Origin of the sequence: Roseivirga spongicola, from assembly GCF_034376045.1 — a bacterium.
Classification (GTDB): domain Bacteria; phylum Bacteroidota; class Bacteroidia; order Cytophagales; family Cyclobacteriaceae; genus Roseivirga; species Roseivirga spongicola.
In genome coordinates this window covers 1,384,113-1,441,783 of sequence record NZ_CP139724.1, presented here as the reverse complement: position 1 = coordinate 1,441,783, position 57,671 = coordinate 1,384,113, and the positions used below count along the sequence as shown (strand labels likewise).

General features: G+C 40.5%; 49 protein-coding genes (2 of these 49 cut by a window edge). 16 read left to right on the top strand and 33 right to left on the bottom strand.

The window, feature by feature from the left end:
- Nucleotides 1-409, top strand: partial view of a methyltransferase domain-containing protein gene (locus tag T7867_RS06495; protein WP_068217015.1) — the 3' portion only. 293 nt of this gene lie to the left of the window's left edge; 409 of the gene's 702 nt are visible here — the last part of the coding sequence; the start codon falls outside the window, past its left edge; the stop codon is at nt 407-409.
- 27 nt (nt 410-436) lie between these two features.
- Here the strand turns inward: T7867_RS06495 and T7867_RS06490 are convergent, their stop codons facing one another.
- From T7867_RS06490 to T7867_RS06480, 3 genes are all read right to left on the bottom strand, one after another.
- The gene (locus tag T7867_RS06490; protein WP_262501393.1) at nt 437-571 is read right to left on the bottom strand and encodes a hypothetical protein; all 135 of its coding nucleotides are present in this window, start codon (nt 569-571) and stop codon (nt 437-439) included.
- Nucleotides 572-800: 229 nt separating this feature from the next.
- Nucleotides 801-1,394: a nitroreductase family protein gene (locus T7867_RS06485; protein ID WP_068217013.1), complete on the bottom strand. Its 594-nt coding sequence runs from the start codon at nt 1,392-1,394 to the stop codon at nt 801-803.
- A 1-nt stretch (nt 1,395) separates the two neighbouring features.
- On the bottom strand, nt 1,396-3,660 hold the full coding sequence (locus T7867_RS06480; RefSeq protein ID WP_068217011.1) for a TonB-dependent receptor family protein: 2,265 nt from the start codon (nt 3,658-3,660) through the stop codon (nt 1,396-1,398).
- A gap of 100 nt (nt 3,661-3,760) precedes the next feature.
- Between T7867_RS06480 and T7867_RS06475 the strand changes: the two genes are divergently transcribed.
- Complete coding sequence (locus T7867_RS06475) at nt 3,761-6,889, top strand: S41 family peptidase (protein ID WP_322299979.1); 3,129 nt, start codon at nt 3,761-3,763, stop codon at nt 6,887-6,889.
- Nucleotides 6,890-7,140: 251 nt separating this feature from the next.
- Complete coding sequence (locus T7867_RS06470) at nt 7,141-8,376, top strand: DUF418 domain-containing protein (RefSeq protein WP_322299978.1); 1,236 nt, start codon at nt 7,141-7,143, stop codon at nt 8,374-8,376.
- A 177-nt stretch (nt 8,377-8,553) separates the two neighbouring features.
- Here the strand turns inward: T7867_RS06470 and T7867_RS06465 are convergent, their stop codons facing one another.
- Nucleotides 8,554-9,528, bottom strand: a complete 975-nt coding sequence (locus tag T7867_RS06465; RefSeq protein WP_288340431.1) for an isoaspartyl peptidase/L-asparaginase family protein — start codon at nt 9,526-9,528, stop codon at nt 8,554-8,556.
- 95 nt (nt 9,529-9,623) lie between these two features.
- Here T7867_RS06465 and T7867_RS06460 point away from each other — a divergent pair, with 95 nt between their 5' ends.
- The 4 genes from T7867_RS06460 (at nt 9,624) to T7867_RS06445 (ending at nt 13,543) form a co-directional block, all read left to right on the top strand.
- Nucleotides 9,624-11,882: a family 20 glycosylhydrolase gene (locus T7867_RS06460; RefSeq protein WP_322299977.1), complete on the top strand. Its 2,259-nt coding sequence runs from the start codon at nt 9,624-9,626 to the stop codon at nt 11,880-11,882.
- 72 nt (nt 11,883-11,954) lie between these two features.
- Complete coding sequence (locus tag T7867_RS06455) at nt 11,955-12,566, top strand: hypothetical protein (protein ID WP_273514431.1); 612 nt, start codon at nt 11,955-11,957, stop codon at nt 12,564-12,566.
- A 78-nt stretch (nt 12,567-12,644) separates the two neighbouring features.
- Nucleotides 12,645-13,010, top strand: a complete 366-nt coding sequence (locus tag T7867_RS06450; protein WP_068216999.1) for a YccF domain-containing protein — start codon at nt 12,645-12,647, stop codon at nt 13,008-13,010.
- Nucleotides 13,011-13,243: 233 nt separating this feature from the next.
- Nucleotides 13,244-13,543, top strand: coding sequence for a GIY-YIG nuclease family protein (locus tag T7867_RS06445; protein ID WP_068216997.1), 300 nt, complete (start codon nt 13,244-13,246; stop codon nt 13,541-13,543).
- A gap of 238 nt (nt 13,544-13,781) precedes the next feature.
- On the opposite strand, the gene T7867_RS06440 is transcribed toward T7867_RS06445, so the two are convergent.
- From T7867_RS06440 to T7867_RS06360, 17 genes are all read right to left on the bottom strand, one after another.
- The gene (locus T7867_RS06440; protein ID WP_068216994.1) at nt 13,782-15,590 is read right to left on the bottom strand and encodes an acyl-CoA dehydrogenase family protein; all 1,809 of its coding nucleotides are present in this window, start codon (nt 15,588-15,590) and stop codon (nt 13,782-13,784) included.
- 37 nt (nt 15,591-15,627) lie between these two features.
- Nucleotides 15,628-15,978, bottom strand: coding sequence for a four helix bundle protein (locus T7867_RS06435; RefSeq protein WP_068216992.1), 351 nt, complete (start codon nt 15,976-15,978; stop codon nt 15,628-15,630).
- A gap of 54 nt (nt 15,979-16,032) precedes the next feature.
- Nucleotides 16,033-17,208 carry an acetyl-CoA C-acyltransferase gene (locus tag T7867_RS06430; RefSeq protein ID WP_068216989.1) on the bottom strand — a complete coding sequence of 392 codons (1,176 nt, stop codon included), beginning with the start codon at nt 17,206-17,208 and terminating at the stop codon, nt 16,033-16,035.
- A 30-nt stretch (nt 17,209-17,238) separates the two neighbouring features.
- Nucleotides 17,239-19,623, bottom strand: coding sequence for a 3-hydroxyacyl-CoA dehydrogenase/enoyl-CoA hydratase family protein (locus T7867_RS06425; protein ID WP_068216987.1), 2,385 nt, complete (start codon nt 19,621-19,623; stop codon nt 17,239-17,241).
- Nucleotides 19,624-19,625: 2 nt separating this feature from the next.
- Nucleotides 19,626-20,063: a MarR family winged helix-turn-helix transcriptional regulator gene (locus tag T7867_RS06420; RefSeq protein WP_068216984.1), complete on the bottom strand. Its 438-nt coding sequence runs from the start codon at nt 20,061-20,063 to the stop codon at nt 19,626-19,628.
- 104 nt (nt 20,064-20,167) lie between these two features.
- Nucleotides 20,168-22,834 carry an SLBB domain-containing protein gene (locus T7867_RS06415; protein ID WP_068216983.1) on the bottom strand — a complete coding sequence of 889 codons (2,667 nt, stop codon included), beginning with the start codon at nt 22,832-22,834 and terminating at the stop codon, nt 20,168-20,170.
- A 109-nt stretch (nt 22,835-22,943) separates the two neighbouring features.
- A complete protein-coding gene (locus tag T7867_RS06410; RefSeq protein ID WP_068216980.1) occupies nt 22,944-23,144 on the bottom strand; it encodes a hypothetical protein in 201 nt (66 codons plus the stop codon).
- Nucleotides 23,145-25,001 carry a tetratricopeptide repeat protein gene (locus tag T7867_RS06405; protein WP_068218468.1) on the bottom strand — a complete coding sequence of 619 codons (1,857 nt, stop codon included), beginning with the start codon at nt 24,999-25,001 and terminating at the stop codon, nt 23,145-23,147.
- 352 nt (nt 25,002-25,353) lie between these two features.
- Nucleotides 25,354-26,973 (bottom strand): Ig-like domain-containing protein, encoded by a 1,620-nt coding sequence (locus tag T7867_RS06400; protein WP_068216978.1) that lies wholly within the window; start codon nt 26,971-26,973, stop codon nt 25,354-25,356.
- Complete coding sequence (locus T7867_RS06395) at nt 26,970-27,833, bottom strand: class I SAM-dependent methyltransferase (RefSeq protein ID WP_245660206.1); 864 nt, start codon at nt 27,831-27,833, stop codon at nt 26,970-26,972. The genes T7867_RS06400 and T7867_RS06395 overlap by 4 nt, the downstream gene beginning before the upstream one ends.
- A gap of 4 nt (nt 27,834-27,837) precedes the next feature.
- Nucleotides 27,838-29,703: a tRNA uridine-5-carboxymethylaminomethyl(34) synthesis enzyme MnmG gene (gene mnmG / locus T7867_RS06390; protein ID WP_068218463.1), complete on the bottom strand. Its 1,866-nt coding sequence runs from the start codon at nt 29,701-29,703 to the stop codon at nt 27,838-27,840.
- Between the two features lie 74 nt (nt 29,704-29,777).
- Entirely contained in the window at nt 29,778-30,218 is a 441-nt protein-coding gene (ybeY, locus tag T7867_RS06385; RefSeq protein ID WP_068216976.1) for an rRNA maturation RNase YbeY, read from the bottom strand.
- Nucleotides 30,218-30,619: an ATP-binding protein gene (locus T7867_RS06380; protein WP_068216975.1), complete on the bottom strand. Its 402-nt coding sequence runs from the start codon at nt 30,617-30,619 to the stop codon at nt 30,218-30,220. Before T7867_RS06380 ends, ybeY begins: the two co-directional genes overlap by 1 nt.
- 9 nt (nt 30,620-30,628) lie before the next feature.
- The gene (locus tag T7867_RS06375) at nt 30,629-33,997 is read right to left on the bottom strand and encodes a DUF4175 family protein (RefSeq protein ID WP_068216973.1); all 3,369 of its coding nucleotides are present in this window, start codon (nt 33,995-33,997) and stop codon (nt 30,629-30,631) included.
- Nucleotides 33,998-34,085: 88 nt separating this feature from the next.
- A complete protein-coding gene (locus T7867_RS06370) occupies nt 34,086-34,844 on the bottom strand; it encodes an exodeoxyribonuclease III (protein WP_068216970.1) in 759 nt (252 codons plus the stop codon).
- On the bottom strand, nt 34,841-35,206 hold the full coding sequence (locus T7867_RS06365) for a hypothetical protein (protein WP_068216968.1): 366 nt from the start codon (nt 35,204-35,206) through the stop codon (nt 34,841-34,843). Before T7867_RS06365 ends, T7867_RS06370 begins: the two co-directional genes overlap by 4 nt.
- Nucleotides 35,199-35,546, bottom strand: coding sequence for a carboxymuconolactone decarboxylase family protein (locus T7867_RS06360; RefSeq protein WP_068216966.1), 348 nt, complete (start codon nt 35,544-35,546; stop codon nt 35,199-35,201). Before T7867_RS06360 ends, T7867_RS06365 begins: the two co-directional genes overlap by 8 nt.
- Nucleotides 35,547-35,571: 25 nt before the next feature.
- Here T7867_RS06360 and T7867_RS06355 point away from each other — a divergent pair, with 25 nt between their 5' ends.
- Nucleotides 35,572-36,267 (top strand): ComF family protein, encoded by a 696-nt coding sequence (locus T7867_RS06355; protein ID WP_084375567.1) that lies wholly within the window; start codon nt 35,572-35,574, stop codon nt 36,265-36,267.
- A 45-nt stretch (nt 36,268-36,312) separates the two neighbouring features.
- Here T7867_RS06355 and T7867_RS06350 read toward each other — a convergent pair whose 3' ends face one another.
- Entirely contained in the window at nt 36,313-37,884 is a 1,572-nt protein-coding gene (locus T7867_RS06350) for an SUMF1/EgtB/PvdO family nonheme iron enzyme (RefSeq protein WP_068216962.1), read from the bottom strand.
- 295 nt (nt 37,885-38,179) lie between these two features.
- On the opposite strand from T7867_RS06350, the gene T7867_RS06345 reads away from it, so the two are divergent.
- Genes T7867_RS06345 through T7867_RS06335 form a run of 3 tightly spaced genes read left to right on the top strand, consistent with a single transcriptional unit; the run spans nt 38,180 to nt 40,638 of the window.
- Nucleotides 38,180-39,325, top strand: a complete 1,146-nt coding sequence (locus T7867_RS06345; protein WP_068216954.1) for a sensor histidine kinase — start codon at nt 38,180-38,182, stop codon at nt 39,323-39,325.
- A 3-nt stretch (nt 39,326-39,328) separates the two neighbouring features.
- A complete protein-coding gene (locus T7867_RS06340; protein ID WP_068216952.1) occupies nt 39,329-40,051 on the top strand; it encodes a LytR/AlgR family response regulator transcription factor in 723 nt (240 codons plus the stop codon).
- On the top strand, nt 40,051-40,638 hold the full coding sequence (locus T7867_RS06335; RefSeq protein WP_068216949.1) for a hypothetical protein: 588 nt from the start codon (nt 40,051-40,053) through the stop codon (nt 40,636-40,638). Before T7867_RS06340 ends, T7867_RS06335 begins: the two co-directional genes overlap by 1 nt.
- Here T7867_RS06335 and mfd read toward each other — a convergent pair.
- A complete protein-coding gene (mfd, locus tag T7867_RS06330; protein WP_068216947.1) occupies nt 40,631-43,975 on the bottom strand; it encodes a transcription-repair coupling factor in 3,345 nt (1,114 codons plus the stop codon). The genes T7867_RS06335 and mfd overlap by 8 nt on opposite strands.
- Before the next feature lie 129 nt (nt 43,976-44,104).
- Here mfd and T7867_RS06325 point away from each other — a divergent pair, with 129 nt between their 5' ends.
- Nucleotides 44,105-44,731: a cytochrome c oxidase subunit 3 gene (locus T7867_RS06325; RefSeq protein ID WP_068216945.1), complete on the top strand. Its 627-nt coding sequence runs from the start codon at nt 44,105-44,107 to the stop codon at nt 44,729-44,731.
- 72 nt (nt 44,732-44,803) lie between these two features.
- On the opposite strand, the gene T7867_RS06320 is transcribed toward T7867_RS06325, so the two are convergent.
- The 5 genes from T7867_RS06320 to T7867_RS06300 form a co-directional block, all read right to left on the bottom strand.
- Nucleotides 44,804-46,033, bottom strand: coding sequence for a hypothetical protein (locus T7867_RS06320; RefSeq protein ID WP_068216938.1), 1,230 nt, complete (start codon nt 46,031-46,033; stop codon nt 44,804-44,806).
- A gap of 130 nt (nt 46,034-46,163) precedes the next feature.
- Nucleotides 46,164-46,925 (bottom strand): LytR/AlgR family response regulator transcription factor, encoded by a 762-nt coding sequence (locus T7867_RS06315; protein WP_068216928.1) that lies wholly within the window; start codon nt 46,923-46,925, stop codon nt 46,164-46,166.
- Between the two features lie 2 nt (nt 46,926-46,927).
- On the bottom strand, nt 46,928-47,944 hold the full coding sequence (locus T7867_RS06310; protein ID WP_068216926.1) for a sensor histidine kinase: 1,017 nt from the start codon (nt 47,942-47,944) through the stop codon (nt 46,928-46,930).
- A 9-nt stretch (nt 47,945-47,953) separates the two neighbouring features.
- Nucleotides 47,954-49,210, bottom strand: a complete 1,257-nt coding sequence (locus tag T7867_RS06305) for a hypothetical protein (RefSeq protein WP_157717525.1) — start codon at nt 49,208-49,210, stop codon at nt 47,954-47,956.
- 125 nt (nt 49,211-49,335) lie between these two features.
- The gene (locus tag T7867_RS06300) at nt 49,336-50,418 is read right to left on the bottom strand and encodes an amidohydrolase family protein (protein WP_068216923.1); all 1,083 of its coding nucleotides are present in this window, start codon (nt 50,416-50,418) and stop codon (nt 49,336-49,338) included.
- Nucleotides 50,419-50,512: 94 nt separating this feature from the next.
- On the opposite strand from T7867_RS06300, the gene T7867_RS06295 reads away from it, so the two are divergent.
- Nucleotides 50,513-51,271 carry an SDR family NAD(P)-dependent oxidoreductase gene (locus tag T7867_RS06295; RefSeq protein WP_068216922.1) on the top strand — a complete coding sequence of 253 codons (759 nt, stop codon included), beginning with the start codon at nt 50,513-50,515 and terminating at the stop codon, nt 51,269-51,271.
- Here T7867_RS06295 and T7867_RS06290 read toward each other — a convergent pair.
- From T7867_RS06290 to T7867_RS06280, 3 genes are read right to left on the bottom strand one after another with little or no spacing between them, the layout of a single operon-like run.
- Entirely contained in the window at nt 51,246-52,592 is a 1,347-nt protein-coding gene (locus T7867_RS06290) for a sensor histidine kinase (protein WP_185101194.1), read from the bottom strand. The two genes, T7867_RS06295 and T7867_RS06290, sit on opposite strands and share 26 nt — an antisense overlap.
- A 4-nt stretch (nt 52,593-52,596) precedes the next feature.
- Nucleotides 52,597-53,280: a response regulator transcription factor gene (locus T7867_RS06285; protein WP_068216919.1), complete on the bottom strand. Its 684-nt coding sequence runs from the start codon at nt 53,278-53,280 to the stop codon at nt 52,597-52,599.
- Nucleotides 53,277-54,680, bottom strand: coding sequence for a hypothetical protein (locus tag T7867_RS06280; RefSeq protein ID WP_157717524.1), 1,404 nt, complete (start codon nt 54,678-54,680; stop codon nt 53,277-53,279). Before T7867_RS06280 ends, T7867_RS06285 begins: the two co-directional genes overlap by 4 nt.
- A gap of 80 nt (nt 54,681-54,760) precedes the next feature.
- On the opposite strand from T7867_RS06280, the gene T7867_RS06275 reads away from it, so the two are divergent.
- Nucleotides 54,761-55,324, top strand: coding sequence for a DNA-3-methyladenine glycosylase I (locus T7867_RS06275; protein ID WP_068216915.1), 564 nt, complete (start codon nt 54,761-54,763; stop codon nt 55,322-55,324).
- Here T7867_RS06275 and T7867_RS06270 read toward each other — a convergent pair.
- Nucleotides 55,321-55,791, bottom strand: a complete 471-nt coding sequence (locus tag T7867_RS06270; RefSeq protein WP_068216914.1) for a hypothetical protein — start codon at nt 55,789-55,791, stop codon at nt 55,321-55,323. The two genes, T7867_RS06275 and T7867_RS06270, sit on opposite strands and share 4 nt — an antisense overlap.
- Before the next feature lie 77 nt (nt 55,792-55,868).
- Between T7867_RS06270 and prfA the strand changes: the two genes are divergently transcribed.
- Both prfA and T7867_RS06260 read left to right on the top strand, forming a co-directional pair.
- A complete protein-coding gene (prfA, locus tag T7867_RS06265) occupies nt 55,869-56,942 on the top strand; it encodes a peptide chain release factor 1 (RefSeq protein ID WP_068216908.1) in 1,074 nt (357 codons plus the stop codon).
- Nucleotides 56,942-57,361, top strand: a complete 420-nt coding sequence (locus tag T7867_RS06260) for a secondary thiamine-phosphate synthase enzyme YjbQ (RefSeq protein WP_068216906.1) — start codon at nt 56,942-56,944, stop codon at nt 57,359-57,361. The genes prfA and T7867_RS06260 overlap by 1 nt, the downstream gene beginning before the upstream one ends.
- On the opposite strand, the gene T7867_RS06255 is transcribed toward T7867_RS06260, so the two are convergent.
- A protein-coding gene (locus T7867_RS06255) for a patatin-like phospholipase family protein (RefSeq protein WP_273514443.1) crosses the window boundary here: on the bottom strand, nt 57,358-57,671 show its end. Its footprint extends 721 nt past the window's final position; only the last 314 of its 1,035 coding nucleotides appear in the window; its start codon lies off the right edge, out of view; it ends in the stop codon at nt 57,358-57,360. The two genes, T7867_RS06260 and T7867_RS06255, sit on opposite strands and share 4 nt — an antisense overlap.

The window sequence follows — 57,671 nt, the reverse complement described above, 5'->3', positions numbered from 1 at the left end:
TATCATTGAGTATGCCCGAGAAAACTGTAAAGAGTTCAGCAACATTCGGTTCGAAGTACAGGATATATTCTCTAAAGAATTCCAACAGCGAGAGTTCGATATCATTCTCTGCACGCTCTTTACGCACCATTTTACAGAAAAACAGCTGACAGGTATTTTCAAGCAATTCAAGTCTCAAGCGAAAATTGGAGTAGTCATTAACGACTTACACAGACATCCGCTGGCTTATCATTCAATCAAGCTGCTGGTGAACCTATTCTCCAAATCGGAAATGGTGAAGAACGATGGACCTCTTTCTGTGCTTCGAGCTTTCAAAAGAAAAGAGCTGGTTCAGCTGATGAACGATGCAGAAATTGGCCGATTCACCCTCCAATGGATGTGGGCCTTTAGGTGGCAGTTGGTTTTTTGACACATTTGAATGTCAAAATATTCCTTTCTACTTTTTCAATAAGAATCTGCCACGCTTTATATCCATGTATAGTTGAATTGGCCCCTTATGTCTCAACGACATCCAAAGGGCAATCAAAAGGGTTAGGCCGAAGATTAGACCAATAACTATTACTGTATTCATATCTGATGTTGTTTTCTCGATTTAAACTCTAAGTGCTAATATTTTTGAATTGACAAATTCATGTAAATCCGAATAGTCTTTTGTAACACTTTCGCTTGAAAGCAAACATCTTTCAATTGAATTGAATGTGCGTATTATTCAATTAAACTACTCAATGCAAACCTAAATTAATGGTGGAAGAAAATAGGGCTTGCAAAAAATGTTGAGCATTTTTTTGGTAGGGACGATCTTACCAAACCCAACTCACTTTATCCTCAATAGGATTTCTTCTGCCTTGAGGTGCGAAGCCTTCCATTACGTTACCTACGAATAGAAAGCCGAGGAACTTATCGTTTTCTCCTAACCCGAAAAAGGCTTTGGCTTCAGGGTAGAAAGTCACGCCTCCTGTTCCCCAATAACAACCTACACCGTAAGCGGTGGCAGTGAGATACATATTTTGGACTGCCATAGATACCGCGGCTACTTCCTCCACTTCTGGTACAAAGCCTCTTTCATCGCGCTTCATGCCAATGGCAATTACATGCGATGCAGTTAATGGCTTGGTAGCCAACTTTTCAAAAGTAGCTTCATTGAAATTTCCGTTTCGGGTAGAAACCTCTCTGTAAAGGTTCGACTGAAACTCACCCAACTTTTTCAAACCTTCACCTTTGAAAACCATAAATCGCCAAGGCTCAGTCAGCTTGTGAGTTGGCGCCCAATTAGCATTCTCCAACATCTCTTTAATGATGGCATCGTCAACCGGCTCATCAGTATATTGCGCAGGATAAATAGAACGTCTGTTTCTTATTAAATCGTTAACCGATTGGGTATCGAACTTTGTCATATCAGTGTTTGAATTTCAGGTTTAAGCCCACATAAAAACTTCTTTCCGGGGCAGGTTGGAAATATCTTTGTCCAAAAGCATTCAGGTCGTTGCCTAAACTATATTGCTTGTTGAACAAGTTGTTCACTCCTACAAAAAACTCGTAATCCGTTTTTGGAGTTCCTCGTTGGTAACCAATTCTAGTATGGAGTACCTGATAAGCCTCGGAGTAAACAGTGTTCTCATCATTTAAAGGAATTTCATCCGAATATTGGTAAGTCAAGTTGGCGTAAAAACAGCTTCTTAGGCTGAAGTCGGTCATCAGAGAAAGCACATTCGGTGCAGTACCAGTCAAGGCATTTCCGCTCAAGTCATCTCCCCTATCTACATATTCTTTGAACTCAAAATCGTGATGCGTGTAGGCCAATCGGCTGTTGAAGCTGGTAAAGCTTGCGGAAGGCTGAGTGAGCCAATTCCACTGAAGTGCAGCTTCCAAACCCTTTTGGTCTATCTGACCAGAGTTTTGAAATAGCACTACCCCATTACCATCAGTTCCTGTGGTAATGGACTCATCCAGATTGAACATGAACAGTGCCACATCATAAGAAAGCCTTCTGTTTACTGCGGCACCGCGAATATTCAGCTCATAGTTAATGCCAATCTCTGGCTGTAAGGCTGTGTTAATGCTACCTTCATTGGTGCGCACTTCCGTGGTGGTTGGTGGAGAATAGCCATGCGATACCGACAAGTGTGTGCTGAAGTTTTCGGCCCAAGTCTTACTCAAGGCCACTCTTGGACTAAACACTCGATCGAATTCTTTTTTGAATTGGCCAGGTGAATTATTGATTTTATCTTCCACCCGATTGATATCATAATCAATGTGATTTAAACTAGCGCCAACTGTGAGCTTCAGGCTTTCGGTCAGGTTCAACTTAACATCGGCAAACCAGAAAGAAAGCTTATTGGTTAGTTCATCTCTAAAACGAATGGTGTCCGCTTCGCCCGCCACATTCCCGAAATTACTACCATCGAAGTAGGCTACCTGAAACTCGTTTCCATAAGTAACAGAAGATTTTCGGCCTAAAAAGCTAAAATCATTCTCTAGCTGAATACGAAAGCCCACACTGTTTTCTTGGTCTCGTTTATAATCTAGGTTGAAAGGATTCTCAAAGTTGCGGTTGTAGAAATAGGCATTTACATCGCTGCGGAAGTTTTCTGAAAACTCATATTCCTGCCCTCCACGGATAATGAAATACTGATGATCGATTGAGGCATTGAAGGCCTCGCTGCCCGGTCTGGCTTGTCTTCTGTTTTCAGCGAGTTGAGTTGGGTTTAGGCCTCCGGGAATTTCATAAAATAGGTCGGAATAAAGGATTGAAGCCGAATAAGTCTTGCGTTCGTTGGCGAAATGCAGCAAATCAACTTCTGCCACATGCCTTTGCATTGCGTTGTGATCGCGGTATCCATCGCTGGTTTGAAAAGCATACTTACCGGTGATGCTCGTTTTTTCGCCTAACCAGTTTGACTTAACGCTGGAGCGGAAGCTTCCGAAAGAACCAGCCGTGAGCCCCACTTCTGTAGCATTGGAAAGCTGAGACAAGTTGGTGCTTTGGAGTTTGATCACTCCACCATTTCCGGCACCGTAAGCACTGGCCGCAGGTCCTTTAATGATTTCCATATTACCGACATTCGCCAAATCGAGCAGATTCAGAAATGTGTTTCCACCTGGTTCTGTAAATGGAATACCATTCCAATAAACCTTTACATTCCTCACTCCAAATGGCGAACGAATGGAGCTTCCACGAATGGATATCCGATAGCTGGCACCAGCTCTTTCTTCGAACCGCACTCCTGGAACCGTATTTACTGCCGAAACCAAAGAGAAATTATCGAATCTATTTAAATCCTTCGGCTCAAGTCGGGCAATGCCTCCTGCTGTTTTGGAAAGCTTTTCATTATCGGTAAAACCTTCAACCACCACTTCATTCAGGTTTTTTACATTGGCTTCCAGAATTACTTTTTGAGTTTGATTCGGCTTGCCCAAAACCTGCTTTGTTTGAAAATTAACATGCTGAATGGTGAGCAGTTCTGCCGCTTCAATCCCTAAGCTTAGTCTTCCTTCCGTGTCTGAAACTCCGCTCATACCCGATTCACTCAGCACGGTGGCCGCTTCTATAGGCTTAAACTGTTCATCAAGGATTATTAAACTGGTTTGGCCATGAATTGCCAGTGGTGTAAAAGCGCAAAGGCAAACCAGTAGGATTAAATAAGAACTTCTTAAATTCATGGATATTCTTTCTATGCCGTGAGTTGGACGAACAGGCGAATGAAGTCGGTTTTTCTCACTTTACAAACGGCAATTTCATTTATCGGTTAAAACTAATCTTATGATCAGAGCTTTTCTCAGTGGTTTATGCGTGATACTGACTCTCTCAGTTTCGGCACAGCAAGATGTTTATTTTACTTCTACCCCTGCCTTAACACCAGACGGTAGCCAAATAGTTTTCTCTTACGACAGTGACCTGTGGAAAGTAAGCAGCAACGGTGGAACAGCCACTCGCCTCACCGGCATGGACGGTGTGGAAGAATTTCCAAGAATCAGCCCCGATGGTCAGTGGATTGCCTTTTCCTCTACCCAATATGGCAATGCCGATGTCTATGTAATGGCAATCAACGGTGGAGAAATCAAACGACTCACATACAATTCTTCTAATGATAGGGTTGAGACTTGGGCATGGGATAGCAAATCCATACTATTCCAATCTGGCCGATATAATAGATTAAGTGCCTATTCGGTTAACATTACAGGAGGAACACCTAAACGACTTTTCGATCATTACTTTAACTGGCCGCATAATCTGGCTATCCACCCTGATGGTAGAATTTTCTTCAACGAGAGCTGGGAAAGCAGCAATCAGGTACACAGAAAAAGGTACAAAGGTGCATTCAACCCAGATATAAAAACCTTCAATCCTAATACTGGAACTTATGAAGAACTAACCGATTATGATGGAAAGGATATGTGGAGCACCATCGATAAGAGTGGTAACATCTACTTTGCTTCAGATGAATCGAACGGGCAATACAACCTGTACGGTTTTGTAAATAGCAACAAAACCCGACTGACCAATTTCAACACTTCCATTAAGAATCCACAGGTGAATGCCAATGGAGGCTTTGTGGTTTTTGAAAAAGACTATCAGATTTACCTATACAACGTTGCTCGCAAGCGAAGTGAGAAAGTCTATATTTCCATTTTTCAGAATAACACGCTGGCGCAAGACCAAGAGTTTTCTACGAACAGAAATATCTCCACATTCGATGTTTCTCAAGACGAAAAGAAACTAGCTTTCGTGAGCCGTGGTGAACTTTTTGTATCAGACATCTCAGGTAAGTTTGTAAAGCAGCTAAAAACCCGCGCTGAAGAAAGAGTGGTTGAAGTAAAGTGGCTAAAGGATAACAAGACCTTACTTTATACTCAAACTGTAGGTGGCTACACTAACCTTTTTACCATAGATGCAGCTACAGGAACAGGAGAAAAGCAGCTGACTCAAGACAAAGGCTTCGACCGAAATATCGAGCTCAACCCAGAACTTACCCATGCCGCTTATTACAGTGGAAGAAGTGAAGTTCGCTTGCTAAACTTGGAAACTTTTAAGAGTGAAACGGTAACAAAAGAAGAACTTTGGGGACTTTACAATCCGCAGCCTCGTTTCTCGCCCGATGGCAAATACCTCACCTTCACCGTACGCAACGATTTTGAGGAAGACATTTACATTTATGACATTGAGGCCAAATCTGTTCACAATTATACCAAAACGGGTGTACCCGAAACCAGTCCATTTTGGGGGCCAGAAGGTAAGTATATGTACTTTGTGAGTAACAGAACTCAGCCAAGTTATCCGTTTGGCTTGCAGAATGCCAACATTTACAGAATACCTCTTACTCGACAAGAGGGTGAATTTAAATCCGATAAACTCGCCAAGGTTTTTGAAGCTGAGAAAAAAGACAATGAAGAAGAGGGAGATAAGACAGATGAAGGCCCTACAACTAAAATAGACTTTGAGGCAGATGTTTTGAGGGCTATGGAAAGCATCGGTCCAAGCTTCGGCAGCCAAAGCAATCCGTTTGTGATTAAATCGGGAGATAAAACCCAGATTATTTACTCTTCTAATCACGATGAGGCTCAGCGTTCTCTTTGGATTACTACACTAGAGCCTTTTGAAAGAACAAAGACCGAAAAAGTAGATGGTTCAGGAAGAGCTGGAGGTATTATTCAGGTGAAGAAAAACCTTTATGTGAACAACGGGGGGCAAATCAGCAAGCTGAATACAAGTAGCCGAAAACTTTCAAATATAGAAATCGACTACAAATTCAGAAGGTCTCTACAAAGCGAGTTTGAGCAGATTTACTATGAAACTTGGGCAGGTATTGAACAGAACTTCTACAATGAAACCTTCCATGGAGAAGATTGGCAAAAGCTAAAAACGCAATACGCAAAGTTTCTCCCGCAAATAAGTTCGAGAAGAGAATTGAGAACACTACTGAACGATTTACTTGGTGAACTCAACTCATCACACATGGGCTTCAATACTTATGGGCGTGATGAAAGAACCTATTTCGGCAGTACCAGCTTAAACCTGGGGCTTATGTTCTCGAATGATAATCCTTATGAAGTTACGAGCATAGTCAGTGAGGGCCCTGCAGACTTCCCAGATAAAAACATTCAGGTAGGCGATGTAATCACGGCCATCAATGGTGAACCAGTAGACCAATACGTTAATAGAGAATACTATCTGTCGAAGCCTTCAATCGATGAAGAAGTTAGCCTTACCCTTAAACGCGGTGATGCATCGGTTGAAGTAAAAATTCATCCGAAAAGCACTGGCAGTTTACGCACCAACCTTTATGACGAGTGGATTGCACATAATCAGGAAGTGGTTGATACGAAAACGGATAATAAGGTAGCCTATGTTCATATGAAAAACATGGGTGGCGGATCGCTGCAAGATTTCCTCATTGAAATGACTTCTGAAGCCTACAACCGAGACGCTCTAATTCTTGATTTGCGCTATAACACTGGAGGAAACGTTCACGATGAAGTGCTCAAGTTCCTTTCACAAAAGCCATACTTACAATGGAAGTTTAGAGAGGGTAAGCTTACTCCTCAAGGCAATTTTGGTGCTGGTGCCAAACCAACCGTTCTGCTTATCAACGAGCAAAGTTTGAGTGATGCGGAAATGACAGCTACTGGCTTTAAAGAGCTAGGCCTAGGAACCATTATTGGTACTGAAACTTACCGTTGGATTATCTTTACTAGCAGTGCTGGGTTGGTCGATGGATCGTCTTATAGATTACCAAGCTGGGGAACTTATACTTTGGATGGTCAGAATATAGAAAAGGTGGGGGTTAAGCCAGATATCTACATTAGAACTACTTTTGAAGACAGAGTGAAAGGCAGAGATCCTCAGCTAGACAAGGCTATTGAAGAGGTTTTGAAGCAACTGAAGAAATAAATTTTATCTACTGCTAATCTTAAAAGAAGCTGTTTCAAAAACCTAGATTTTCGAATTTACCTGCTAGGAACCTCAATAGTTTGACGAAATTCCTCATCGGAGTCAGGAATAACACTGTGTTTTTGGTGCAGCTTCACTTTGCTTTTAAGGTCCTTAACAGATACGCCAACAGCAATTATTGAGGAGTTGGTCACTTTTGAGCTTTATTAAGTACTTTTTCATTTCAATACAATTATATATTTTTCCACTTCGTGGCGAACGCATCTTACATTCTGACACCAACTGAGCCTAAAGCTCGGCATGCTTCTATCGATATTCTACGTGGGGTTGCCGTATTAGGCATGGTCTTTATGACCATTCAGAGCTTTGCCATGCCCATGGCTGCCTACCTTAATCCTTCAGTTTATGAAAGTTTGAGTGGCAACGACTTATATGTCTGGATCTTCAGTCACGTGTTTGTGGATAAGAAGTTCGAAGCCATTTTCGTAATGCTCTTTGGTGCCAGCATGGTAATGATTTCGCAAAAAGCCAGAAGAGAGCACCTTAGGTCTAGCGACTTGCAGAACAGAAGGTTTGTTTATTTAGGAATTATCGGCATTCTCCACGCTTATCTGCTTTGGTATGGCGATGTTCTTCTAGCCCTAGCCATTACTGGTTTACTCATGTTCGTTTTCAGAAGAAAGAAATCGTCCACTCAAATAAGAGCTGGCATCATCTTCTTAATCATTGGTTCGGCCATTAGTCTTATAATTGGGTACACCGTGCCGGTATGGGAACCTGGCGAATATGAAACCAATAGAACAGAAATTTGGCAGCCTACTAGTGCCGATGTAGCCGAAGAAATTGATTTTTATACCGGCCCCTACGAAAGGCAAATACTGTATAGGGCACCACAGGCTTTCAATAGACAAACCTCTCAGTTTGTTTTTCAAAGTTTCTGGAAATACGCAGGAATGATGCTTATCGGAATGGCCCTTTACAGGCGCAAGTCATTTAAGGCTAAACAATCTTCGCGTTTTTACCTGAAAATGATTGGCTATGGAATAGGTCTCGGCCTTCCGTTAGTTGCAGTAGGAACAATGCTGCACTTCAACTACGAATGGGACTTTAGAATGAGCTATTTCTTCTTTTCTCAACTCAATTATTGGGGTAGCATTTTAATGGCCATTGGCTACATTGGAGTGGTTATGCTTTTCTGCAAATCTTCTACCCGAAGCTTTTTAGCCAGAAGACTTTCTGATGTTGGCAGAATGGCATTGAGCAACTACTTACTCATTTCACTTGTGTGCTCCTTCATTTTTTATGGTCAAGGACTGGCACTTTTCGGAGATGTAGACCGATCACTCCAAGCGGTTTTCGTATTAGGCATTTGCGTTTTGGTTATTGCACTCTCAGCCGTATGGCTTGCCTATTTTAAATTCGGCCCATTTGAGTGGCTATGGCGAACACTCACCTATGGCAAGTTGCAAAAGATGGGGAAAGACTGACCTCCCCGCTCTTAGAGTATTCACCATGAGCAGAGGTGTAAAATATATCCACAAGTAAGAGAATTTCAAATCCTCCGGCCTTCGGCCACCTCCTTTAAAAAAGGAGGATTAGTTCGCATAAGGTTTAAGGACAACGAGGTCCAATTCCCCTCCTGTTTTAGGAGGGGTTAGGGGTGGTCAACCACTATAATTCCCAGCATCAATCAGCTCGTCCTGATCGTTAGAACGAACGGCAAAGTTGAAACCTTTGTGGATGGAATAGGCACCATATTCACCTTGCTTGTTCAGCGCAAGGAAGCCAACTTGAAGGTTTTTGTAATTGTCCGGGTACTTTTTCACTATTCTGTTTACGGCTTGTTCGCAAGCCTCTTGAGGAGAAAAGCCTTGACGCATCAGCTCGACAATCATGTGCGAGCCACAAATTTTGATCACAAACTCACCAAGCCCAGTCGCTGTTGCAGCACCAATTTCATTATCAACAAAAAGGCCAGCACCAATAATTGGTGAATCTCCTACCCTTCCATGCATTTTCCATGCGGCTCCACTAGTAGTACAAGCTCCAGAAAGGTTTCCATTTTCATCTAACGCCACCATACCAATAGTATCGTGATTTTCAATATTGATTTCTGGCTCATAGTCCTGATTTTTCAACCAGTTTTTCCAAGCCTTTTCAGAGCTTTCAGTCAGTAAGTTTTCCTCTTTAAACCCTTTAGAAAGCGCAAACTTCTTAGCTCCCTCTCCTACCAACATCACATGCGGAGTATCGTCCATTACTTTTCTGGCCACAGAAATTGGGTTCTTGAAGTTTTGTAAAAACGCTACAGAACCAGCATTGTCATTTTCATCCATAATGCAGGCATCTAACGTAACGTTACCATCACGATCAGGGAAACCACCAATTCCGACAGTCGCATTATTAGGGTCGTTTTCAGTTACCATTACCCCTTTTTCTACAGCATCTACCGCTTTTCCGTTTTTACTCAAAACCTCCCAAGCGGCAGCGTTGGCTTCTTTTCCGTGGTTCCAAGTAGAAATGACTATCGGTTTTTTAGGCTCTTTTGGAGTTGAGCAAGAGAGGCTGCTTAAAGAAGCTGTGCTCACGGCTAAACCACTGAAAATGGTCGATTTTAAAAATTTGCGTCTGTCTGCCATAATTCAAAATTTGTCCAAGATATCAAAATCGACTCTTTAGAACCTAGCAAATACCAAAGCATTTCATATTTGTCAACATGTGGTTAACTTCCGCCATGAAGAACCTTTTTGCCATAGTCTTACTGCTCACTCTATTTTTTAGCTGCGCCACAAAACCAGCCAAAGTAATTGAACCTCAAATTGTTCCTGAGCCCCAAAGCATGACCGTTGAAATGAATAAGCATTATGCTTTGAATGGTCAGCCTGCACTACATAGTAATGCTGAATCTGCTGAAAAATCGATGAATTTTCTGAACGATTACCTTAATACCTCTGGCTGGAAATCTCACATAGCAGAAAAAGGAAGTGCTGAAATTAAGTTCGAAGAAAAACAAGGTTTGGCCGAAGAGGCTTACGAATTGAGTATCAACTCAACTGGTATACATCTTCGCGCTAGCCATGAAAAAGGCTTTTTCTATGCGGTTCAATCGTTGATTCAGATGCTTCCTCCACAAAAGCACATGGCTAATTTGCCTTATATGGAGATTCAAGATGAACCCCGCTTTGCTTGGAGAGGGCTTCACCTAGATGTTGGTCGACACTTCTTCCCGAAAGAGTTCATCATGAAGTACATAGACCTGATGGCTTTTTATAAGTTCAACACCTTCCACTGGCACCTCACAGAAGACCAAGGCTGGAGAATTGAAATCAAGAAATACCCGAAGTTAACCGAGGTAGGAAGCCAAAGAAAGGAAACTATTCTGGAGAAAAACTTCAACCCTTACGTGGGTGATGGACAGCCTTATGGTGGTTTCTACACACAAGAAGAAATTAAAGAGGTTGTAGCCTATGCGCAAGAAAGACAGGTAACCATTGTTCCTGAAATTGAAATGCCTGGCCATTCATTGGCTGCATTGGCTGCTTACCCAGAGTTGGGCTGTGCACCTGGCCCTTATGAAGTGGGCACACAGTGGGGCGTTTATGACGATATCTACTGTCCAAGTGAAAAGACTTTCGAGTTTTTGGAAGATGTGCTTACCGAGGTAATGGAATTATTTCCTAGCGAATACATTCATGTTGGAGGAGATGAAGCCCCAAAAACAGCTTGGAAAAAGAGTGCTCTCGCTCAACAGGTAATTAAAAGAGAGGGGTTGAAAGATGAGTTCGAATTACAGAGCTACTTCATTCAGAGAATGGAGAAATTTCTAAATGCCAATGGAAGACAACTCATTGGCTGGGATGAAATTCTAGAAGGCGGGCTTGCGCCTGGTGCAGCAGTAATGTCTTGGCGAGGAGAGTCTGGAGGCATTGAAGCAGCCGAGGCCAAACACAATGTAGTAATGACGCCTAACGGAAGTATGTACTTCGACCATTATCAGGCCGACCCAGATAATGAGCCTTTGGCCATTGGCGGATTCACCACCATAGAAAAAGTTTATCATTACGAACCAATTCCGGCAGCCTTAGAAGATGAGTTCCATGAGTTTGTTTTAGGGGCGCAAGCCAACGTGTGGACAGAATATATGAAGACCTCAGATCATGTGGAATACATGGTTTATCCTCGTGCCATCGCTTTGGCCGAAACGGTTTGGACGCAGCCAGAGCATAAAGATTGGGATAGGTTTCAGGAAAAACTGAAGTACCAATACCAATTGCTAGACGCACGAAATGTCAACTATCATGTGGCAGCACCGGCTGGTCTTAAACAAGGCTTAACGCTCTCCAATGAAGTTGAGATTGAGCTTTCTACCCCGTATAAAGGCGCTAAGATATTTTACACAATCGATGGAACAGAACCTTCGATATCTTCTACTGAATATACTTCTCCAATAACACTGAACATTGCTAACGACCCAGTAGAAGTAAAAGCTGTAACTATCACCTCATCAGGGAAAGCTAGCCCTGTAGTGAGCGGTTCATATAAAAAATCATCGTTGACTACTTCCGTGAACCCACTTAAGATAGATGCAGGTCTTGCCGTCAGACTATTTGAAGGCAACTTCAATACTGTTCAAAAGCTTGGAGGCAGACCAAACTCAAATTACGTTGCCACTAAAGTTGAGCTGCCAGAAAACCAACCAGATCAATTTGGGCTGGTGATGCAAGGTTTTATCAATATTCCAGCAGATGGTATTTATACCTTTTACACTTCTTCTGACGATGGCAGTTCGCTTTCAATCGGTAACGTGTTGGTAGTGAATAATGATGGCTTGCATGGTGCACAAGAAAGGTCTGGCGAAATAGCCCTAAAAGCTGGCTATCATCCTATTCTTATTAAGTATTTCGAAGCTGGTGGCGGAGAGAGCCTAAAGGCATTTATTTCAGGCACTAATATGGAAAAGCAAGAAATCCCAGCTGATATGCTCGGCCATTGATAGGTCAAAACATGTTAAAATTCCAGAGCTTAATTCGGAGTATACTATTTTAGAAGCCTCAACATTAGGATCATGAAAACACTAGCCAAAAACGGTTTCCTCTTAGGCGCTCTAGCTGCCTTTGTTTTTCTCTCTTGCGATAGAAGATCGGACGAAGAAAAGTGGGAAGGGCAGATTCGAGCTTTCTTTTATGAATATAAAGATGACAGCCAGTCTTACGTTCCGTTGAGATACCAGAAGATTGACTTGGTATTTTTGGCAGACCAAGCCCCCATACAAAAGGCGCTGCTTGTGTTACAAGATACCACCAGACAAAGGGTAAAACAGCTACACCTAGCCAACCTTTCAGACAAAGTAGAAAGTATTTCAACCTTTACTCATCCCTTCCCAATAGATCAGGTCGATGACTATCTGAAATTGAGAGCTGCTGCCGAAGGACAATTGAGTCGAAAAAACAACAGACCTTCTGAGGCGTATCAGCTAGCCTTGGCAGAAGAAGAATCAGCACTTAAAGACCTTGAGCACCTGCTCAGCCAGTTCAATCTTTCTATCTACAGTATAGACTTTAATAACCGACCAGTTATCTACTTCCATGAATATCGAATGAATGGAGATGACAAGTCTGCTGTTTTTGAACTGGATAGGGAGAATAACAGTGTCATCTCGTTTAGAGAGCTTATATAATCAGCAGAAATTAATACTCGCAGATTTCCGATTAACGGATAACCCTTAACTTACCAGTGTCAAAAACAACAGGTCAACATGAGGTTATTTGCTAATATTATCTGGATCGTCTTCGGTGGCTGGATGATCGCACTGGAATATATTTTAGGTGGAATCGCACTATGCGTTACCGTAGTCGGTATTCCATGGGGAATTCAATGTTTTAAACTGGCCATTCTGGGCTTTGCCCCTTTCGGTCAGGAAGTAAAGCCCGGCACAGTGACTGGTGGTTGTCTTTTTCTCCCGCTCAATATTATCTGGATTATCTTCGGTGGCTTCTGGATCTTCCTCACCCACCTCTTCTGGGGAGCAATTTTCTGTATCACCATTATCGGAATTCCCTTCGGCTTACAACACTTTAAGCTAGCCGGATTGGCTTTTGCACCGTTTGGGAGGGAAATTTAAGTAAGCAGATAAGGTGCCTCTTTAGCTGAATGCCCTGAGTACCTGATCCGAAAGAATCTACCAGATTACCACGTCATTCTGAGGTTTGAGGTACGAAAACCGAAAGAACCTGCTCGTTGAAAGCACTGCAACTCTTGAACAGATTCTTTCGGTCGATTACTTCTTTATCAAGAAGTCTTCTCCCTCAGAATGATGTACAAGACTTTACTTTAGCAATATTCTTATATTGAGTAATGACGCATGCAAAAGGAGGTTCAGTTTATATACTGACGAATAAGACTACGCTATACACTGGGGTCACTTCGGACTTGGCCTCCAGACTTAGGGAACATATTACAGGCCTCTACCCAAAGAGTTTTACAGCCAGATATAACTTGAAACTTCTGGTTTATATGGAACACTTTTCTTCTATAGAAGAGGCAATTAAAAGGGAAAAGGCTGTAAAGGGTAAAACCAGAATTAATAAAGAAAAGCTAATCAATTCCGTGAATCCCAATTGGGATGATCTTTCAGAAGAAGTTTTGAGCTGGTGAACATTCAGCTTTGCCGTCATTCTGAGGCTTGAGGTACGAAAACCGAAAGAATCTGCTTGTTAAAAGCATTGCAATTAATGAACAGATTCTTTCGGTCGACTATTTCTCTAAGGAGAAATGTTCTCCCTTAGAATGACGGAGACCATAAAAAAAGCCAACCCTCTCTTGCGAGAAAGTTAGCTTGAGTTTTAACTAAGTCCTCCCCCTTTCAAGGGGAGGTGGTCGAAGACCGGAGGGGTTATCCAAAGAAATAAGGAAACTTACCTTTTGAGATAATTGTATCAGCTACCTGTCTGCGAAGCTCTTTTACGTTCACCAGATCCATTTTAGTGAATCGCTTAAGACCCATCAGCATAACTTTTTGCTCATCGCCTTTAGTAAATGAACCGATAGCTTCTTTCGCAGCAGAAATAATTTTATCAATCGCACCAGCCATATAAATCTGCGTCATAGCAATTTGATCGGCACATGCCTCCTCGCCTCTTTGACTTACCAGCTTTTCTGTTCTTAGCATAGCAGATTCGCAAGCATAAACTTCGATTAAGATATCGGCAAGATTCATCATTACTTCCTGCTCATCTTCAATCTTGTCTTGCAGTGCCATAGCAGCTTTTCCGCCTACCATCAAGAACACCTTCTTCAAGTTCTTGATCACTTCTTTCTCACCTGCAAAAAGCACAGACTTATCGATGGTTGAGAAAGTAGGTACAGAAGTCAGCTCCTTAGACACGTCCATTGCTGGTCCGTAGATATCAATTTCGCCTTTCATGGCACGCTTCAAAAGCATACCTACCATCAACATACGGTTGATCTCGTTGGTACCTTCGTAAATTCTAGCAATACGAGCATCACGGTAAGCTCTTTCCATTGGCGCATCTGCTGAGAAGCCCATACCACCATATACCTGAACGCCTTCATCTACCACATAATCTAGCACTTCTGAACTATGAATTTTCGCGATAGCACATTCTATAGCGAATTGCTCAACTCCTTTTAGCTTGGCTTTGGTTTCGTCCATACCATCGGCAATCAGGTCATTGATTTTATCTTCAATGTTTTGGCCAGCACGGTAGTCAAGCGACTCGGTTACATAAGTTCTAGTTGCCATTTCAGCCAACTTGCCTTTTATAGCACCGAAGCTTGAAATAGACACACCAAACTGCTTACGCTCATTAGAGTAGTTAGCAGCCTGAGAGATTACAGTTCTACAACCGCCTAATACTCCAGCTCCCAATTTCACACGACCAATGTTCAGGATGTTCACCGCAATTTTGAATCCGTTGCCTCTTTCAGAAAGCATGTTTTCTGCAGGAACTTCACAGTCGTTGAAGAATACTTGACGAGTAGAAGAGCCTTTGATACCCATCTTCTTCTCTTCCTCATTCATAGTAATACCACCAAAACCTTTCTCTACGATAAAAGCAGTAAGGTTTTTGTCATCTTCGATCTTAGCAAACACAATGAAGATATCCGCAAAGCCTGCATTGGAGATCCACATTTTCTGTCCGGTGATCTTGTAATGACTTCCATCTTCTGAAAGCACCGCTTTGGTTTTACCAGAATTGGCATCAGAACCAGCATCTGGTTCAGTTAAGCAGTAGCAAGCCGCCCACTCACCAGTAGCTAGTTTTGGCAAATACTTTTGCTTCTGCTCATCGTTTCCGTAGTACAGAATTGGCAAAGTACCGATACCCGTGTGCGCTCCGTAAGTAGTAGAAAATGAACCTGCTGCACCAATGATATCAGCGATCAACATACTGGTGTTGAAGCTCATACCCATTCCACCATATTGCTCAGGAACTGAAATTCCTAAAAGACCTAATTCGCCAGCCTTCTTGAAAATATTAGGTACTAGATTCGGGTCTTTCATTGAATCTATTTCCTCTGCCCTTGGAGTAATCTCCGTGTCGATAAAGTCCTGGCACGCTTGCGCCATCATCTTCTGTTCCTCAGAAAACTCTTCTGGAATAAAGACTTCGTTTGCTTCTGTTTCTCTGACGATGAACTCACCGCCTTTGATTGATTTTTTGTCTGTCAAAACACTCATGTTTTTAAGTATTTAGTCTTGGGTATTGAGTATTGAGCTAGCCCAGTTTCTTAATTAAGTTGTAGAGCATCTTTTGAAGAGAGCCTACCTGAATACTCTGTTTTTCTAATTGTTCTTCACTAATCATATTAAAGCGATTCGCCAATATCAGTTGGGTCTCAACTTCACAAAGCGAACCATAGGCAATACCTAACATCTGGCGAAATTCTCCATTCGTATTTCTACCAGCACCTTCTGCAATATTAGAAGCCACCGAAACTGAGGCTCTTCTCAATTGACTTATTAAACCATACTTTTCTTCACTAGGAAAGCTGGAAGTCAGTTGATATACTGCTTCTGCTATATCTATGGCCATCTGCCATACCTTTAACTCTTTGTAATTATTCATTGTGTGTTTAATTGATGTTAAAGGGTCTCATATCTCAAGACCTACTACTCAATACTAATTGAGGAACTCATATATCCCCGCAACACCTTGGCCACCACCAACACAGGCGGTTACCATGCCGTATTTGGATTTACGTCTTCTCATTTCATTGAAGAGCTGAACGGAAAGCTTAGCACCTGAGCAACCTAGCGGGTGACCCAAAGCAATGGCTCCACCATTGACGTTTAGTTTGCTTCTGTCGAAGTCGAGTTCTTTGATAACAGCTAATGACTGCGCTGCGAAAGCCTCGTTTAGTTCGATCAAGTCTAAGTCTGACTGTTTCAAACCTGCTTGCTTTAATGCTTTTGGCACTGCCTCTACTGGACCAATACCCATAATTCTTGGGTGAACACCCATGGCAGTGTAAGTCACCATTCTGGCAATTGGCTCGAGGTTTAATTCCTTCACCATTCTTTCTGACATCACCATCACGAATGAGGCACCATCAGAAACTGGAGAAGAGTTACCAGCCGTTACTTGCCCGCCTTGAGCAAACACAGGTCGAAGTCCTGCCAACACATCTAAAGATGTATCTGCTCTTGGTCCTTCGTCTTTGTCTACCGTGTAAGATTTCTCAGCCATTTTGCCTGATGCATCTACAAACTTTTCAGTTACGTTGATTGGCACAATTTCATCATCAAAAAGGCCAGCTTCTTGTGCTTTAATCGCTTTTTGGTGCGACTCTAAAGCAAACTGATCGGCTTCGTCTCTGGTGATGTTGAATTCTTTAGCTACTTGTTCAGCCGTTAGGCCCATGCTCAAGTAATAATCGCTGTGCTCAGTGGCTAGTTTGTAGTTCAAAGCTGTTTTATAACCCATAACAGGCACCATGCTCATAGACTCTGTTCCACCTGCAATAATGCAGTCGGCAGTACCGGCATGAATTCGGGAAGAGGCCAAAGCAATGGCTTCCAAACCTGAGCCACAGTATCGGTTCACGATCATTCCCGGAACTCCGATTGGTAATGAAAGCAAAGAGATCATTCGACCCATTTGCATGCCTTGCTCCGCTTCCGGAACAGCATTTCCTACAATCAGGTCATCCACTCTTGTCGGATCGAATCCGTCAACTTTTGAGACCAAATGTTTTATTACGTCAGCAGCCATATCATCTGGGCGTACGCTTTTCAAAACGCTTCGCTTACCTCGACCTACTGCTGTTCTATATCCTGCAACTATATATGCGTCCATAATTAATGTTCAATTTTGAATGTTCAATGATTAATTGCGCAACGGTTTGCCTTTGAATAAAATACTATGGATTCTCTCCAGTGTCTTTGGCTCAGCCGTTAATTCGACAAACATTTGTCGCTCCAAATCGAGTAGGTATTGTTCCGATACTTCTTGCGGAGCAGTAAGGTCACCACCACACATGATCCACGCTAGCTTCTTAGCAATCTTCGCATCGTGCTCAGAAATGTAGTTTCCGAGTAGCATACCGTTAATTCCGGCATGGAAGTTTGCTAAACCAACCTGGCCATGAACCTTGATATCCGTTCTTTCCACAGGCTGCGTATAACCAGCCTCGTGCAGTTCTAGAACTTTAGCTTTTGCATCGGTAAGCAAACGACTTCTGTTTAAAGTCACGCCATCTTGCGGACGAAGAATGCTCATTGCTCTCGCCTCCTCTGCAGAAGTAGCCACTTTTGCAGTCGCTATGTTCATAAAGGCTTCCTGTAATCTGTTCAATTCGGGATCACCTGCAGTTAGAGAATCTGCTACACGAAGAGTAAGTTCTTTGGTTCCGCCTCCACCAGGAATCAGACCAACACCTACCTCAACCAATCCAATGTAGGTTTCGGCATGGGCTTGAATAGCATCACAATGCAGTGAAAGTTCGCAGCCACCGCCCAGTGTAAGGCCCGCAGGCGCAGCTACTACCGGAATAGATGAGAACTTCGCACGCTTCATGGTATTCTGGAATTGCGCAACCATCAGGTTTACTTCATCGAATTCCTGATCGCCTGCAAACATGAATAACATGGCTAAGTTGGCGCCAGCAGAGAAGTTGTCGCCTTCATTTCCAATCACCAGACCTTTATAGTCTTTCTCAGCCATGGCAATGGCCGTTTCAATTCCTTCGATAATTTCCTGCCCAATGGCATTCATTTTCGTGTGGAACTCAAGACAAAGCACACCATCACCAATATCGAAAAGTGAAGCCCCTGCATTGCCCCAAACTTTATGAGTTTCTCGAATATTTTCGAGAATCACCAAGTCTTCAGTACCTGGAATAGTTTTGTACGACTTAGAAGGAATGTCGTAATATTTCTTAATGCCGTTTTCAATTTTGTAGAACGAGTCGTTTCCGGCATCAAGCATTTCGTAAACCCAGTCGGCTGGCTTCATATCCATACCTTCCATTTGCTCTACTACCTTTTTGGTACCGAGCAAATCCCAAGTATCGAAAGGTCCCATTTTCCATGCGAAACCTGCACAGACTGCTTGATCTATTCGATAAAGCTCATCAGAGATTTCAGGAATTCGGTATGAAACATATTTGAAGGTATCGAAGAAGGTTCTGCGATAGAACTCTCCAGCTTTATCATCAAAGTTGACCAACTTAACTATTCGATTCTTGAGATCCTCTTCGTCCTTAACTGCTTCAAGCGCTTTGAAATTAGCTCTAGTTCTAGGGCCATACTCAAAGGTTTTCAGATCGAGCTCAAGAATCTCTTTCTTCCCGTCTTTGTCTTTTGTCTTTTTAAAGTAGCCTTGTCCAGACTTATCACCGAACCAGCCTTTTTCATGAACTTCCTTAACAATGTTAGGCAGTTTGAAAGTCTCCTTAGACTCATCGTTTGGAAGGCCAGCATATAGATTGTTCGCTACATTCACCGTAGTGTCCAAACCAACCACATCCATAGTACGGAAGGTGGCAGACTTGGCACGGCCAATCAGCGGTCCAGTCATTCTGTCTACCTCACCAACAGTTAAGCCCATGTCTTCAATAGTATGCATGGCCGACATGATGGCGTAAATGCCGATACGGTTAGCGATAAATGCCGGTGTGTCTTTACACAATACAGTCTCCTTACCCAAGTAAAGGTCTCCGTAGTGCATCAAGAAATCGATGATGTCCTGATCGGTTTTCGGGCCAGGAATGATTTCTAACAACCTCAAATATCTTGGTGGGTTAAAAAAGTGAGTTCCACAGAAATGCTTCTGGAAATCTTCACTTCTACCCTCGCACATCATGTGCATAGGAATACCTGAGGTATTTGATGTAATAAGTGTTCCAGGTTTTCTATATTTTTCAACCTGTTCAAAAACGATTTTCTTAATGTCTAATCGTTCTACAACCACCTCAATGATCCAGTCGACATCCTTAATTTTAGGCATGTCATCTTCAAAGTTGCCAGTGCTAATCAGCGAAGCAAACTTCTTGTCATAGATAGGAGATGGTTTGGATTTCAATGCAAAAGCTAGCGCATCGTTCACAATTTTGTTTCGAGCTGCCTTGTTAGACTTTTGGTCTTCTGGCAAACCTCTAGGAACGATATCGAGCAAGAGCACTTCCACACCAATGTTGGCAAAATGGCATGCAATTCTAGAGCCCATGACACCTGAACCTAGTACTGCAACTTTTTTAATAGCTCGTTTCATGCTTATTTGAATATATTTTTCGATTCAACGATTTGATTAATCTTGGAAGTAACTTCAAAGAATGCTTCCAGCTTTTCTGGTGCAATCGTTTGACGTACTGCATCATTAAATTGGATAACGGTTTCTTTAGATACTCTTCGCTTTTCCTTTCCTAGGTCGGTAAGGAAAATGCGTACAGACCTACCGTCTGTCGGGTCTTTTTCCTTGTAAATCACGCCCATCTCTTCCATACTCTTGAGCATTCTAGTTAAGCTTCTAGATTCTAATCCCATCAATGGTGCAATTTTAGTTGCTGGTGTACCATTAACCGGATCGATGTTCAATACCACAAAAGCTTGTGATGTTGTGCTATTATGCTTGGCTGCTTCTTGGTTATACATTCTGTATATAGCGTGCCAGCAAGTTTTTATATGGTGATCTACGGTTTCTTCTCTCTTCATATTCTCTTGTGAGGCTTACGAAGTTAGAAAAAATTTGTTATGCATGCATACTATTTTTTCAGAAGAATTATAGTTTAACTGAGAGTTAACAATGAAGCGTCTAACTAATCAAGTCTCTGAACTAAGAAAATGGTGGTTAACGTGGAACTAACAATTGCTGCTACAGTGCCAAAGTTTTCTAGGAACTTTCCTGGTTCTATTGGCTCCTTAGGTGGCTTAGCTGCAACGGTAATGACCGACCCATCCAAAACTTTAGGGTTTCTGAACCAACCAACCCTTTGGGTAAAACCATTGGCATTGGTGATAAAAATCTTTTGTCCATTTCTAGTTTTTCCACCTGCGTGTTTGATGTAACCACGCACGCTTTGATTAGGCTGATATTTCTGTAGAGATGGATTATGAACTTCACCTTCAACTCTTACTGTATAGAATGCTTCAGGTATATAAAGGCTATCGTTAGGTTGAAGCGTAATGTTGAAGCTTTCGTTTTGCTTGTTGAGTAAATCATCTAAAGATAAAGCTAGCTGTTGGCCATTTCTATAAAACTTTGCTCCAGGCAAATATGCATTGGGAGAAACTCCTCCAGCTCTGGTAAGCACTTCTTTGAGCGTTTCATTTTTACTTTCTAGAAAGTAACTTCCAGGAAATTTCACCTCACCCGTAAGCTTAATTTCTCTTGCTTCACTAGACCCTGGAATTAAGTCGACAGTAATGTTATCATTATGGCTTAAATAGTATTGATTTTGAGACTCACTGCTTTGGCCTAGGAGATAATTCATGTCGGTAGGCACGCGCTTTATGTTAGCGATAAGATTGCCGCTGAAGTCGAAATTTTCTCGTGTTACTGTTACGGAATCTCTAAATGCAGTTCGAACAAAGCCTCCTGCTTGGAGGATAAGATCTTCAACAGTCATGCTATCAGTCAAAGTGTACCTACCTCCATTTTTTACTGCACCCCGAATAGTTACATACTGGTCTAGTACTTCATTTATATCTCTGCTATAAAGGATTACCCTATCTTTTGGCCTAAGTACAGCATTGAACTTTTTGTCCAGCACATTATCCAAATTGAATGGTACAACTTGGTATTCTGTTTTCCCAGCTTGAAACCTCAGAAGATCTGCTCTGCTTGTTAAGATTCTATTTTGATATTCTAAATCTTCGACATTGGCAGACATGAAGATTAAATCGTAAAGCGTAAGGTTTTCTCTCCAAAGTACGGTTCTAGGTTCCGACAAAAAACCTTCAATCGAAACAGTTTCTAAATTCTTCAGTTCTTCGTCATTGTAAACCTTCAAAGAGTCATCGGCCTGTAAGAGAATATCTTGTCTATTCGATGGTTCTAAAACCTCTGTAAGATTATAAGACTGAAACTTGAGTTCACCTGTTCTATCTCTTCTGAATAAATCAACCTTTTCGAAGTAGGTATTAGGTCGAAGCCCACCTGCAAGCTGAAGTAAATCACCAACAGACATTCCTTCTTTGTACTCATATTCACCTGGCCTGAAAACTGATCCAGATACTGTTACGAGGTTATCAAACTTATCTAAGACTTTATTGAAGACGATTTCATCACCATCCTGAAGTGTAAAATTCACCCCTTGTACTAAGAGGTCATTATAATCTAGAGTGATTATCTCTCGATCGAAGCTTGTGTTTGGCCTTCCAATCACAGGCCTAATTCTTTTGATGGTAACCGACTGGGTATGGGCTGTAGGTTTAAGCCCACCAGCAAAACCGATGAGATCTATTAATCCTTCGTTCCCTTTAAGTTCATAAATACCTTCTCGGTTTACCTCCCCTTGAATAGAAATGCTGTTGAGTCTGCTCTGAATAAATATCACATCGTTACTCATTAGGCGAAGATCTTCAGATACTGCACCTTTAATCAGGTAATCGTAAAGGTCTATTGTTGAGACAAATTTGTTATTTCTGAATACTTTAATTTCCCTTAATGAGCCTGAGGTTTTAATTCCACCAGATGCATAAAGGGAATTCAAGGTGGTTGCAAAAGAATTGATGAGTAACGAACCTGGATTCTTCGACTCGCCCATAACCACTATTCGAATTGGTCTCAACTTAGTAAGAGAGACATCTAAAAATATAGCTGCCGGATTTTTAGTAAGACCAGAGTAGAATCTAGAAAGGTATTGCTTCATACGTTCGTGTAAATTGCTGTATGAAGTACCAGATACGAATACCTGCCCTACATTAGGAATGAATAGATTTCCGTTGATATCAACTTTCCCTTCGAATTGAAATTCGGCCTCTCCCCAAAGGTAAACTCTCAGTTCATCACCTGGGCCAATGATATAACCAGGGTCTATATTTCCCACAAGACCTTGCTGACTGGCGTATGGGTTAGTATTGAAAACATCGTAACCAAAATATGGTAGGCCATCACTCTTCTGTTCAGTTGGGTTCTGCTCAACTATTTGATCAGACCTGTCACTGATTTCGGTAGTATAATCGACCGTATCTAATTCAATTGTGGTGATAGCCTCAGGCTGACTATTTTCGGATTCTTTGCTTAAGATGTATTTGTTTAGGTACTCATCGTAATTGATGCCGTAGAGTCTGGCTTGTCTTCGAGCATCTGCTTCGGACATACCTCTTTTTCTTAATTCTGCCTGAACTTCTTCGTAGGTGTCAATCCCTCTTTTTTCTAGCTCTTGCTTTATTTGTTGCTCTGACTGAGCGTACAATAAACTAGGCGCAGCCAATAGGGTTAAACCATAAAAAATTATAATGCTGGTTCGGTTAAAACGCATCTTTCCGTTCTATTTGGTTGGGTCTTCCCTAGTTGAGGTTTGGCAAGGTATTAAAACCTTGATTGATAAGGAATAAATAGATTGGAATTAATGAAAGAATAACTTGAATTTAAAGAGATTCGATCTCAAAATCACCGCCTTTGCCGAAAGAGATCAAGTCGAAAAGCCTGTATTTTTCTAGAGTATTTATGTCTTTCAATTGGCAATCTCCATCTGCCATAATTTCTTCGATCACAAATTCATATTCTTCCCCGAAATTAGTCAATCTGAATTTTTTTCCGACCCTTAAGTTGTTGAAAGACTTAGCCATTCATTGATTATTAAAATCTCCACGTAGTTCCCGGAACCTATTACGCGCCTCAGCCACATAAATGCTTCCTTTAAATTTGGTGAGCAAATTTGAATAAATATTCATTGCTTCTTCCTCACGATCCAGATCTTCTTGCAGAATAATTCCTGATAAGTACAAAGCATCATCGGCCAGAATATCATAGTCATACAATTCACCGATTTGTTGGAGAGGTTCTAAAGCCAATTCAAACCTACCTAATTCCCTCAAGGTTTGAGCCTTTAGATATAATACCTCATCGCAAATAGAGTGGCCATTGTGTTTGGTAAGCATTGAGTCCATTGCCACCAAAGCTTCTTGCTTCTGATTTTGAAAAATCATGAGTTCAATATTGGCATATTCTTGCATTACTAAGTTGGTGGTATCAAAGACCGTATTGTTCTTTATGAGAATGCTAAGATCTAGGGCATCATTGGCTATTTCTCTAGAAGTGGCCAACTTAAGAATGTCTAAATGACTCTGAGCAAGGTCAAACTCCCCTTTGAAGTATGAAAGCTTAGCACTTTTAAGTTTAGCTGTATAACCTAAGGGTTCATCCTTAAACATTCTTTCTACCTGGCCATATAATAAAATGGATTCCCAAGGCTGTTCATCCAATAGGTATATGTCTGCCAGGTCCATCTTAGCCTCTGCAACCACTCTGTGCTTGCCTACAGGATTTTCTAACAGGTTCTGAAGGGTTGATATAGCTTGAACTATTTCGTTAAGCTGAAAGGCCTGTAAAAGGGCTATTCTTCTTTGAGCCTCCATGGCCGAATAGATATCTCGAGAGTTTTCTTGGTAGGTCTTATACTTTTCTATCAGTTTTCTCACCGCAGCTGTATCTACAGGGTATGTTGTTTTCACAACTTCTTCTTCGGCTAAAAGGGAGTAGCGCTCGGCTAATCGGATATTCGGACTTTCTCGAAAATCTGAGGTAATGAATCCGAAGGCTTGTGTGGCTGTTTTAAAATCTTTGTTCTCGAAAGATACCATGCCCACCTCCAAAATATTTTGAGCGTTATTAGCCAGTCTTCTGTCTAGGGCTCTAGCCTGCCGTAAGGCAGCAGAAAAATTCTTCTGTTGCAAATGAGTCCAAACTAATAGCTCATTGAAAACAGGATTTCCAGCCTCTTTCTGAATAAAGTCATACAACACAATTTCTAGGGTGTCCATATCTGTTGGTTCTATGAGATACCTCTGAAATGAGTTTTTAATGAAGCCTATATTTCTAGGGTTAGACTTAGAAAAATTAAGGTACTCTGTGACCATATTTTCCTTTTCATTCAGTACCCGATAAACCGAAGCTAAGTCTAGGGCAAAGAGATCATTACTCTTAACACTGCTTCTACCCTTCTTGTAAGCATCGATAGCTTTATCTCTAAAATTCTTTTCAAATAGTAATTGAGCTAAAATTCGGATATTGTTCATTTTGATACTCGGATCACTATCTTCCATGATCTCGTCTGTAAGCTCATCTATGTATTTATCAGCTTTATCATCTTCACCCATGGTTCGATATAAAACTCCCATATCTATGGCATACCTGAAATTGCCTTTCATTTGCCTTAAAACAGATTTGAGATATTTCTCTGCAGCACCGAACTCCTTTTCAGCAAGTAGGAGTTTAAAATAAGATTCGTGAATTCTGGGAATGTACTCTCGACTTTTGGCAAGCTTCTCAAATTCGCTTCGAGCTTTGTCAACATCTCCTTGGCTCAAATACTCTTCTGCAATTTTTACTGGATCACTCGATTGAGCCTTTACATTGGAAAATGTGGCAAACAAGATGAGAAGGATGACAAGAGGCTTTTTCAGACTTATTAACAGTTTCCACATACCCATTATATTAAATTAAATATTAAATAATTTTTTATCATTTCTATTAGGCCTGTGTAAAAGTGGATAACTCAAGTTATTCAACTTATCCATGTGGGTTGTTAGTGATGCGTTAATGAAATGATCGTTATTCACATTTTATCGTCTTGTATTTTATAGATTTTCAATGAGTTATAAAACTTTGTTGATAACGTGTGTTTTTTGTGAATATGTTAGCTTACTGAGACCGATGTGGATGAGTTAAGGATATTATGTGAATGGAATTCAAGTTTGGTGGTAAAACTCATGATGTGGATTGTGTTGGTGTATAGTTTTGGGGAAATCCACATCATGAAAAGGAGTTATTCACAAGTTAGAAACTGATGTTGGTATCTGTATTCTCCCAGTTTTTCCTTACTTCGATAACCTTGGTTTGATAGTATGAGTCGAAGTAGTAGTGAATATCTTCTGGTAATTCTTGTGTTAGCATGTTGCCAATATCTAACTTTCTGTTTCCATTTCTATCGTCAATAACTCTTACCATATACCTGCCCGCTGGTAGATATTGAAAGCTAAAATCTTTTGAGTATGATTCTCTTACTACAGCTTTATTAGATGCGCTCAACAGCTGAACAATAATGTTAGGTGCATCAGTAGTTACCTTTCCTGTGATGGATGCTGTTTCACTGGATTCCGTGAAGTTGTAGGCTTTTTCTATAACCTTTGAACTATCTCCATCTGCTGAGATAAATGCTCCCCTACCTGTATAGATATTCATCTGAGGATTCTGTCTGGTGAGGAGTTCAGTTAGTGTAATACCCGTATTTAGCTCGGTTCGATATTGATTGAACTTGAAGGCATCGCTGTTCAGGTCAATTGTTTGAGTACTGTCTATAGTAATGTTAATGCTATCCAGGTTGTAGTCTGTTAATGGCTTGCTAAACTCAAAAACTAAGGTATCGCCAGGTAAGGCTTGCGATCTGTTTGGTACTGTGGAGATGGTGAAATCGGCTTTTTCAACTTTAGAATCTGTAAAATAGAGCTTTACAGTGTCCTGTAAGACATATTCTAAAGAGTCAGTGGCCTGATAGATTAAGTTTAGGGTATCTCCATAATTTCTACCATTTCTATAGAATCGGATTTTGTCATCTCCTACGGGTTGAAAAGATAGATTTTCGTTATTAACTAATTGAAAGTCAGTAAGTTGTTTATTGAATGTTATGTCGTAATAGGCTCCGAAGTGCCTTGATGAAAGCTTTCTGAGTTCTGTGGTATTCAAATTTTGTATGGTGAGGTTTATACCTTCTAGGTTAGAATTCAGCTGTAATGTATCTGGGTAGAAACCGTACTTCTCATCTTTGGAGTCTGCTTTATTATTATTGTTTTTATCGTTGGTGGCATATAACCGGTAATCTCCTGCAGGTAGATTTACGAACTTATAATTGCCCAATGTATCTGTGATACTAAAGTATGAGGCTACACCATTAAGTATGTCGGTTGAATCATTGGCAAAGTATAGGGCGACTAGGGCATCTTCTGCCGGCTCTTGATCTAAGAGTGTTTTAACATTGCCAGAAATAGTCAATGAATCTATGTAAGCCCCTGTTGAGAAACTAAGGTTTAGATTCTGTGCGGGATTATTGTTTGTTATATCCTGAATGGTAGATCCAAAGCCTACTGAATAAGTGGTGTTTTCACGAAACGGTTCAAAGAATGAAAGCTCAACGGTGTTCTTCTTTACTCTTGTCTTAAATGATCCAGTAACACGGGGAGTAATAATAATATCGGTCTCAATGTTCTTGGTGTTTACCCATTCATCAAAGGTTAAGAATATACTCTGACCTTGATAATTAGTTTGACCTTGTTCTGGGACTGAGCTCAAAAGTACTGGTGGGGTTTCGTCTTCTGGTCCACCTTGTGGTGTACTGATATTTGCACAGCCCACTATGAAACTGATTAGGGCTAGAATTATGAATGGGATGCTTTTTCTCATTTGCTCAGTATGTAAATAAGGCTACTGTATTCCTTAGTGCGTTTTGCTTTGGAATTAGACTTATATCCAATTCGAAATGCATTGAACAGATTGCTCTTACCATTCTTATATTTTTCTGATAAGATGCTCACATAATAGCTATCGAACTTTAAAGGATGTGTTGAAACAATATTCAAACCAAATCTCTTTGCTAGGCTAAACATACTTTTCTGATTGAAGTGGTATAGATGCCTAGGAACATCATAGCCTGCCCAATGATTTAGATAGTGCTTGGCGTCATATGATTGGTAGTTGGGTAAGGCCAGCACCAGTACTCCGTTTTTGGATAAATGACTGATAAGTTTGTTCAGTGTCGTATCTAAGTCATGAACATGCTCGAGTACATGGAATAAACTTATGCAATCAAATTCTCTCTTTAGATTACTTAGTTCAATAACATCTATCCCTTTGCTTAGCGCCTGATTCTTTGCAGAATCATCTGGCTCTATACCCGTTACTTGCCAGCCTTTGGACTGCATGAAATGGGGAAACGATCCTGCTCCACAACCATAATCAAGAAGGTTTTTCCCTAGGGTATATTTTTCAATCAGCTTTTTCTTGTATTGTAGATTTTGCCGTTGAACGGTTTTATAAGCTAAGTCGAATACAGGATTTACAGAATCTCCGTGTGAGATGTAATTGTTAGACTTATAGTAAGGTATTATTTCGTCAACATTTGGTTGCGGGTTTGTACTTAATGTTTCGCAACTAGTACACTGCTTTAGTTGAAAGCTTTCTTTGGAGCCAAAGTGATCTTCTACCTCAAGGTAATCCTTGAACTTAGTTTGTTGACAAACCGGACATTCGTTTATTTCTTTCACTGTTTTACCTTCCCATGTAAACCATCAAAACAGAAATGTCGGCAGGAGAAACTCCACTGATTCTAGAAGCTTGTCCCAAGGTGGATGGCTTAATCTTGTTGAGTTTTTCTCTACCCTCGGCAGAAAGTGCTGTGATATCAGAGTAGTTGAGTTTGTCTGAAATCTTAACATTTTCAAGCTCATTCATCTTCTGAGCAAGCTTCATTTCCTTATCGATATAGTCTTCATATTTGATGTGAATGTCAGCTGACTCAATAATATGCTTGTCATACTTATTGAGGTAGGTGGCATAATCCTCTCCTATTTCTTTTAGGTTATTAATATCGAGCTGTGGTCTCTTAACAAGTTTATTCAGGGTTGTTCTGTGCTGAATAGCCGCGGTATTGTGAGACTCCAACATTGGATTTGCCATATCTGGATCTACTTTTTTCTGATGAAGATCATTGATAAGCAGGTTGAGTTGTCTCTGCTTTTCTTTGGTTTGCTTAAGGCGATCTTCGCTTGCTAATCCGATATTGAACCCTCTTTCGGTTAGCCTCAAATCAGCATTGTCTTGCCTAAGAAGTATACGATGCTCTGCCCTACTAGTGAACATTCTATAAGGCTCATTAGTACCCTTATTGATGAGATCATCGATAAGCACACCTATATATGCTTCGGACCTAGTGAGAGTGAATTCATCTTCTGAGTGAATTTTGCGGTGTGCATTTATGCCAGCAATAAGACCTTGGCAAGCTGCTTCTTCATAACCTGTGGTTCCGTTGATTTGCCCAGCGAAGTATAGATTTTCCACCAGCTTTGTTTCTAGGGTCAGGTTAAGCTGTGTTGGTGGAAAGTAATCATACTCTATGGCATAACCCGGTCTAAACATTTTGACGTTTTCGAAGCCGTCAATTTTCCTGATAGCCTCATATTGAATGTCTTCTGGTAGAGACGTTGAGAAACCATTGACATAGATTTCTACAGTGTTCCACCCTTCTGGCTCTACAAAGATCTGATGCCTATTACGTTCTGCAAACCTGTTGATCTTATCTTCTATAGATGGGCAATATCGTGGACCGATACCCTGAATTCTTCCATTGAACATTGGTGACCGATCGAATCCTTTCTCTAAGGTTTCGTGAACTTCTGGGTTGGTATAGGTGATAAAACAACTTCTTTGCTCTGTCAATGGCTTGGTTTCGGAGCTGAAGGAGAACTTTTCAGGTTGCTCATCTCCCCTTTGTTCCTCCATTTTGGAGTAATCAAGTGAGCGGCCGTCAACTCTTGGTGGAGTTCCAGTTTTCATTCTACCAGCTTCAAACCCTATTTGCACTAGTTGTTCGGTGATACCTTTAGCGGCATGCTCTCCAGTTCTACCTCCGCCAAACTGCTTTTCACCAATATGTATGATACCATTTAGGAATGTACCTGAGGTAAGTATCACTGCTTTAGCCTCAAAGTCTATTCCCATTCCTGTTTTTACTCCAGTAGCTTTTCCATCCCTGTAGGTAATGCCCGTAACCATTTCTTGCCAAAAGTCTACATTTGGATTCTGCTCTAGAGCGAGCCTCCACTCTTCAGCAAATCGCATTCGATCGTTTTGTGTTCGAGGGCTCCACATTGCAGGGCCTTTCGATTTATTAAGCATGCGGAATTGAATCATAGACTTGTCAGATATTATGCCTGACATTCCGCCTAATGCGTCAATTTCACGAACTATTTGTCCTTTGGCTACACCTCCCATTGCTGGGTTGCAAGACATTTGCGCAATGGTGTTCATGTTCATGGTTATTAATAAAACCTTTGAACCCATTTTGGCAGCTGCGTTTGCTGCTTCGCATCCTGCATGCCCAGCACCAACTACTATTACATCGTACTTTGGATACATACCTTGTTCTTTAACCAACTGTTCCACGTGGAACAATAAGTGAAAAAGTCATCTTAAAGTTTCACGTGGAACATTTACTTTTTTGGAATCTGAAGCAAAGATAAGGAAGCTTCTTCGCTTTTTCTCATGGCCACCTGTTGCTCCTCAGTTTTGTCAGCTTGGCCTAACAGATGGAGAACTCCGTGGATGAGTACTCTGTACAATTCGTTGTCGAAATGCGTGGCTTCGGTAATCGCATTCTCTTTAACTCTATCAATCGATATGAATATGTCAGAGAGAATGGGTTCATCTAATGCTTCTCTATTGTCGAAGGTGATGATGTCTGTGTAATAATCGTGATAGAGGTATTCACGGTTTACATTGAGCAAATACTCATCAGAACAAAAGATGTAGTTTATTTCCTCAATCGACTGTTGATGTGATTCAACAATCGATTTAATCCACTTTCTAATAATTGTTTTATGGTTGAGTTTGAACTCAACGTCTTCAACAAAGAAGTTGATTTGTGATGACATTAATCTATATAGAAGGTTAATTCAACGGTTCGGCCTTCATCCTTGAATTGAATTTCATCGGCTAAGTTCTTCATTAAGAATATTCCTCTTCCACCTATTTTCTGAACATTCTCTGGTGCTGTAGGGTCTGGTAGGTTTTTGTAATCGAAACCTACGCCTTGGTCTGTTATAGAGAAGACAATTTCTTCTTCCAAGAGGGCAGCGCTGAGCTTTACGCTCTTCTGCTTATCTGCCTGGTTACCATGAAGGATGGCGTTATTCACCGATTCTATAACGGCAATCATAATGTTGCCATATACATCGTCAGTGAGCTCGTACTTCTCCTTGGCGTTGTCTATAAAACTCTCAACTATTCTGATGTTTTCGGTGAGAGAAGGTATTTCAATACTAATGTTCTTCATTCAGTGAGCTCAGTTCTTTTCTTTGATCTTTTTGAAGTATTTGTTGGTTTCCTTCTTGTAGTATGGATTAAGCTTAGCAGGAATAGTTTTTAAAAGTTCAATTTCCTTTTCTTTAGCTTTCAAATAGTCGTTAAGCGATTGTGGAATGGAAAGCTCAAAATCTTCAGCCGTTCTGGCTTCTCTTTCGTCATCTTCCCCTCGTTCTCTCATAGAGTTTTCGGCATCCAACATTCTAGTTAATATCTCTTGCTGACGTTCTATTGTTTGGTCAGTGATGTTCTTATTGATCAGGTCCCATTCGTTTTGCTCCATCTGCTCAATAAGCTTATCAATTTTCTCGCCTAATTTATTTCCCTGCATGCCTGTTTCAAAGTTTTCTAGGGTATTTCTGAGCTTCTCTTGTTGAGCTGCCATTTTTGCTAATTCTTCCGAGAGTTCTCTTCCGCTTTTTCCGCTCTTTTTAAGCTGTTTTATTTGATCGCTAAGCTGTTGTTGGAGTTCTGACATGCCATTGATACCTGGATTGCTTTTTGAACCTTTCTTGGAGCCATTCATTGAGCCAGCCATCTGTTGTTGCATTTGTTGAAGCACATCATCTAGTAGAAGTGCCAGGTTATTGATGGAAGTCATGGTAAACTGTTGCTTTCCTATAACTTCATTGAGTCTTTTCTCCTTGAGCGATTCAATAGTACCATCCATTTGTCGGTTCATTTCATCCAATTCTTTCATAACGAAGGATGAAATTTCAAAAACGCGTTGCGAAAGTGCTACAAGACTGTCTTGTATAATCTGTGAATCATCTTTTAGCTTTAATTGCTCTTGACCAAGCTTCACAACCCTAGGGTCGCTTTGGCGAATTTCTTTGAATTGATCCATTAAACCTTCCTGATTGAAAGAGAGGGTAAGAAGATTATCGACAAGATCTCGAAGGTTGTCCATGTCTTCTGACCGTTGTTCCATCTGCATGCTGTTCTGCATATTTTGCATGCTTTGTTTAAGCTCTTGCATTTTCTGGGTTGCCCTCTGTTGAGATTGACTGGCTTTACTTTGAGGAGAATTACCTTCATATTGTTCCTCTTGCTGACCTTCCTCATTTTGCTCTCCTTCGCCTTCAACTGACTCTGATTGCTCTTGCTGCGCTTCTTCTTCTAAGGCTTCTTGAGCTTTTTGTTGTTCTTCTTGAATCTCTTCTATCTGTTCCTTAGCGTCTTGAGGTAGTTGATCAGGATTCTTTCTTTCCTGATTTAACTCATTCAGCTTTTCTAATTGCTCTTCTAGTTTCTTGGAGTCTTCCTTGAGTTCTTCTTGCTTGTTTGCTAGATCTTCGCTTGTCTTTTCTCCATTTTCTGTTTCTTCTTGCAGTTCTTGCTGTTGTTGAGTCTGATTTTCTAATTCCTCAATATTCTCTTGCAAAGCCATATCGAATTGGAGTTTTTTGAAGAGTTCTAAAGTTCTTTCTAGGTCCTCTTCTAGGTTTCCACTCTGATCACTCAACTCATTCATTTTCTCTCTAAACTCCTCAATATCAGATTGTTGTTTTAGTAATTCTCTTAGTTCATCGTAGAGTTTTTTGGTCTCGTCATCTAGCACGCTGTTCATTATCTCTTGCAGCTGCTCCATCTTGTTTTTCACCTCATCGTTCTGAGGCTTAAACTGATCTAGTTTTTTATTATTAAGCTGATTTTCCTTTTTCAGCTGATCTACCTTTTTCGCAAGTTCTTCTTTCTGGTTCAAGATTTCCTGCATTAGCTTTTCATCTTGCCAATCCATTTCTTTCTTAGTTTTCAGCTTTTCATCGGCCTCTCGAATTTTCTTGCTTAAATCTTCAGTTTGTTTCAGTGTTTCATCAATGTTTTCCTTTACGGCCTGGCTAGACTTTTCAATGTCTTTTTCTAACTCTTCTAAAGAAGGTATTTTGAAACTGTATGAGGAAGACTTAGCTGATTTATATCCATTAACGCCATCATTATCAGATACTTGTACGTAATATGTAAGCTCTGCTCCCGCTTTGATTTTTGCAGAGTCTAATTTGAATATGTAGTAATAAGATTGATCTAATGTGGCCGGGTTGAACGGTAAATTTAAGCTTTCGTATTTCTCTCCGTCATAAGAATAATGCATTGCCAATGAGCTGAAACCATAATCGTCTTCGATCTTTCCTCCTAATACTATGTTTTTATAAAGCACGGTATCTTGATATTGATCTAGCACAATACTCGGAGTCCTATCTTTAATTACTTCTATTTGAAATTTTAAAGAATCTCTGTTGGTACTGTTCTCATTTTTAAGTTGAACAGAATATGATCCGCCATTTTTAATGGTTTGCGACAGGTTGAACTTGTTTTTGCCAGTGCTCTCCCCTTTCAACTGTTCTTCAGCGTTATGGAAATAGAAACTTACACTTTCCGTATTTGAGGCGTCAATGTTCCACGTGGCCAGAGTGCCTTCAGGAATGGTTAGGTTGCCTGAGTTTTTGATAGATTCATCTGCAATTCTGGTATAATCAGGATAGTTAAGATCGATACTGAAAAGAGAAAGACTTGGTCTTAGATAGGTTTCAATTTCATAAGTACTCGATACTAATCCTTCGGCCTCTAACCTGAATGTGGTGTTTTCTTTTAGTCTTGAAATCTGATATTGGAATTGGCCTTGGCCTTGTTGAATAGCCTTAATTTTTCTTTCATTGATCCAGACAAATAGATTTTCTGGAACCGCCCTACCTTGTGTACTTACTGATATTGTAAAAGGCTCATCCTTAAATCCTGACAGTTTATCATTGTCTAAAACAAAGCTAAAGGGTGCCTCAGGCAGAAATTCATCGTTATAATTGATGATTCTAGTGGAGCTTTCTGTAAGAAATTGAGGTATAAAGATGAAGAGTAAGACAATTATGGATGCCGGAATGTAAGAGTACTTAAAGTATTTTTTGTTGGCCTTAATGTCTATTGCGCTTGCAAATGGAATCTGCTGTAGTTTAAGGCTCTTCTGTTGAATACTAGCAATTAACAACTCGCTTTGGCTGTCAGAAAGCCGTTCTAACTGAATAACATTAAGCAACTTGTCAGATACTTCAGGGAAATGCTTGCCTATTTGCCTTGCGGCTTCTTCATTGCTCATTTGGCTACCATGGTTGCTCATTACCATTAAATGCCGAATGACCAACCAATAAAGTGAAACGATTAGGGCAGTGAGAAATGTGTAGAAAACAATTGCTCTGCCCACTTTAGATAGATGAGCGGAGAATTCTATTGTATTGATTAACAGAAAGGCTATAAGAAGGCCGCTGAGCAAAATGATTGCTCCTTTAATGGCTTTATTCTTATAGTATTTTCTTTTGTAGTCCTTTAACTGCTTTATCAACGACTCATTAGAACCCATAGCCTGCTTTCTTTAGTCTACAGTAATTACGCAAATACTTTCTAAAGGATTGTAAAACAATTGATAAACAGGCTAATAAAGTTTCTGTTTAGTCAATTTCTAGTACTATCGGGCAGTGGTCTGAATGAAATGCATTAGGCAGAATTGTAGCAGATTTTAGCCTTGTCTTTAGAGGCTCGGTGGCCATGTGGTAGTCAATTCTCCATCCCTTATTATTGGCACGGGCATTTGCTCTGTAGCTCCACCAAGAGTATTGATGTGGCTCCGTATTAAATTCTCTGAACGTATCTACAAATCCAGATTCTACATATTGAGTGAGCCAAGCCCTTTCTTCAGGTAAAAAGCCTGAAGAATTCTTATTAGATACGGGGTTATGAATGTCTATTTCTTTGTGTGCTATGTTGTAATCTCCACTAATAATAAGGTTCGGTACTTCTTTCCTGAGCTCATCCACATAAGTTTGGAAGAAGTCTAACCACTCATATTTGAAATCTTGGCGTATGTCTCCGCTAGTACCACTAGGCATATAAACCGACATAACAGAAAAGTCTTTGTAATCGGCTCGTAATACTCTGCCTTCATTATCATACAAAGGGTTTCCACAGCCGTGTTCCACGTGAAGCGGAGTGTGTTTAGTGAGTATTCCTACTCCAGAATAGCCTTTTTTCTCAGCATTTTCCCAGTACATCTGGTAACCCAAGTCTTCATAAAAGTCCTCTACTTGTTCTGGATTCGCTTTAAGTTCTTGCAAACAAAGAATATCAGGGTTTTCCTCTTCCAACCATTCTCTAAAACCTTTTCTTAAGGCAGCTCTAATTCCATTTACGTTGTAGGAGATAATTTTCATGCTTCGATTTTTAATTCGTATTCCTTCTCAAAATATTCTAGCACATGCATTTTGAGAAGCTTTTCCTGATCCAATAGATCAAACTTGGGTAATTTCTTAACGGCACTCCAATGAGGCCAGCCTTCTTGATCTACACTTTGTAGCTCATAATAGCCAGAATAGCTCAAAACCTTGCATATTGCTATATGCATTAGGTCTTGCTTCTCTTCCTTGCTAAAAGTTTGAGGGCCCCTTCCTAGTTCCTGGACTCCAATAAGAAACAGAACTCCATTTAGGTCTTTCGGCCTTTTACCGATAGTGTCTTTGAGCGAAGTCATCAACTTAGCCCACCTCACATGAAGTTCTAGATCTTTTTTATACATTTTCTTCTTGTAGTGCCTCCCAATATTCTACGGCTCTTCTCAAATGAGGAATTACTATGGTGCCACCAATAAGGTTGGCAATAGAGAAAGCTTCATATACTTCTGCAGATGAGAGTTTGAGGTCGTGGCATTTGCCTAAGTGATATCTTACGCAGTCATCGCACCTTAAAACCATCGAACAGGCAAGCCCTACAATTTCCTTGGTTTTAACGTCTAGAGCACCTTCGGCAAAAGCATTGGTATCTAAATTAAAGATACGCTTGAGCACTTTATTATCAGCTGCCATGATCTTCTCGTTCATTTCAGCTCTGTATTCATTGAAATTTTGAATAATACTCATTTCTAATTTAATTATATTGTTGGAAATGAACCTACACAACTATTTTACAGATTTCTTATCTCTTATTTATCCGAATCTGTGTTTGGGCTGTGATGACCCTCTTCCAAAGGGCAGCAAATATATATGTCCTAAATGTCATTACAATTTACCGAAGACTAATACTTACAAACTGCAAGACCACATATTTAAGGACAAGTTTGATGGAGTAGTTCCCATAGCTCATGTTTTAGTTTATACTTACTTTATTAAGAATGGAATTATGCAGCATGTTCTGCATGATTTAAAGTATAACGACAATAGAGAAATTGGAGTGATGATGGGCAGATGGTTTGGTCATGACTTACTACTGGGCGGTTATTCCGATAGCTTCGACATGATAATACCTGTTCCGCTTCATACAGAAAGACTAAAGAAAAGAGGGTATAACCAAGCTGCAGCTTTTGGCTCTGGTTTATCTGAGGTGTTAAAGGTTGAACAGAGAGAAGATCTGCTTATTAGAAATAAATACATTGAATCTCAAACGAGGAAATCTAAGGTTCGAAGAATTCAGAATGTTGAGGGTATTTTTCAAGTTGAAAGAGGCAAAGACCTATCTGATAAAAGTGTGCTTCTTGTGGATGATGTACTGACTACTGGTTCTACCCTGATTGCCTGTGCAGAACCACTGCTTAGGGCTGGTATAAAAAACCTGAGTATAGCGGTAATGGCTGGTGTAAAATAAAAAAGGTGACCGAGGCCACCTTTAATATCTATTGAATAGAATTCCTTATTCTCTTCCACCAATGCCTAAGAAACCGTTGGACTGGTCCAACTGCTGAGTTCCGATTGAAATCATAGCACATCTGAAACCAATGGTGTTAGTAGATCTGTCAAGGTCCAAATATCTTCTAGTACCTGGAGCCATCCAGTAAGCAACATCTTTCCAAGAACCACCCTTGTAAACTCTTGCTCTGTCATTAACTAAAGATCTGTACTCAAGATTTTGATTAGCAGCAACACTATCTTTAGAGTCTAGTGTTTCCCAACCGTAATCGGTTTCTGGGTCATTAGTCCCGTCTTTTCTAACAGGGTTAAGGTCGTCAAAGTCTCCAAAAGAAAGTGGTCTGTAAGTATCAAATACCCACTCACTCACGTTTCCTGCCATATTAAACAGGTTGAAGTCGTTTGGCTCTCTGCTTCCTACAGGCTCAGGAATTACTGAAGCATCGTTATTAATGTTTCCGGCAATACCAGCATAGTCACCTCTACCTCTTTTGAAGTTAGCTAGTAATTCACCTCTCTTTTTACCGTAAGGGTTTCTTACACCTCTACCATCCCAAGGGTAAATTCTTCCGTATTCTTCATTTTCATCTAGGTAAACAGTTCCTACGGTTGCCTTAGCAGCGTATTCCCACTCTGCTTCATTAGGTAGTCGGAAATCAGGAAGATAAATTCCTCTTTCTATGAATCTTCTTCTGTTTTCAGGTAGGTTGATGTACTCTACAACTTCTTGCTGAAATTCATCGAAATCGGCAATTTCAATCTGCTGGCCTTGGCCACTATTAACATCTCCTATTGGTTGACCACCAATAGCTAATTGGTACTCACCAGAAGTCTCATCTTTAATAATGAATTCATCCGTGAACTCTACCGGAAGGTCTTCATAGTCCATATCGAAGATAAGGCTCAAGTTTACGAAGTCCGTTCTCCATTTACAGAAGTCTGCTACTTGTCTCCAAGAAACTCCTACTACTGGGTATTTATTGAAACCAGGGTTGCTGTAGTAGTTTTCAGCATAAACATCATTAAAAGAGAAGTCACTAGCCCAAACATCGTCTGAAGGAACAATGTCCTCATAGTTCTGTGGGTTGCTCTTGCTATGAGTTGGTCCTGTATAATCAGGAATCCACTGTGCTGGAGGCGTACTTAAGTTGGCATTATCTGGATCATCCGGATCGATGATATTTGTAGATTTTGGAACAGGGATGTCTTGAGGGTTGAATTGGAAGAACACATATTCTTTCCAGTTACTGTTGGTTACCTCAGTTTCATCCATAAAGAATGAATTCACCGTTACTGTTCTTTCAATATTGTCTCTAGAACCGTAAAGATCTTGTTCAAAGGAGCCCAAAATGGTTCTACCTCCTTGAATGAACACCATACCCGGAGGGCTTGGTAATTCCTGATCGTCATATGGTCTATAGCCTAAAAGGCTTTTTTCTGTGGCATATTCAGCACCAGTGGTGGCACTAACATTGTCTTTTTTTCCTAGCCCCAGCAGGGAGCAAGATGTTGCTGAGAATAGCACAGCCACTCCCAGTAAACCCGACTTTAATTGACCCACGCGTGTTTTCATCATCGTTTAATTTCCTATGTCCAGGTGAAACTTGAACATGCTAATATAAGCTTATGAACAAATCTATCACAATCTGGCACTCAGATTCACATCCTCAACGCCAGTTTGACTCTAATTATTTTCAAAATTACAGAGATTTGTTCCTTAAATCACTGGTGATGATATACTTCTAGCTTTGTTAATGATTATTTAATCTTTCTTTAAGTGCCTCAAGCCCATCTAAATCAGTTGATCAGTTCATTAAACCATTCAGTCAATAACTGACCCTTACTTGACTGGAATAAGCTTTCTTTGAATTATGAATAAGAATAAGCTGTATTGGTTGCTGCAGTTTGGCGGTTGGTCAGGTCTTATGCTTACCAATTTCTTGACGATGGTAATGATTATACCATTCCTTCAAGCTTTTGGAGCCAACTTCATTTCTCTTTTGCTTGGGGTTTCTATAAGTCACCTCTACAGAAAGTTTGTTAAGAAAAGAAATTGGAAAGACATTAAGGTTCCGAGACTTGTCCCTAAAGTGTTTTTAGCCAGTTTGTTGCAGGGCCTTATAATGACGGTACTTTCTCTAGCTGCGCTAATAGGTATCTTCGTTTTAATGGTACGCTCAGACCCTTCTGCCATGGATGCGCTTCTAGGAATTCCGCCAATAGAAGGTGTAGATGAAGAGGTAATGGAGCTTATTAGAGAAGCAACGGCTAAGAACTTTTCTCCGGGAAAAATCTTCGTTTTTCTGTTTAGCTATATGGTCAGCTTTGTTATTTACTTCATTAGCTGGTCGGCCTTATATTTTGCTTATCAATACATGCAGAAAACCAGAGAGTTTGAAATTGAAAAGTGGAAACTATCCGCTTCTGTTAAAGATGCTGAACTCAATGCGCTAAAAGCACAAATTAACCCTCACTTTATTTTCAACAGCCTGAATAATATCCGGTCTCTAGTGGCAGAAGATGGTGAAAGGGCAAGAGATTCTATTACTCATCTTTCTGACTTACTAAGATTTTCCATCCAGTTCGATCAGTATGAAAAGGTATCTCTCGAGAAGGAACTTCAGGTAGTAAAAGACTATCTTAACCTAGAAGCTATTCAGTTAGAAGAACGATTAACTTATAGGATTAACATAGATAAGGGATCTAAGGAAATTATGATTCCGCCTATGATTATTCAAACCTTGGTAGAAAATGCGATTAAACACTCAATTAATAATTTACCTAATGGTGGAGAGATAATAGTTGAGTCTAAACTAAGTGAAGAGTTTGTGAATATTTATGTTAAAAATACCGGTCAAATGAAGGTGAATGGCACTAAAGGAGAGCGCAGAAGGGGAATCGGTATAAATAATTCCAAAGAAAGGCTTAGACTTCTTTATGGAGAAAAAGCCAGTCTGACGGTTGAAAATATGAATGAAAAAATGGTTTGTGCCACCGTTAAAGTTCCAATCAAATAAATTATGAAGACACTAATTGTAGATGATTCGCGCCTAGCCAGAAATGAGCTGAAAAGACTGCTTAAAGAGTTCGATAATGTGAACATTATAGGTGAAGCGGCCAACGTAGATGAAGCACTAGATAAAATTGCAGAGCTAAAACCTGACTTAGTATTTCTAGACATTCAAATGCCGGGCAAAAGTGGCTTCGATTTGTTAGAAGAGCTGGAAAGTGTACCAGAAATTATATTCTCAACGGCTTATGATGAGCACGCCTTAAAGGCTTTTGAGTACAATGCCCTTGATTATTTAGTGAAGCCTGTAGAAAAGCAGCGCTTGGCTGGAGCCGTTTCTAAGGTGTTTGATAAAATTAAGAAGAAGGAAAAGGAAGAAGAAAACGGAGATGATAAGCTCACTATTCACGATCAGGTGTTTGTGAAAGATGGTGAGAAATGCTGGTTTGTTCAGCTTTCAGATATCAGGCTTTTTGAAGTAAGTGGAAACTACACCACGGTCTACTTTGGTGATTCCAAACCAATGATTACCAGAACTCTAAACTACCTAGAATCTCGATTAGACGATAAAACATTCTTTAGAGCCAATAGACAGCAGATCATCAACCTCAAGTGGATTGAAAGAATTGAGCCTTGGTTTAGTGGAAGCTTGCGTATTTACCTCAAGGGTGGCGAAGAAATAGATGTTTCAAGAAGACAAACTCTTAAATTCAAGGATTTAATGAGCTTCTGATGGCATCCAAGGTCGATTTTCGAAGAGCAAGTTTTGAATTTTTATCCATTGTCGTAGCGGTGGTTTTAGCCATGGCTTTGACAGAATGGCGTCAAGATGCTTTAAATAATAGACTTGCCGAGAAATCTTTAGAGAATATAATCGCAGAGATTAAGGACAACAGAGAAGATCTTTTGTTAGACTCTGCCAAAATCACTAAAGACTTAATATTTATGAGAGGCTGGATTTCCGCTTTTGAGGAAAAGGGGGAGAAAGGTGAGTTTAGTCTGAATTTCGACTATTCATTTCTCAATAGAGCAGCTCTGGATGTTGCTATCAATAACCAGTCAATGACTTTTATTGATTTCGATATTAATATGGAATTGGCTGAGATCTATAATACACAAGAGTTCTACTCTACAAAGGCACTAGATGTTTTTGATGCCATGAGTGACCTAACAACCAGTACTCACCACACAGAAAGTCCAGAATTTCTTGCCAACGTCAAGGGCTTCCAGTTCCAGCTGGGTTTGGTAATGGGAAGCATTAATGCCTATTTGAAGGAAACTCAAGACTTTCTTAAGGAGCATGATTTGGAGTCTAAATAGACTTCAAAAACTCAATTCCCTGTTTCACATCCGAAACATTGTTCACTGTAAGAATTAGTCTGGTTTTGTACTCCTTCATTTTACAACGCCTTGGCTGGCCTTGAACATAAGCGATGATTTTTCCGAATGTCTCTGATTGGAAGTAAGCTTCTTTTTCTGAAGGCACGAAGTAGCACTTCATGTTTTCATTTTTCAAGGTTAACTTTTCAAAACCGAGCCTTTCTCCTAACCAACGTAGTCTAACGGTTTCAATCAGTTCTTGAACCGACTCAGGAATTGGGCCAAACCTATCCTTTAGGTTTACAATAAACTTCTGAAGCTTTTCTTCATTCTTGATGTTATCTAGCTTGGCATAAAGGCCAATTCTTTCGGTAGTATTTGATACGTAACTGTCTGGGATTAGAATCTCCAGATCTGTTTCTATAGTACAGTCTTGAGCCACTATTTGTGCGGCTTCTTTCACCAAATCTTTGGTAAACAGGTCTTTGAACTCGGTTTCTTTCAGTTCTTGAACTGCTTCATCCAGAATTTTATGGTACATCTCAAAACCAAGGTCTGAGATAAACCCACTTTGTTCAGCACCAAGAAGGTTTCCTGCTCCACGAATATCAAGGTCTCGCATAGCTACCTTGAAACCATCACCTAAATCGGAGAATTCTTCCAAGGCACTTAACCTCTTTCTTGCATCGCTTGTCAGGCCAATAGTTGGAGGTGTAAGCAAATAGCAGAAAGCTTTTCTGTTTGATCGTCCAACTCTACCCCGCATCTGGTGCAGGTCTGAAAGTCCAAACATGTGTGCGTGATTGATGATGATGGTGTTGGCGTTAGGAATATCAAGTCCAGACTCAATAATGTTGGTAGAAACCAATACATCATATTCGCCCTCAATGAACTTTACCATTCGCTTTTCTAGCAAGGGGCCATCCATCTGGCCATGTGCTATGCCAATTCTTGCGTCAGGCACTAATCTTAGAATGATATTACCTACCTGCTCAATATCATTGATTCTATTGTGGACTAGGAATACCTGCCCTCCTCGCTTTAACTCAAAACTTACAGCATCACGAATCAATTCGTCATTGAAAGTGTGGATTTCAGTAGTTACTGGCTGTCTGTTTGGTGGAGGAGTGGCGATAACGCTCAGGTCTCTCGCACCCATAAGTGAGAAATGAAGTGTTCTTGGAATTGGGGTCGCTGTTAGGGTCAGAACGTCAACATCTACTCTAAATTCTTTGAGCTTGTCTTTTACTTTTACCCCGAATTTTTGCTCTTCGTCTATAATCAAAAGACCAAGGTCTTTAAACTCCACATCTTTGTTTACAATGCGATGAGTTCCGACCAAAATCTCTGTTTTTCCTTCTTTAACCCGCTTTAAGGTATCCTTAATCTGTTTAGTAGTTCGGAAGCGGTTAATGTATTCAACCTTAATTGGGAAGTCGGCCAAACGCTCAGAGAAAGTTCTGAAGTGTTGCATGGCCAAAATAGTTGTTGGCACAAGTACAGCGACCTGCTTTCCATTGACCGCTGCTTTAAATGCTGCTCTAATAGCCACCTCTGTTTTACCGAAACCTACATCGCCACATACTAGTCGATCCATCGGGTGCGGTAACTCCATATCAGCTTTTACGTCTTCGGTTGCCTTGGCTTGGTCTGGCGTATCTTCATAAATGAAGGAAGATTCTAGTTCTGCTTGCATGTACCCATCTTTCGAGAAAGCAAAACCTGGTGCATCTTTTCGCTTGGCATAAAGGTTAATCAGGTCTTTGGCAATGTCTTTGACCTTCCCTTTAACACGCTTTTTCTTGTTCTCCCACTCTGGTGAACCGAGTTTACTGATAGAAGGTGGAGCTCCTTCCTTGCCAGTATATTTAGAGATTTTGTGAATGGAGTGAACACTCACATAAAGCAAATCATCATCGCGATAGACCAAACGGATGGTTTCTTGCATTTTGCCATTCACATCTACCTTTTCCATACCAGCAAAACGTGCCACACCATGGTCTATATGCGTAACGTAATCTCCAGGCTGCAACGATCGCAACTCCTTCAGCGTAAGTGCTTTAGATTTAGAGTGCTTGGTTTTCGTTTTGTATTTATGGAACCTATCGAAAAGCTGATGATCGGTATAGCAGAGCACCTCTCGATTCTTGTCTATAAAACCGCTTCTCAAGCCAATATTAAGGGCTTGTACCTCAAGTGTTGGGTCTAGCTCTTTGAAAATAGTTTCTAATCTGTTGAATTGAGCCAATGATTCGGCAGCAATAATTAAATTGCTGTTTCTCATCTGCCATTGGCCAAGGTTTTCAACAATCAGGTCGAAGTTTTTATTGAAAGACGTTTGTGGCTCGGCTTCAAACTGAAGCTCAAAATCCGTTTTTAAGTAAAAGCGGTTGCCAAATTCAATCTGCTGAAAGCCATCTAGTTCTTTTTCAAAGGTCTCGGTTTCTTCAAATAATTCAGCAGGGCTGAGCACCACTTGAGTATCTGTTACAGAGAGAACTTCATCGAAATTGGCTGTCGCTTTCTGAAAGTATTTTTCAATGGTATCGAGCGTTTGCTGATAGTCTTTGAACCAGATTTTCGAGTTTTTAGGAATAAAGCTTAGGAAAGATTGGCGTGTTTCTTCCAGCAGGCGTGTTTGCACATTAGGAATCACATTGATTTCTTTAATGCTATCTTGGCTTAGCTGAGAAACAGGGTCGAAAGTTCTAATGCTTTCAATCTCATTTCCAAAGAGCTCAATACGGTAAGGCAGGTCATGAGCGTAAGAATAGACATCTACAATTCCCCCTCTCACTGAAAACTGGCCAGCTTCATAAACGAAATCGGCTGGCTCAAAATCGTAAGTCTGAAGTAGTTCGGTAAGAAAGGCTACGTCTAGATTCTCCCCTACTTTGGCCGAAAACGTATTCTTGTTGAGTGATTTCTTATTGATTACTTTTTCCGTTAGCGCTTCCGGATAAGTAACAATTAACTCACCTGTTGAGGCCTTGTGGTTAATTCGGTTGAGAATTTCAGCCCTTTGGAGAATATTGGCATTCTCTGTTTCATCGAACTGGTAAGGTCTTTTATAAGAAGTGGGGAAGAGAAGCACTTCTTTCTCTCCTAACAGGTTTTGGAGATCGTTTTGAAAGTAGGCAGCCTCTTCTTTATCGTGCATTACAAAGATGCAGGTTTGCTTATTGAGCTGATAAACCGATGCTGCAATTACTGCATCTAAACTACCCACTAAGCCCTTCAGCTTAATGTGAGAAGTTTCATTGGGTTTTATCTTTTCCGCAATGGTTTGAACCACTGGTTCTTCTCTGTAAATCTTTATGAAATCTTTGACCTTCAAGCGCTAATAAGTAAATGGGTTGCAAATGTATGAATAATCGGCTAGGTAAGTCGAAAGGCTAAAAACCACTGAAGTAAATTAATTGTTTCCATACATAACCCTTTCGTTTATTTAAGTGTTAAAGGCGCAATGAAAAGGCAAAAAGAAAGACCAGACCTGAGAAAAGAGGCTTTCAATAAAATGGAGCAGATGCACCCGCACGAAGTGCTGGTATATGTTGGCATGATAGGTAGCGCGGTTATTTTCCTGTTTACTATAGTTGCCTTTACTTTATCGCAGCCCCTACAAGCTGAGTTCTTAAAAATGGAATTCCCAAAGTCCTTTATCATCAGCACTTTTGTGTTGTTGCTTTCTAGTTACTCGGTTACTAGAGTAATGCCGGCCTATTTGGCCGATGATTTAGAAAGTATAAAGAAGTGGTTGGGAATAACCTTTTTACTTGGGTTGGTATTCGCCTGCTTTCAGATAACGGGCTGGAAGGAGCTGCAAGCCAGCAATATTTTATTTACAGGAGAACGCTCTGGAGCCTATTTATATGTGATTTCCGGATTGCATGTTATCCACATGGCTGGGATGATGATTTTTCTTCTGTATCTTCTCCTAGAGGCTCATAGCACGTCTAAAGACGTTGTGAAGCACTTGCTGTATTCCACAAATCCTTATCAAAAAGTAAAGTTTAAGCTACTTTCTAATTGTTGGCATTTTGTAGATGCTGCCTGGGTGGTTATCTTTTTTTATTTCCTTTTTAGTTTTTAGCGTAAAAAAGGCCGCGTGACCAAACGCAACCTCTAAGCAATAGACTTATGAAGAGTTCTTAACCTTCAGACCTTAATTGAAGGATATTACCTTAATGTCTTCCCACATAACGAATTTAGGATCTCCACTTCCGCTGAAAACTAGCACACCGTCATTGTCTTCATTAACATCTCTGGCGTCACCAAGAGTAAGTTCTGTTCCATCTTTTAATACAACGGTTGAGTAGTCCCAGTTTTTAGGAGTGATGCTTTTGATAGACTCGAATGGGATGATGTACTCCACATCGTCATCTTTTCCTTGAAGCATTTCGAAAGTAAGGGCTTCATCCAAATCGAAGATGATTTCACCTGATAACTTTTCGCCATTAGTAGTAGAAACCGAGCCAGAAAGCTTTTTCATTCCAGCAAAGTCTGAATACTTTTTAAGGCTATTTGGTGCGTCATTAAAAGTGACTTTTTTGAACTCTCTCCAAGGAATATCTACTCTGCCGAAGCTTGTAGTTACTATGATACCTCTGTTTCCTGAGTTTACATCATTGGAACCTCTTAGGTACATTTCTCTTCCCGATTTGGTAACTACATTACTACCCGAACCTTCTCTTTCTATAGAAGTAAGGTTTCCGAATTCAATCTGCACATCACCATCTCTTGTATCTCCATCCAAAATATCTGTAGAGAGTCTTTCATCGTGGTCCCACTGAATTACTCCTGTAAGCTCGCCACCGTAGAACTGAACAGTTCCGTATAAGGCTTCTCCCATTTTTGAACTTAAATTCGATGGAGTATTCATGAATTCTATAGATTCAATTCTGCTCCAACGGAAACTGGTTTCGCCTAATTCCTTATCCATTACTCTAACTTCTGCACCGAAATCGTTAGAGCCGTCTTCCACATATATTTCATCACCGTTTCTCAGGGTAATTCTTACTTCCGATCTTCTGGTGATTTCAATTTTAGAGATATCGCCAAACCTGGCTTGAAACTCATGAGTAGTTTCATATCTATTTCGATCGTTGCCCCAGCTGACCCAAACGTTTCCCCAACGGTTTCTGTCTCTAGACTTATCCCTGAGTGCTTCCTTATCTTCTCTAGTTAAATAGCGATAGTTTTCATTGTCTTCTTTAGTTCCGTTGAAGATATCTGTCCAATAAGCTTCTTCTTTTCCCCAGCGAATCTGACCTGTGTAAACATCGCCATCAATGGTAGTAAGCTTTCCGTAGATAAATCCTTCGTTTGCGCTCATGCTGGTTGAAATGATGAGCATGAGAAGTGTTAGTGTTGCTGTTTTAAATTTTGAGTTCATGACCTTTGTTTTAATTGACAGGTCAAAACTGTTTCAAAAACCAGCGTAAACCAATGAGCTTTAGTTATATCGGGGAATGCTTAAACTGAATCGGGAGGAAAGACTACCGAACCGGAATGGCAGATTCAGCCTACTGATCTAACCACTGCTTGAACAGCGGAGTTTTATCGGAGCTGATCACAATGTCTTCACCAGATTCAGGCTGAAGATCTAGCTTAACTCGGCCTTTGAAATATGGATGAATATCGCTTACCGAATCGAAATGAACGATGAATTTTCTGTTGACCCTGAAGTAGTTATCTGGGTTAAGCACAGTTTCCAGTTCTTCTAAAGTTTGGTCGAGCGGTAGCTTTTTGCCTTCAAAAGTCACCAAATAAGTAAGCTTATCTTGCGAGTAGAAATAGGCGATTTGTTCTACAGGAATGGCCTTTATTCGTTGGCCATACTTCACCAAAAAACGTGATTTGTACTGAACGTTGCTTCCCTGAATAGCTTCTCGAATTTTATCGATATCTAATGACTGGGAACTGCTACTGGAAGTTCGCTCATCATACTTCTGCAGTGCATTTTCCAGTTTCTGTTTTTGAATTGGCTTTAACAGATAGTCAACACTGTTTACCTGAAACGCCTTGATGGCATATTCGTCATAAGCAGTGGTGAAAATGACCGGGCATTTAATAGGGTGTTGGTTGAAGATTTCGAAACTAGAACCATCTAGCAACTGAATATCACTGACAATCAAATCTGGCTCCTCATTGTTCTGAAGCCACATTAGCCCAGCTTCAACCGACTTCAGCGAAGCAAGAATTTCAGCGTTAGGCCGCAAGTCTTGAATCAATTCAATCAATCGCTCAGACGCGAGCTTTTCATCTTCAAATACAACTACTTTCATGTTTAATCGTCCAGTTCTACCAGCGGAATCTTCACAATAAAGTTCTCAGGGTTCTGAAATACCTGAACCTTCTTATTGGTAAAGTAAGAATATCTCTTCTTAATGTTCTCTAGCCCGGAGTTATTGCTGTTTTTAATTTCTAGCTTTTTCGGCTGATAATTATTCTTGACTACAATGAATCCATTTTGGCTGGAGATGTGAATTTTCAACGGTCTTATTTCAGAAATGGCATTATGCTTAATGGCGTTCTCAATAAGCATTTGCAATGTAAGTGGAGGCAGATACTTTTTGTGGTCGGGCGTTTCAACATCAATAAATGTCTGAATAGTGTCTTCAAAACGAATCTCTAATAAGTAAAGGTATGAGGCAATGAAGCACAATTCATCGTGTAGGGTAACCAGCTCTTCTTTGCTGCTCTGAAGTATATTTCGGTACACATCTGCAAACTTCTCTAAATAACTTTGCGAAAGGTCTTTGTCTTTACTGATCAGGGAAGACAAAATATTGAGGTTGTTGAATAGAAAATGTGGGTCTAGATGGTTTTTAAGCGTGGTTAGCTCTGCTTTAACGGTTTCTTTTTGAAATTCTTCAGAGTTGAGTTGGGCAGTTTTCCAGTTACTCAAAAACTGAATTCCGAAGTTGATGGAGATGGTAGGTAGCAGCACCAAAATTCCCAACACATTCATGGTTAGCATCTGAGACTGATTTGGCGGGTCTACCGTAAGGCCAAACTTGAGTGCCAGATAACTGATGTTAATAATTAAAAGGGAAATCAGAATCCCTAGGCTCAATTGCCAGTAAAAGCGTTTGTTGCCAAACTTTAACCAAGGCATTTTTTTATCAAGCTGAACAGTCAGAAATCTATTGCTCAACCAGATGAGCGCTAAGGTCAGTGTTATCCAACCTGCGGTCAGGTATAATTCACGCTCAGCATTGGTGAGATAGAGCGTAAGGAACACTCCACCGGTTAACACCAATGCTAAAATGAGTTGAATAATGAACTTTCTGCTGAGTTTCACGGTGAGAATTTAATCAAAAATCACCTGATCGATCTTTGACCATCGCACATAAATAGGCTTGGTGTCTTTTGATGGGAAAACTAGAATGCCATCATTATTCTCGCTCACATCTCTTCCACCACCTAGTAGGAGGTTTGTCCCATTTCTTAGTATCACACTCGAGTAGTTGTAGTTTTTTGGGATGATGTTTTTTATATGTCTGAAAGGAATCTGATAGGTTACATCATCATCGTTTCCATCTAATATTTCGAACTCCCAAGCCTCGTCTAAGTCATAGGCCAGAAGCCCTGTGTGTTCTTCGCCATCAATGGTCACCACTGTACCAGAAATACCACTTGGTCTACTGAAATCATCATAAGCCAATGTCCATTCTTTCTTTGGTTGTGTTATTTCTAGGTCGAAGAAGTCTCTCCAAGGAACTACTACTCTGCCAATTTCTGGGTCGAAGATGACCACACCTCTATTTTCTCGGTTTACATCGTTAGAACCTGTGAGGTAAAATTCTCTACCAGAGTTCAGTACTACATCAACCCCATTTCCTTTTTTGGTGATGCTTTTAATACTTCTGAAAGGAATATCTTTTTTCCCGTCTCGGTCTTCACCATTCAGAATTTCGTCTAGAAACCTTTCATCGCTATCCCAGCGAATAATCCCTTTGAAAGTACCTTTTCTGCCTGCGTTTACAGTTCCGTAAATAGGTTCTCCGAAACCATTTTTAGAATTAGCAGGCGCTGAAGTAAAACGAACCTGTTTAATTCTGTCCCAGCGAACAGCGAATTCACCAAGTTCAAAATCGTAAATGACTACGCTACCACCAACATCTTCATAACCACTACCTCCTGCTTCTATTATCACTCCGTTTTTAAGGGTAAGCCTGGCTTTAGATCTGCCGGAAGGTTCAACAATTTTAATGTCTCCAAATTGAATGTCCAGTTGGTGAGATGTTCTTGAAAATCTATCTTCCCAAATGCTTAAAGCACCTAAATCGATTCCTAGCCAAGAGGAACCTTCACTTTCTTCTTGATTTAGCTGTTCTACTTGCCTCTTTGAAAGGAACTTCAAAAAGTCGTTTGAAGTCTTAGTGGCATTGAACAACTCTGCCCAATACACCTCATCAGAACCCCACCTGATAGGGCCTTTATATACGTCTCCACTAATGGTTTCTACTTCACCATACATAAATGGATTAGCAGTTTGTGCTTTTGCCTGACTAAGAATAATCAGCAAACCAATGCCTATTCCGAGAAAGAGTATTATGCTTCTCATGAGTTGTTGACCTTTATGTAGCTTCGTTTGCATACTACAAACGTAGGTGTTCTGCTGCCAAGCCAGAACCGAAAATGATTGGATTAGGGTTTTCAATTACCGAATCGGGATATTGAGCAGACCAATTAGTTTGGGAACTTACTTTTGTCTAGCCCAGGAATAATGCGTAATGCATTCTTGTAGTATAGCTTCTTCAATATTTCATCGGGTAAACCGAGGCCGTACATTCTCCAAAACGCATGATAGCGCTTGTAGTATGGGAAATATTCGTCTTCGGTTTCTAGCACTCTGAAGTAGGTAAAGTATTCTTCTGGGTTATAGGCATCTTTACCAAATACCACTCTGTCTTGATATTTCTCGAAGAACCAATTGGCCATTTTTGGTTGGCGACCGAGCTCGGCTATTACGGCTCCTATTTCTACTATCATATTCGGCATGGCGTCTAGCAGCTCTCCCAAATGAGCTAAGTCATTGGCAAACCAGCCCATATGTGCTGCAATGAATGTGGTGTTTTTATGCTTTTTGAAAACATTGTGCTGCTCTTGAATCAGGGTTTTGAAAGGAGCAGGATCATCATCTTCTCTTTTTCTTCTCGGGTGTGTTTTCAATTCTAACCACCTTTCATTGTTTGCATCGAAAGGTTCCCAGAACTGTTTAGGGTCTGCGGTGTGAATAAGCACGGGAATACCCAATTCTGCACATTTAGCCCAAACAGGATTCAGCCGAGGATCATCTACTGCGACTCGGTTGCCGTCAGTATCATTCACAGAAAGGCCTAGGTTCTTGAAAATTTTTAGTCCGCTTGCTCCTTGCTCAACGTCTCTTTCAAGTTGTGCTGCAGCCCTTTCTCCCCAGTTTTCATCGAAGTTGCTGAAATTGAGGTTGGCGAAAACCACGAAACGGTCTGGCTGGTTAGCTCGAATGTTTGTCATAGCATCGGCTATGGCTTTTCCACTTCCGCCAGAAAGATTCACCATCAACCCCATATTGAGTGCATCCATTTCTGCCGCTAAAGCATTTAAATCTCTTTCGCCCATTCTCCACTGGTGACTGTGCACATCTATAAAAGGAAACTTGGCTCTCTGAACAGGGTTTTCCGGCACTACTAAAGATGACGGAGGATCGTATTCCTCGAAAGTGACGGTTTGTGCAGAGAGTGATGTGGCTAGCAGAGAAATGGCCACGGCAGAAAGAAAGGTTTTCTTCATAGCGAGTCGTTTAAGGCTTATTCGTAATTGCTGTAAATATGTTTTTTTAAGCTCACGATAAGCATGTAATTTATTCACTTCAATCGGATAAGACATGGAAATTTCTTTAAGTGGAAAGGTAGTTTTGGTTACAGGGGCGTCTAGAGGTATTGGTGCAGCTATTGCAAAGGCATGTGCTGACTCAGAAGCCAAGGTGGCTCTGCACTATAATTCTAATCAAACTCAGGCCAATGAGGTGTTAGCAGAGTTGAATGCGGACTCAGAAGCTTTCCAGGCAGATCTTGGAAATACAGATTCACTCATTCGGTTGTTTGAGCAAGTAGTTGGGCATTTTGGTAAGGTTGATGTGCTGGTTAATAATGCTGGTATTGCCATTTCATCAGATATGGAGGGTTCTAATGAGTCTTGGGTAAAAGATTGGGATAACACTTTTGCCGTTAATACTCGCGCTCAAGGCCTTTTGTGTAAGCTGGCCATAGATCACTTTACCAAAAATGGTGGAGGCAGAATTATTAATATATCATCAAGGGCAGCATTTAGAGGAGATACCGGAGATTATCTGGCGTATGGTGCTTCTAAGGGTGCCATTGTAGCTTTGACCCGTTCGATAGCCAGATACTATGGCAAGCAGAACATTGCGGCCTTTAATATTGCTCCCGGTTTTGTGAGAACCGATATGGCTCAAGACTTTATGGATTTATACGGAGAGGACTATGCACTGAACGATATTGCGCTGAACAAACTCACAGAACCACAAGACCTTGCTCCAATGATTGTGCTTTTAGCCTCTGGCTTAGCTGACCATGCCACGGGTTGCACCATTGATATCAATGCTGGGAGTTATGTGCATTAGTGGGGATGGTTAATTCAACTGAAAAGCGATCGGAACTTTGCTTGGTAGATAAATGGAAGCCATGTATTTCACTTATTTTTTTGCAAAGCCATAGCCCTAAACCATTGCCTTTCATTTGTTGATTTTTGCGACTGATATTGTTAACTATTGATAAGGTCAAACTGCCTTCGCCACTGTGTAGATTCATACTTATACTTTCTGAGTTATCACCAAATTTGTAAGCGTTTATGAGCAAATTAGAAAATAAACTTTCCATTTTAGCTTTATCACCGAGAAATTTGAAGCTCTCTATTCTATGGTCAATCTTTAGTTTTAAAGTGGCGCCAGAATTATCTCTCATGTACTTTGTCTTGTCTATCATATCATAAATCAAGTCGTCAATTCGAAGCGTTTCCTTACTTGTAGAAATACTTTCTGCTTCTAGTTGTGCAAGCATCAAAAAATCTGAAACTATTAATTGCATTCGAGTAACCTCTTGCTGAATGCTTCTTAGAGTTGATTCTGCTTTCTTCTTTTTTAGGTTGTCTAGCTCTAATTCTAGTTCGGCCTGCATATTGGCTAGCGGTGTTCTTAATTCATGAGAGGCAGAATTGAAAAACCGACTTTGATTCTGTATACCTTCTTCTATTCTATCTATCATTTGATTGAAGGTTTGAGAGAGCTGACTAAGCTCATCACCTGTCTTGGACTCTGGGAGTCTATCCATATTAGTGGAGGGCTTAATAGACTTAGCTTTTTCAATTAGCAGGTTTATTGGTTTTAATGAGATTTGGGCAAAGAGTAGCGATAAAGCCAAGGAAATAAGGCAAGCGCTTGTAGTACTCAATATGATTCGGTTCTTTAATGCGGAAAGTTGCTCTTTATGTTCTCGGTTATTCTTAGATAAAACGACAATAATATCGCTGTCTGGTGCTGTTTCAGAAGGGTTTCTCACGAAACCGAATGTTAAGCTATCTGATTCAATTGTGAATCTGTTCTTGTTTTCTTGAGTATAAAACTGATCAATGACGAGAGGTAAAAGGTCATCATATCCATCTGGAAAATCGGTCCTTTCATAAAATTTTGTTGCACTTCCCGAACTACCAAGCCAGATTTGGATGGGCTGATCGGCATTAGTAACGGGTATTTGTAAATAGTCGTCTCTTAGTTGAACCAATACTCCATTGGCTTCTAGTAGAATATTGCTTTGAAAAGCAATCTCTAACGATTTGCTTAAGGTTGTGTACAGCAGCAAATTGAGCACAAAACTGATACACAAGAATATGGCTGCAAAGCCTGCAGCAATTTTGAATTTTAGACTTCTGAAATAACTTTTTGCCACCAATTTACAGTTTGGATAGCTCTCCTTTTATCCGGTAGCCATAGCCTATTTTCGTTTCTATAAGTTCCTTTGTGAATCCTCGGTCCACTTTTTTCCTAAGCTGATGCATGTGTACTTCAACTACATTGCTGCCCATATCGAAGTTTACATCCCATATCTTTTCTATAATCTCCGATTTGCTGATAGATCTGTTGGCATTGCGCATGAGTAGTTCCAAAAGGGAGAACTCTCTTTTACTTAGCTCAATTGGTTTCCCTTCTCTTGTTACTTCTCGTTGAATTAAGTCTATCTCCAATTGCTCTAGTCTAAGCACGCTGATTCTACTGTTCATGAACTTTCGCTGCACGTTTCTGACTCTGGCTTTCAGTTCTTCAAAATCGAATGGCTTTTTTATATAGTCTACAGCTCCTAAGTCCAATCCTTTAACAATATGTTCGCTTTCATTAAGTGCGCTGATAAAAATGATGGGAGTTTCTATAGAAAATTCCCTGAGGCTTTTTAGAACCTCAAAGCCATTCTGGCCTGGAATCATTATGTCTAGCAATATTAGATCAAACTTATGGCTGGCTGCCATTTCTAAAGCTGTGCTCCCACTGTGGCTAACAGAAACGTTGTAACCCTCCTGTTGTAGCCCTTTTTCTATGAAACTGGCTAGCTTCTTTTCATCTTCAACCAGTAGAATTCTCATAACTTATCAGTGTAAGGCTGGTTTTCGAATATTTTCCCATCAACGGTTATTGTCTTTGGAAGTATAATTGTGTGCTTTTTTAAATTCATTTCACCATCAGCCAATTTACGTTTCCAACCAGTAACCTCAATTTTTTTTCCTTCTTCAATATAATCTGCCAAAGACAAGGCAAGCACATTTCGAATCATTACAACTACAGAGTCATTTAATATGAAACTTCTGAAGCTATTTTCTACTGTTTTCTTGTAAAGATCTGTAGATGATTTGTTTACCTCTTTGGGATAATGAATTTCAGTGATTCTTCCTGAATAACTACTTAGCACTTCTTCATATGCTGTGTTGGTTCCGAGAAAATCTTCCTTTCCTGAAATTCGAAGAGTGTCTGTTCCATTTGCGATAGCATATAGGTAGTTTCTCTTTTCACTTTTGGCATGTGCATCGGGACTAGATGTATGGAAGTAGAGAGTATATAAGTATTCTCTGTTTTGCTGAATAAATTCAAATACCTTTTCCGCGCTCTTCGGGTCGAACTGAAAGTATAAGTTGCCTTCATCTGTTTCAACTTCTAGCTTACTTGCTAAACCAGTCAAGTCCGCAAGAATTTCTTTAATCGACCCTTTTTCCTTGTTTAAGAAAAGGCCAGTTAAGCCCATAGTAGATATTGGAGTGGTTTCGTTTCCTATTGTTCTGTACAAGCCAGGTGAGATTTTATAGGTGTTCTGGCTTTTGTAGATATACCCGCTAAGCTGATTACGCTTTGGCCTGATGTAAGAGATACTTTCGCTTTTCAGATTAGTCTTTAGATTTCCTGCTCTTGGCCCATATAAAGTGTCTTTATTTGACAGAAACCAATAATTGAGATTCTTTTCTCGGTTAGTAGACATAACCTTTTGATCGAGTATAATCTCATAACCATTGAATTGCTCTGTGGTATTTTCATGAGCCTCTTGTTTAACACTATATAGACCTTTGGAGGTCAGAATGGAATTCAAGTTTCCAATTCCGCTGATTTTAATTTTCAAACGGCTTTCAGTCTCTTGAATATTACGGTCTTTGAATTGAATCTTTCTTAATAAGAGTTCATCTCCCGTTACTTTTACTTCTGCGCTTTCACCGATTTTCAAATACGGAAGTATGTTAGCCCCTTGAGCTGCTGGAATCCATAACTTCATATATGAACCATCTTGTTTCTCAAAGATGATGGCGTTCAGAAACTCACCTCTGAGTTCGCTACTATATTCAATGCTTTTTATTTTCCCTATATGAAACTGTGTAATGTGATTCTGCTTTGCCCTAGTTCTTTTGATTTGTTCCTGAACATTTTTTGGTAGTTCATAGCCTTGTCCATGAGTGTAGAATACCATTAAAGTCAAGAACAGAGTGAGTGTTAATCGCTTCATTTCTTATCGTTTTTTGTAAACTTACTGACCCGACCTTAAGATGGGATAAAGCTGAAATTAATCTTTCTTAATCTCAACAAATGAAAAAACGCTGCACTTGGTGCGAAAACACCTTTGACGAATATATAAAGTATCATGATGAAGAATGGGGAGTTCCTGTTCATGATGATCGGGTTCACTTTGAGTTTCTTATTCTGGAAGGTGCTCAGGCAGGCTTAAGTTGGGCCACCATTCTTAAGAGAAGAGATGGATATCGTGCTGCATTTGCAGATTTCGACCCTGAAGAAGTAGCACAATTCAGTCAAGAGAAAGTGGAGGCCTTGTTGCTCGACCCCGGAATTATCCGAAATAGGCTGAAGGTTCAAGGTACAGTGATTAATGCTCAGAAATTTTTAGAGGTTCAAAAGGAGTTTGGCTCTTTCGACAAGTATATCTGGTCTTTTGTAGGAGGAAAACCAATTGTTAATGCTTGGAAGAGCATGAAAGAAGTACCAGCAACTACACCGGAATCTGATGCCATGAGCAAAGACTTGAAGAAACGAGGGTTCAAGTTTGTCGGAAGCACCATTATGTATGCCTATATGCAGGCTTGCGGGTTGGTGAATGACCACACTACTGACTGCTTTCGGTACAAGGAAGTTTAGTCGATGCTGAGAACAATCTGTTTTCGGCTAAACTTTATGGACCACATACCAATAGTTGAGTCCTTAAAACTCATGGGCTTCGTATAAAGTAATGTCTTCCCTTCTTCTAACTTTTGAACATTAGGCTCTGAAGCAATTCCATTTTTCCGATTGTAGTTGTAAGCCTGAAAAAGTTGGAGTTCTTTTCCGCTCAGCTCATTGGCTTCATCAAAAAGGTAGAATGAGCTTTGATAGGTCGAATCTGTTCCGAAAGCAACTTCGAAACCCTCCTCAGTTTCACTTACTTGAAATTTTTCAGCAACCTCACCACCTAACTTCATGGCCTGTTCAATGATTTGTGCATCGGAAACCACCTTAATTTCTCGAGACTCCATTTCTTCACGAGCTTTGGTGGTATCAATTTTTTGGTCGCCACAAGACCATAGTAAAGCAGTAGTAAAAGCGAAAAAAGAAAACTTTCTGAGCATGTTGCTTCAAGGATGTTTTTACAAAGGTAAACAGCTATTGTATTTGTTTGTTAATTTTGCAGGCTAATACTAATTCTATGATCGATAAGCTTCAGGCCATAAAAGACAGATTTGAAGAGGTGGGTCAGCTCATTGTACAACCCGATGCAATGTCTGACATGAAAGCCTATTCCAAGCTCAGCAAGGAATACAAAGACCTCGAAAAGATTGTCAAGCACTTTGATGAATATCAAAATGTAAGCGCAAACATCAATTCTACTAAGGAGATGCTTAAAACGGAAAAAGATGAAGACTTCCGTGAAATGGCTAAAGCTGAGCTAGATGAGCTTGAAACTCGAAAAGAAGAGTTAGAAGAGGAATTGAAGGTAATGCTGATTCCGAAAGACCCAGATGATCATAAGGATGTGATTATGGAAATTCGTGCTGGTGCTGGTGGAGACGAGGCCGCGATTTTTGCGGGTGACCTTTACCGTATGTATGAGCGCTTTATCGATACCAAAAACTGGACAAAAGAATTGATCAGTTTGAACGAAGCCTCATCTGGCGGATTCAAAGAGATTGTTTTCAGCGTTTCGGGCGAAGATGTTTATGGTACGCTCAAGTTTGAATCGGGCGTACACCGAGTGCAGAGAGTTCCGGTAACTGAGTCACAAGGAAGGGTTCATACTTCTGCAGCATCGGTTGCGGTGCTTCCAGAAGTGGAAGATGTTGATGTAGAACTCGACATGAAAGACGTGAAAAAAGATACCTACAGAGCATCGGGTGCGGGGGGTCAGCACGTAAACAAAACGGAATCTGCAGTTCGTTTAACTCACATTCCTACAGGTATAGTGGTGGAGTGTCAAGATGGGCGTTCCCAGCACAAAAACTACGACAAAGCTTTGACTGTACTTCGTTCTAGACTTTATGAGCAGGAGTTGAAAAAGCAGCAGGACGAAATAGCCGGAGCAAGAAAATCATTAGTTGGTTCTGCCGATAGGTCTGACAAAATCAGAACGTATAATTATCCCCAAGGAAGAGTTACAGACCACAGAATTGGCTACTCTGTTCACAATTTACCAACTGTAATGGATGGAGATTTAGACGATTTTGTGGAGAACTTGCGCATTGCAGAAAATGCCGAGAAGCTACAAGAAGGCTCTATGGATTAATGTATTTCCAGAAAGAAATATCAATTCCTTCAAAAGGAAGAGGATTTCACCTGATTACTCATGAAGTAGTTTCCAGTTTTGATGAAATCAGAAAACTGAAAGTTGGCCTGTTGCATGTGCATATCAAGCATACTTCGGCCAGCTTGACCATCAATGAAAATGCTGACCCAACAGTGCGCGAAGACTTCGAAACGCACTTCAATTATTTGGTGCCGGAAAGCTTAAACCATTATCAGCATACTTTTGAAGGGCCAGACGATATGACTTCGCACATTAAAGCTTCGCTCCTTGGCCCTTCGGTAACTATTCCCATTACCAACGGCCGTTTGAACCTAGGAACCTGGCAAGGAATTTACCTTTGTGAGCACCGAAATTACGGTGGTTCAAGGCGTTTAGTGCTTACTGCGCATGGAGATTAACTCTCCAAAATCTTGTCGATTATTTTACTGATCTTCTCTTCATTATTGCTGATGTAAACGAGCCCTGCTTCATGCAGAGCTTTTAAGTTTTGAGGAGAAACATCGTCCATCTGAGATTTGGCATTATGCAAGCTTGGTTGAATGCGATGATAGCAATCTTCATGCTTTACTGCCTTGAACATTTGCTTCAACTGATAATCTACCGTTTCTGAGTTTCCAGACATCATAATGTCAATAATTGGCTGAATCCATTTGAGCATTCCCCAATTTTTGGCGCTGTCATAATAATAAGGCTGTTGTTCAGTGCCGG

Bases quoted from the DNA above. Each gene is read 5' to 3' on its own strand.
- T7867_RS06490 (WP_262501393.1), bottom strand. From the start codon at position 571: ATGAATACAGTAATAGTTATTGGTCTAATCTTCGGCCTAACCCTTTTG.
- T7867_RS06485 (WP_068217013.1), bottom strand. From the start codon at position 1,394: ATGACAAAGTTCGATACCCAATCGGTTAACGATTTAATAAGAAACAGA.
- T7867_RS06480 (WP_068217011.1), bottom strand. From the start codon at position 3,660: ATGAATTTAAGAAGTTCTTATTTAATCCTACTGGTTTGCCTTTGCGCT.
- T7867_RS06475 (WP_322299979.1), top strand. From the start codon at position 3,761: ATGATCAGAGCTTTTCTCAGTGGTTTATGCGTGATACTGACTCTCTCA.
- T7867_RS06465 (WP_288340431.1), bottom strand. From the start codon at position 9,528: ATGGCAGACAGACGCAAATTTTTAAAATCGACCATTTTCAGTGGTTTA.
- T7867_RS06460 (WP_322299977.1), top strand. From the start codon at position 9,624: ATGAAGAACCTTTTTGCCATAGTCTTACTGCTCACTCTATTTTTTAGC.
- T7867_RS06455 (WP_273514431.1), top strand. From the start codon at position 11,955: ATGAAAACACTAGCCAAAAACGGTTTCCTCTTAGGCGCTCTAGCTGCC.
- T7867_RS06450 (WP_068216999.1), top strand. From the start codon at position 12,645: ATGAGGTTATTTGCTAATATTATCTGGATCGTCTTCGGTGGCTGGATG.
- T7867_RS06445 (WP_068216997.1), top strand. From the start codon at position 13,244: ATGACGCATGCAAAAGGAGGTTCAGTTTATATACTGACGAATAAGACT.
- T7867_RS06440 (WP_068216994.1), bottom strand. From the start codon at position 15,590: ATGAGTGTTTTGACAGACAAAAAATCAATCAAAGGCGGTGAGTTCATC.
- T7867_RS06435 (WP_068216992.1), bottom strand. From the start codon at position 15,978: ATGAATAATTACAAAGAGTTAAAGGTATGGCAGATGGCCATAGATATA.
- T7867_RS06430 (WP_068216989.1), bottom strand. From the start codon at position 17,208: ATGGACGCATATATAGTTGCAGGATATAGAACAGCAGTAGGTCGAGGT.
- T7867_RS06425 (WP_068216987.1), bottom strand. From the start codon at position 19,623: ATGAAACGAGCTATTAAAAAAGTTGCAGTACTAGGTTCAGGTGTCATG.
- T7867_RS06420 (WP_068216984.1), bottom strand. From the start codon at position 20,063: ATGAAGAGAGAAGAAACCGTAGATCACCATATAAAAACTTGCTGGCAC.
- T7867_RS06415 (WP_068216983.1), bottom strand. From the start codon at position 22,834: ATGCGTTTTAACCGAACCAGCATTATAATTTTTTATGGTTTAACCCTA.
- T7867_RS06410 (WP_068216980.1), bottom strand. From the start codon at position 23,144: ATGGCTAAGTCTTTCAACAACTTAAGGGTCGGAAAAAAATTCAGATTG.
- T7867_RS06405 (WP_068218468.1), bottom strand. From the start codon at position 25,001: ATGTGGAAACTGTTAATAAGTCTGAAAAAGCCTCTTGTCATCCTTCTC.
- T7867_RS06400 (WP_068216978.1), bottom strand. From the start codon at position 26,973: ATGAGAAAAAGCATCCCATTCATAATTCTAGCCCTAATCAGTTTCATA.
- mnmG (WP_068218463.1), bottom strand. From the start codon at position 29,703: ATGTATCCAAAGTACGATGTAATAGTAGTTGGTGCTGGGCATGCAGGA.
- ybeY (WP_068216976.1), bottom strand. From the start codon at position 30,218: ATGTCATCACAAATCAACTTCTTTGTTGAAGACGTTGAGTTCAAACTC.
- T7867_RS06380 (WP_068216975.1), bottom strand. From the start codon at position 30,619: ATGAAGAACATTAGTATTGAAATACCTTCTCTCACCGAAAACATCAGA.
- T7867_RS06375 (WP_068216973.1), bottom strand. From the start codon at position 33,997: ATGGGTTCTAATGAGTCGTTGATAAAGCAGTTAAAGGACTACAAAAGA.
- T7867_RS06370 (WP_068216970.1), bottom strand. From the start codon at position 34,844: ATGAAAATTATCTCCTACAACGTAAATGGAATTAGAGCTGCCTTAAGA.
- T7867_RS06365 (WP_068216968.1), bottom strand. From the start codon at position 35,206: ATGTATAAAAAAGATCTAGAACTTCATGTGAGGTGGGCTAAGTTGATG.
- T7867_RS06360 (WP_068216966.1), bottom strand. From the start codon at position 35,546: ATGAGTATTATTCAAAATTTCAATGAATACAGAGCTGAAATGAACGAG.
- T7867_RS06355 (WP_084375567.1), top strand. From the start codon at position 35,572: ATGAACCTACACAACTATTTTACAGATTTCTTATCTCTTATTTATCCG.
- T7867_RS06350 (WP_068216962.1), bottom strand. From the start codon at position 37,884: ATGATGAAAACACGCGTGGGTCAATTAAAGTCGGGTTTACTGGGAGTG.
- T7867_RS06345 (WP_068216954.1), top strand. From the start codon at position 38,180: ATGAATAAGAATAAGCTGTATTGGTTGCTGCAGTTTGGCGGTTGGTCA.
- T7867_RS06340 (WP_068216952.1), top strand. From the start codon at position 39,329: ATGAAGACACTAATTGTAGATGATTCGCGCCTAGCCAGAAATGAGCTG.
- T7867_RS06335 (WP_068216949.1), top strand. From the start codon at position 40,051: ATGGCATCCAAGGTCGATTTTCGAAGAGCAAGTTTTGAATTTTTATCC.
- T7867_RS06325 (WP_068216945.1), top strand. From the start codon at position 44,105: ATGAAAAGGCAAAAAGAAAGACCAGACCTGAGAAAAGAGGCTTTCAAT.
- T7867_RS06320 (WP_068216938.1), bottom strand. From the start codon at position 46,033: ATGAACTCAAAATTTAAAACAGCAACACTAACACTTCTCATGCTCATC.
- T7867_RS06315 (WP_068216928.1), bottom strand. From the start codon at position 46,925: ATGAAAGTAGTTGTATTTGAAGATGAAAAGCTCGCGTCTGAGCGATTG.
- T7867_RS06305 (WP_157717525.1), bottom strand. From the start codon at position 49,210: ATGAGAAGCATAATACTCTTTCTCGGAATAGGCATTGGTTTGCTGATT.
- T7867_RS06300 (WP_068216923.1), bottom strand. From the start codon at position 50,418: ATGAAGAAAACCTTTCTTTCTGCCGTGGCCATTTCTCTGCTAGCCACA.
- T7867_RS06295 (WP_068216922.1), top strand. From the start codon at position 50,513: ATGGAAATTTCTTTAAGTGGAAAGGTAGTTTTGGTTACAGGGGCGTCT.
- T7867_RS06285 (WP_068216919.1), bottom strand. From the start codon at position 53,280: ATGAGAATTCTACTGGTTGAAGATGAAAAGAAGCTAGCCAGTTTCATA.
- T7867_RS06280 (WP_157717524.1), bottom strand. From the start codon at position 54,680: ATGAAGCGATTAACACTCACTCTGTTCTTGACTTTAATGGTATTCTAC.
- T7867_RS06275 (WP_068216915.1), top strand. From the start codon at position 54,761: ATGAAAAAACGCTGCACTTGGTGCGAAAACACCTTTGACGAATATATA.
- T7867_RS06270 (WP_068216914.1), bottom strand. From the start codon at position 55,791: ATGCTCAGAAAGTTTTCTTTTTTCGCTTTTACTACTGCTTTACTATGG.
- prfA (WP_068216908.1), top strand. From the start codon at position 55,869: ATGATCGATAAGCTTCAGGCCATAAAAGACAGATTTGAAGAGGTGGGT.
- T7867_RS06260 (WP_068216906.1), top strand. From the start codon at position 56,942: ATGTATTTCCAGAAAGAAATATCAATTCCTTCAAAAGGAAGAGGATTT.